Source organism: Arsukibacterium sp. MJ3 (assembly GCF_000987765.1).
GTDB lineage: Bacteria > Pseudomonadota > Gammaproteobacteria > Enterobacterales > Alteromonadaceae > Alishewanella.
The window spans coordinates 1-57,671 of the sequence record NZ_LAHP01000019.1 but is presented as its reverse complement, the minus strand read 5'-3'; the positions used below and the strand labels follow the sequence as shown (position 1 = coordinate 57,671).

The following is a 57,671-nucleotide window of genomic DNA, read 5'->3' as shown; positions in this document are numbered from 1 at the left end:
CAATGCTGCTGCATTGCTGCAGACTGACATCAGGTACGGGCGTCTAGTTATGGCCAATGGCTTTGGGCCAGAGTTTGACGATTTACCGGTAAGTTTAAGCGCTGAGTATTGGGACGGCAGCCGCTTTCAAAGCAACAGTGCCGATAATTGCAGTATTATTAGCGCAAGCAATCTGGTATTAGGCAGCAGTATAACCACAGTACAGGCCAATGCTAGCGGCCTTAGCAGTGGTAAAACGCCATCACGTGGCCTGATGTTACTGGCCCCGGGTATGCCCGGCAGTGTTGGCGCTACTTATCAGGTGCCGGTTTGGTTGCAGTATGATTGGAACGGCGATGGTAGTTATACCAACTCGCCGGTAGCTGAATTTATGTTTGGCCGCTACCGGGGTAACCCGCGACAAATTTATTGGCGGGAGCGCTTCTAATCAATATTAAGCAAAGCTGAACTTAGTCAGTACTGGCTACTCTGACATGCAGCACGCTAACGCTGATTAATTTCTGAAAATTGTCATAAAGGGCTATTTTCTTGACAGAGACTTACTTAGAATAGCCTGAGTAATTGATATTCACTCCGACATTAACAACGCGGTTGGCCCACCAATGGTGCCTTTACGTGTGGAGTACTTGTTTATAGGATCTGGCGTCTTCATGTTTAATAAATTGCGTGGCCTCTTTTCAAACGATTTATCTATCGACTTAGGTACTGCCAATACCCTGATCTATGTAAAAGATCAGGGTATTGTGCTGAACGAGCCTTCGGTAGTTGCCATTCGCCAAGAGCGAGCTGGCGGCCCGAAAAGTGTGGCCGCAGTAGGCCATGCCGCTAAGCGAATGCTGGGTCGTACACCGGGTAATATTAAAGCTATTCGGCCAATGAAAGACGGTGTTATCGCCGACTTTTACGTTACCGAGAAAATGTTACAACATTTTATTCGACAGGCGCACAGCAACAGTTTTCTGCGGCCAAGCCCGCGGGTACTGGTGTGTGTGCCCTGTGGTTCTACTCAGGTAGAGCGCCGCGCTATTCGTGAATCGGCCCAAGGTGCGGGTGCCCGTGAAGTATATTTAATTGATGAGCCTATGGCGGCGGCAATTGGTGCCGGCTTGCCGGTATCAGAAGCTACGGGTTCAATGGTAGTGGATATTGGTGGCGGTACTACTGAAGTTGCTATTATTTCGTTAAATGGCGTAGTGTATTCGTCATCTGTACGCATTGGCGGCGATAAATTTGATGATGCTATCATTAACTATATTCGTCGTAACTATGGCATTTTAATCGGCGAGGCTACTGCTGAGCGCATTAAAACTGAAATTGGCTCTGCCTATCCCAGCGATGATGTGCTGGAAATTGAAGTACGTGGCCGCAACCTGGCTGAAGGCGTACCCCGCAGCTTTACCATGACCAGTAATGAAATTTTAGAAGCGCTACAAGAGCCGCTGGCCGGCATTGTTAGTGCAGTAATGGTTGCCCTAGAGCAGGCGCCACCTGAATTAGCGTCTGATATTGCAGAGCGCGGCATGGTGTTAACCGGTGGTGGAGCCTTGTTACGCGATTTGGATCGTTTGCTGATGGAAGAAACCGGTATTCCTGTGGTTGTAGCCGATGACCCGTTAACCTGTGTTGCTCGCGGCGGCGGTAAAGCTCTGGAGATGATTGACATGCATGGTGGTGATGTCTTTACTTATGAGTAATAGTGAGCTCATTATAATACTAACGTTATGAACGCTATTTTCAGCCGGGGGCCATTGCTCGGACTACGCTTGTTTTTAGCGGTGCTTTGCAGCGTGGGTTTAATGACAGTAGATCGCTACACCGAGCGCTCTACCCAATTGCGTAGTTTTCTAACTTCTGTGGTCAGTCCGTTATTTTACGTTGCCAGTTTACCTGAAACCCTGTTATCGGGTGCCACCGAACAGTTTATGTCGCATCAGCGGTTGCTGGATGAAAATGCCCTCTTAAAAGAAAGCTTGTTGCGCCAGAATGGTCAACTGCAATTGTTAGGTTATTTACAGCAAGAAAATACTAAGTTACGTGCTTTATTGGGTTCGGCACCGCTAACCGATGGTCAGCGGCTAGTGGCTGAAGTGCTAGCGGTGTACAGCCATCCATTTAGCCATCAGGTAGTATTAAACAAAGGTAAAAATGATGGCGTAACCGTGCATCAGCCGCTTATTGATGAAAGTGGCGTGGTCGGCCAGATTGTCAGTATTGGCCCCACGAGTAGCCGGGCGTTGCTTATTTCTGATAACACCCATGCTATTTCGGTGCGGGCTGAGCGCACCGGCATTCGAACGGTGGCCGAGGGCCTTGGGCAATGGGATTTACTCAGGGTGATCCATTTACCGCAAAGTGCTGACATCCGGGTGGGTGACCGCTTGTTAACCTCTGGTCTTGATGGCTTATTCCCAGAGGGTTACCCGGTAGCTGAAGTCAGCCTGGTACAAAAAGACGAGAGTCAGCCTTTTATGACAATCTACGCTACACCCTATGCTAAGCTCGATCGGATCCGTCATGTATTATTGTTATGGCAAGGTGTCCGGACCGATGATGTGCTCAGCCCCGAGGAGCCCAAGTAATGCGGACAAGTAATGGCTTGGGCTTTATTTATTTATCGTTGCTGGTTGCATTAGTATTAACCGTAATGCCAATGCCGCAACAAGTTAAGTTATTCCGGCCTGATTGGGCGTTATTGGTAATAATGTACTGGACCATGGCTCTGCCGGGTCGGGTTAATATACTCACTGCTTTTGTTTTAGGTTTTCTTACTGATGTGCTGGTCGGCACCGTGCTGGGGGTAAACGCTCTGGCATTTTCGGTGGTAAGCTTTATTGTTGCCGTTAACTATTTAAAAATTAGAAACTTCTCGGTTATTCAACAAGCGTTGTTAATTGGTTTGTTTTTAGCCCTGTATCATTTATTGTTATTCTGGCTTAGCCACTTTTTAACCGGTGTTTATTTCTTACCCGCTTATTTATGGCCGGTATTAACCGGCATGCTAGTCTGGCCTTGGGTATTCTGGTTGTTAAGACGTTATCGCCGCCAATTCAAGATCCAATAACAAATCGTTTTACTAATATTAAGATCTGATAAAAATGTATCCAGAAATTGCGCTTGCTTCTGCGTCGCCCCGCCGCCGTGAATTACTGCAACAAATAGCCGTGCCTTTTACTATAGTGCAGGTTGATGTAGACGAAAGTATGCAAGGTGCCGAAGCACCTGAAGCGTACGTAACACGGTTAGCCAAGGCTAAAGCAAAGGCTGGCGCTGAAAAGCTGCACTATGGTTTGCCGGTATTAGGTGCGGATACCATAGTGGTTGTAGATCAGCATATTTTGGGTAAACCTGTTGATCAAGCCGACTTTAGCCGCATGATGCAGTTACTCTCTGGTCGTTGTCATCAGGTGCTTACCGCAGTAGCGTTAGTTAGCCGTAGCAAAAGCAGTGGCTGTTGTGTCAGTACTGAAGTCTGTTTTCGGTCGCTGAGCCCGGCTGATATCGCCGCTTACTGGCAAACCGGTGAGCCGCATGACAAAGCGGGAGGCTATGGCATTCAGGGCCAGGGCGGCCGTTTCGTCCATAAAATTAATGGTAGTTACAGTGCGGTAGTCGGTTTGCCGTTATCTGAGACCGATATGTTATTACGTAACTGGCAGGAACAAGCATGAGTGCAGAACTACTGTTAAACGTTACACCCACCGAAACCAGGGTAGCGCTGATAGAAAATGGCGTACTGCAGGAGTTACATATTGAACGCCAAGGCAAACTGGGCTTAGTGGGCAATATGTATGTGGGTAAAGTCAGCCGGGTACTGCCGGGTATGCAAGCCGCCTTTGTGGATATTGGCTTAGACAAAGCGGCGTTTTTACATGCCTCAGACATTGTGCAGCATAATGAAAGCACAGAACCCGACAGTAGACCTGCAGTGAGTAAAGACATTCGGGTGTTGGTGCGCGAAGGCCAGCATTTACTGGTGCAAGTAGTAAAAGACCCGTTGGGTACTAAAGGTGCCCGGCTTACTACTGATATTACTTTGCCGTCGCGCTATTTAGTTTTTATGCCTGATTCTAATCACGTTGGCGTGTCGCAGCGACTGGAAACAGAAGCCGAACGCAAACGCTTAAAAGATATTGTTACTGATTGTTTGGATGACAGTGGTGGCTTTATCGTACGTACGGCGGCCGAAGGTGCCAGTGCGGAAGAGCTAATTCATGATGCCAAATTTCTGAAAAAGCTGTGGAGTAAAATTGTTAAGCGGAAACAGAAAACCCGCAAAGAAGGCGTGGTATATGAAGACTTAACCCTAAGCTACCGTATTTTACGTGATTTTGTTGGCAGTGAACTGGAGCGGGTAAGGGTTGATTCGAAGATAACGTACCAGCAACTAACCGCTTTTTGTGAAGAATTTATCCCACATTTATCGCCATTGCTTGAGTATTACCCTGGTGAGCGGCCTATTTTCGATATGTTCGACGTTGAAAATGAAATTCAACGGGCACTGGAGCGCAAAGTGCCACTGAAAAGTGGCGGTTACCTGATTATTGACCAGACCGAAGCCATGACTACCATTGACGTTAATACAGGCGCTTTTGTTGGTCACCGTAATCTGGAAGAAACCATTTTTAATACCAATACCGAGGCAACTCAGGCCATTGCCCGTCAGTTGCGGTTACGCAATCTGGGTGGCATTATTATTATCGATTTTATCGATATGCAAAGTACCGAGCATCAGCGTCGGGTTTACCATAGCCTGGAGCTGTCTTTGGCACGAGATCGGGCTAAAACCAATATCCACGGTTTTTCGGCGTTAGGCCTGGTAGAGATGACCCGCAAAAGAACCCGCGAAAGTTTGGAACATATTCTTTGCTCAGAGTGTCCGGTATGTAAGGGGCGTGGCACACTGAAAACCGTTGAAACGGTTTGTTTTGAAATTTTACGGGAAATTGTCCGGGTAAACCGGGCTTATGCTGCCGATAAGTTTGCGGTTTATGTGTCACCAGTGGTGAAGGACGCTTTGACGACCGATGAGTTTCATAGCCTGGCAGAATTACAGGTGTTTATTGGTAAGCAAATAACCATTTACGGTGAACCGATGTACACTCAGGAGCAATTTGATGTGGTGATGATGTAGTGCAACAACTTATCCGGGTTTGCTTTTATTGTTTACATAAAATCTGGCTGCTACTGGCTGTCGGCTTAGTGCTGATTGCAACCCTGGTGTCATTGTTACGTTTAGCGTTACCTTACGCAGACCACTACAAAACGCATATTGAACAATTAATTTCAACGCAGTTGGGTACTGAAGTACAGATAGGCCAGATAAGCGCAGACTGGCAAAAATTAGGCCCTGCTATGGTGCTTAACCACGTGCAATTGGGCGATCCGCAACAAAATACACCACTGACCATTAGTCAAACCCGGGTAAGCTTCGATTTTTGGCAAAGTTTGCGTAGTCTGCAATTGCGAGCCGAGCACTTCGAGTTAAGCGGTTTGCGTTACACTGTTGCCAGTAGTGCCTTACTAAAAGGCCCACCGAGCGAGCAACCCGCGGGGGCGCCGGTAATTGACGCACTGGAGCAGTTACTTTTTCGCCAACTTAATCATTTTACATTACTTAACAGTGAGTTAGTGCTAACGGCTGCAGATAGCAACGATATAGTTATCTCGGTACAAAAACTAGACTGGCGCAACGACGGCGAGCACCATCAGGGTATTGGCGAACTAGCCGTGGCCGGTGTTACCGCCAACACGCTGTCGTTTATTATCGATTTATATGGCCCAACACTAGCTAAAACCAATGGCCAGATTTATTTAGACAGCCGTGAACTGGATATTCTGCCTTGGTTTGGTCAATGGCTGCCTGAAACCAAACGACTGGCGCAGGCCGATATTAGTTTTCAGGCTTGGGGAAGAGTTGAACAGGGCGAGTTACAGCGCTTTCAGATTGAACTGGCTGAAAATAGCCTGAATTGGCAACGGCAAGGGGTAACTCATCAACTTAAACTCGGGCCTGGCCAGTTATTATGGCAACCAAAACAACACGGCTGGGCGCTGTATTCTGGGGCTCTTGCTTTATCTGATGGCAACGCATTATGGCCTGATCTAACCCTACAACTTCATAGGCTGGGGCAACAACAAGGCTGGCATGGTCAGGTGCAGCAGCTTACGCTAGATGCCTTGGCACCGTTAAGCTTGTTACTTGGCGATGAATTGCCACAATTTGCCCGCCTTAGCGCCACTGAATTACAGGGCGAGCTTAACCAGGCACAGTGGCAGTATCGTGCTAACAATGATTGGCAATTGCAGGGCAAGCTCAGTGGTTTAAGTACTACTGCCGTGGCTGACTTACCCGGAGTGAGCCATTTAGCGGGGCAATTTTGGGCCAACTCTGCTGCTGCAGGCTTAACCTTAAGCGGCCAGCAAGGTGAGCTGCTGTGGGATAGTATGTTCAGCGCACCAATAGCTTATCAGCAATTGCAGCTTGAGGTGTTGGCCCGGCAAAGCAGCCTCGGCTACTGGCAAATACAATTGCCGTTGTTACAACTGCAAGCCGCAGATTTTAATCTTAACGGCAGTATGCAATGGAGTATGCAACACACGCCTGAGTTAAGTTTGTTTGCTGAGCTCACCGCAGCCAGTACCCGCGATATCCGTCATTATTTACCCCTTAAATATTTGCCTGAACAAGTAAGAGATTACTTAAGTAACGCTATAGACGATGCCACAATTCCCCAAGCCAGAGTGTTGTGGCAGGGCCCGCCGGAGCAGTTTCCTTTTCGCGCGGCTGAGGGGGTTTTTCAGGTAGATGCCAACGTTACTGATGCTACGTTTCAATTTAATGCTGACTGGCCGGCATTACAACAACTTAACAGCCAGTTATGGTTTGAAAATGCCGCCATGCATATTAGTGCCGATGAGGCCACTATTGCCGGCCTTACGTTGCAAGGCAACGTAACAGCCGATATTACAGATTTATTTGATGCTGAATTTTTGAGCATTCAAATTAATAGCGCAGCCGAGTTGAATCAGCTAAACCCACTGCTCAATGCGTCGCCACTAGCTGATAGTTTGGGTAATACACTGCAGCAGCTGGGGCCGTCAGGGCCGGCTACGCTAGACATTGGCTTAAAAATTGGTTTGCGTCAGCCAATAGTATCCAGCCGTGGTGCGGTAACGCTGAATAACGTCAACCTGGATTTAACTGCACCAAAAATGGCCATTCGCCAATTATCAGGGGTGGTGCAATTTAACGATAATCACCTTGACGCGAAAGAACTTAATTTTAATTGGCGTGGTGTTGCGGCTACGGCAGATATCAGCGGCCAGCAGCAAGACAACCACTACCTGTTTAAGCTTAACGCTAACGCCAGCAACGGCAGCGATGTTATAGCACAAGCACTGTGGCCCGCTGCCCAAACGTTAGTGAGTGGTAACCTAAACTGGCAGTTGGCATTGGCACTGCAGCTGCAACCAGAAAACATTAGCTATAGCGCTAACCTCAGCGCCGATTTAACCACTACTGAATTACATTTGCCCGCGCCTTATGCGAAACCTGCGTCGGTGGCCAGCCAGTTACATATTACAGTTAACGGCGACAACCAGCAGGGTTTGCTGGCCTTAAATTACGCAGATAAGCTGTATTTTACGGCAGAACTGGATCATACCAAAGCGCAGGTAAAACGGGCTAATTTGAGCCTGGGGCAGGAAAATGCCGGGTTAAATGGCGCGCACTTTACTATTGATGTCGATATAGCCCAGGCCGAATTGTTACCGTGGCAGCAATTGCTGAGTGAGCAGTTGCTAACTCAAAGCACTAGCGACAATCGGGTGATGCCGCCACTGACTAAAATTCGCGGCCGCATTGCGCAGCTGCAGTTGTTTGGCGGTGCCGCCTTAACCAATACGGTATTTGAACTGGAGCCCTCTGCAGACAGCTGGCTGTTAACGTTAAACGGGACTGAAATTGCCAGCCGCTGGACTTTTTACCATAACTGGCAACAGCAAGGGCTGTTAGCTGAAATTGACTATTTGCGTTTACCCATTACATCGTTTCCGGTAGATAGCGAGCAACCTGTTGAATTGCTGCCATTACAAGCTGGCTGGCAGTCACTGCCACCGGTAACCGTAAAGTGCCAAGATTGCACTATTGGGCATTACCAGTTTGGTCAGGTAACTATGTCGGCACAGGGACAAGGTGACCGCTGGCAGCTTAACGAGTTTATTAGCCGTTATAAACAGAACGAACTAATCTTAAAAGGGAGTTGGTTTCCTGATCAGCAAGCGGGCGTTACGGCATTAAGCGGCAATTTTAAAAGTGCCAACCTGGGGGCGCTGTTAAACGAGCTAGAGCTAACCACCGGTATTAGCGGTAGCCGGGCAGATATTAATTTTACCTTTAATTGGCCGGCGGCACCGCAGCAATTTACATTAGCCAAGCTTAATGGCCAGATAGATTTTAGCTTGGGTGAGGGGGCATTAACCGAAGTGAGCGACCAGGGTGCAAGGCTATTTTCCATTTTCAGCCTCGACTCGCTGGTGCGCAAATTACGGCTGGATTTTCGAGACATCTTTTCCAAAGGCTTCTTTTACAACAAAATGAGCGGCCAGCTGGCAATGCAGCAAGGGGTAGTGCAAACCAGCAATACCAGCATTGATGGTGTGCCTGGTAACCTGGCCATACAGGGTTATGCTGATGTCGTCAGTAAAAAATTAGACTACCAAATGTCATTCTCGCCCAAAGTTACCTCTAGTTTGCCGGTTATTATTGCCTGGATGGTTAATCCGGCAACGGGGTTGGCAGCATTAGCCCTGGATGAAGTTTTTCAGTCGGCAGAAGTGATCTCGCGAATTAACTTTACTGTTACCGGCAGTTTTGAGCAGCCGGTAGTAACCGAAGTTAATCGGCACAGTACCGAAGTGCCGGTACCGCAGCGTATTGCCCAGCCGGAAGCGGCTATTAATCTTGAGGAGCAACAACCCCGTGGCGACGACTAACTGGCGTTTTTCGGCCATTCAACTAACCAGCAGCCCCGAACCCGCCGTAAACCTGGCGGCAGTAAGGTATTATTTACAACAGCTGCCCGTTTTCGCACAACATGTGGTGTTGCTGCCCGAATGTTTTGCCGTTTTTGGTGGTAATGATAAATTGCAGTTAGCGCACCAGGCTGCTATCGGCGAAGGCGCAATTCAGCAAGCTTGTCAGCAGCTGGCAATTGAGTTTGGTGTGTATCTGGTGGCCGGTAGCCAGCCAACTACCACAGACAACCCGGCACGTTTTGCTGCTTCCAGTCTGGTATTTGGCCCTGATGGTAAGCTACTGGCCGATTATCAAAAATTGCATTTATTTGATGTTAACGTGGCCGACAGCACCGGTAGCTATCGTGAGTCGGCCACTACGATGCCGGGTAACAAGATCAGTTTGTGTCAATTACCTGATCTGAAACTGGGGCTGAGTATATGTTATGATGTGCGCTTTCCCGGCTTAATGCAGGCATTGGCAGCGCAAGGTATGCAGTTATTAACTGTACCTTCGGCTTTTACCCGACCAACCGGTGCGGCGCATTGGCATACCTTGCTAAAAGCCCGGGCCATTGAAAACCAATGCTTTGTCATTGCGGCAAACCAAACCGGTGTGCATGCCAATGGCCGTGAAACATTTGGCCATAGCCTGATAATCGACCCCTGGGGCGAGGTGCTGGCCGACGCGGGCACGGCGCCAGGCTGGATATCAGCACTGGTTGACGTTAGCCAAAGCCAGCGGCTTAGCGAAAAAATGCCGGTCCACCAGCACAATCGATTTAACAGTGAGCTGAAATAATGAATGCAGTTGAACAGAATTTAATTACCGCCTCCGATCTTACCATGGCTGATTTAGAGCATACCCTTGGTTATTTATTTGGCCATCAGCTCGATTATGCCGATTTATATTTTCAATCCAGCGTGCATGAATCCTGGGTGTTGGAAGATGGACTGGTAAAAGACGGCTCTTTTAATATTGAACGCGGTGTTGGGGTACGGGCCATTAGCGGTGAAAAAACCGGCTTTGCCTATGCTGATACCATTAGTAGTGCTGCCTTACAGCAAGCTGCAGGTGCGGCCCGCGGTATTGCCAGCCATGGTCAGCAAGGCCGGGTTAAAGCCTTTAGCAAAAGTGGTAACAGCAATATTTATTTGCCTTGTGAGCCACTGCAAAGCCTAAGCAATACTGAGAAAGTGGCATTGTTGCATCAAATTGAAGCCTTTATCCGCAGTCTGGACAGCCGTGCCGAACAGGTAATGGTGAGTTTAACCGGCGTTTATGAAGAAGTGTTGGTAGCTGCCAGCGATGGTACCTTCGCCACTGATATCCGGCCGTTAGTACGGCTTAATTGCTCAGTATTGCTAGAGCAAGCTGGCCGGCGCGAGCGGGGCGGTGCCGGCGGTGGTGGCCGTACCGATTATTTGTACTTCAGCGAGCTGGTTGATGGCCAGCCACGCTGGCAGCACTATGCCCGCGATGCCGTGCGGATGGCTCAGGTTAATTTAACCGCCATTGATGCCCCCGCGGGTACTATGCCTGTGGTGCTGGGTTCTGGTTGGCCGGGCGTGTTGCTGCACGAGGCAGTAGGCCACGGCCTGGAAGGAGACTTTAACCGTAAAGGCTCATCTACCTTTAGTGGCCGCATTGGTCAGCAGGTGACGTCTAAGCTGTGTACTATTGTCGATGACGGTACACTGGCACAACGGCGGGGCTCACTGAATATCGATGACGAAGGTGTGCCAAGCCAGCATAATGTGTTGATTGAAAAAGGCATTCTTAAAGGTTACATTCAGGATAAGCATAACGCCATGTTAATGGGCGTAAACCCCACCGGCAACGGCCGGCGTGAGTCATTTGCGCATTTACCGATGCCGCGCATGACCAATACCTATATGCTGGCGGGAGAGCATGATCCAGCTGAAATCATTGCCAGTGTTAAACGCGGTATTTACGCGCCTAACTTTGGTGGTGGCCAGGTTGATATTACCTCGGGCAAGTTTGTTTTCTCTGCATCAGAAGCCTATTTAATAGAAGACGGTAAAATTACCAGCCCCATTAAAGGCGCAACCTTAATTGGTAATGGCCCGGCCGCTATGCAACAGGTATCGATGGTAGGGAATGATTTGGCGTTAGACGCCGGGGTTGGCGTATGTGGTAAACAAGGCCAGAGCGTGCCCGTTGGTGTTGGCCAGCCCACCTTAAAGCTTGACGCCATTACCGTTGGCGGCACTCAATAACTTTGACAGAACAATAACAGGAAACAACAATGGCTGCATTTGGTAGTGTTTTTATGCCACAGATGGCATTAACCCATTTTGAGCAGGGCGCCTGGAGCACCCCGCAAATTGTTGCTGCTGATAGTATCAGCCTGCACCCCGGCGCACATGTACTGCATTATGCCAGTACTTGCTTTGAAGGCTTAAAAGCCTTTAAGCATAGCGATGGCTCGATTAATTTATTTCGGATGGATAAAAACGTTGCGCGTTTAATACAAAGCAGCGAATTGTTGTCGTTACCCAAACCCGATGCCGCTATTTTACGTCAGATGATCATCGATATTGTTAACCAGTACGCCAGTGATGTGCCAGAGCCACCAGGTTCAATGTATATCCGGCCTACCCACATTGGTACGGAGGCGGCAATTGGTAAAGCGTCAGCGCCAACGGCCAGTTCTATGTTATATGTGTTGCTCTCACCGGTAGGTGACTATTTTGCCGGTGGTACTAAGCCGTTGCGGTTATTGCTGGAGCAAAACGGAACCCGTTGTGCCGCCCATATGGGTATGGTAAAAAGTGGCGGTAATTATGCCAGCGCGCTGCAACCGATTTTAAAAGCCCGGGCCAGTGTGCAGGCTGATCAGGTATTGTTTTGTCCGGCTGGTGATGTACAAGAAACCGGCGCGGCCAATTTTATGCTGATCGACGGCAATGAAATTATTACCAAGGCACTGGATAGCAGTTTCTTGCATGGCGTAACCCGTGATTCAGTGTTAACGCTGGCCCGCGATATGGGCATGGTAGTGTCTGAGCGTGAATTAAGCGTAACCGAGTTACTGGAACGAGCTGCTAAGCCAGGTACTGAAGCGGCGTTGTCTGGCACCGCAGCAGTACTCACGCCAGTAGGCACCTTAATTGCTAACGGCACAGATTATAAAGTAGGTAATGGTGAAGCCGGCGCCACCACCTTAAAACTGCGCCAGGCGCTAAATGATATTCAGTGGGGCCGGGCAGCGGATACGCATGGCTGGTTAACCAAAGTTTCGGGATAGATAATCTCTGGATAAAAGTCTCTGGATATAAATAAGTAGGGCGCCTGGTGGCGCCCTACTTATTTCAACAGTAAGCTGCGCAACTATGCGCCCATACTGTGTAGTTAACTGGCCTCACCGGCCAAGATAAGCGGCCGGATTAACTGAAATAATTCCCGAAATGCCTTAGGTGGCTGCTGTTTTTCCAGCTCTTTTTTGGTCTGACGGATTAATAAACGCAGTTGCTGTACTTCTACCTGCGGGTAAGCGGCAATAAAGTCAGTTAGCGCATCGTCGTTATTCAGTAATTTTTCACGCCACTTTTCCACTTTGTGAAACTGCTTATCAGCGGCTTGCTTGGTATTACGCATAACGGCTAAGGCGTGCTCAATCTGCTCAATATCACGGGTACGCATTAAGCGGCCAATAAACTGTAAATGGCGGCGCAAGGCTTCACGTTTTCTGGCCAACTTATCGGCCAGCTTTAGCGCGTCAAGCAATTCTTCGTCAAGTGGCACCTGCGTGCGGGCCGACGGGCTTAACGCCACTAACTCATCCCCCAAGGCTTGCAAAGCAAGCATGTCACGTTTTATCTGGCTTTTGCTGATATGGTCTGGTTGCTCCAGCCATTTGCTGTCGCCATACTTAAATTCAGTTTCGGTCATGGTGCTTCTTCATTAGCAAATATTGGTTAAGTATATCACTAAACTAACGCGTGCTGGCAGCAGCGTCTTGCAGTCTATGGTAAGCTTGGCACAAATAGCACGATGAGCAAGAGTAATTATGCAAGTAACAGAACAAAACGTCTGGCAAGAAATTGCCGAAGTAAAACAAGCCGTCAGTGCCGTGTTGGCTCGCGCTAAGCAACTGGGTGCCAGCAGCGCCGAAGCATCAATGAGCCGCACCCGTGGGTTAAGTATCGAAACCCGCCACGGCGAGGTAGAAACGGTGGAGTTTAACCAGGATGGTGGTCTGGGTATTAGTTTATATTTTGGTCAGCGTAAGGGCTCGGCATCTACTGCCGATTTAAGCCCACAGGCACTGGAGCGGGCGGTAGCTGCTGCGGCCGATATTGCCCGCTATACCTCGGAAGACCCGCATGCTGGCGTTGCCGAAGCCGGTTGGCTAGAGTTAAGCCCACCTGACTTAGATTTATTTTATCCCGACAGCATCAGCACCGAGCTGGCAATTAGCCTCTGCGCCAGTGCAGAAGAAGCGGCTTTTGCTACCGACAAGCGTATTACCAACTCTGAGGGCGCCTCGTTTTCCTCGCATCAGGGTTTAAAAGTGTATGGCAACAGCCATGGCCAGTTGGTTGGTTATCCGAGTTCGCGCCATAGTTTTAGCTGTGTAATGATTGGTGAGCAAGACGAGGATATGCAGCGTGACTACAGTTTTACTGTGGCCCGCCAGTACAGCAAGTTGCTTGATCCAAAACAAATTGGCCGTGAAGCCGCACTGGAAACGGTTGCCCGTTTAGGTGCCCGGCAGGTGCCGACTCAAAAAGTCCCGGTTATTTTTCGCGCCGACATTGCCAGCAGCCTGTTTGGCCATCTGGTGTCGGCCATCAGCGGTGGCAGTATTTATCGTAAATCCAGTTTTTTGCTGGATAAAGTTGGTAAACAAGTAATGGCATCGGGCGTTACCATTACCGAGCAGCCGCATTTAATGCAAGCGCTGGCGTCTAGCCCATTTGATGCTGAGGGAGTAAAAACCCGCGATTTATCCGTAATTGAAAGCGGAGTATTAACGACCTACTTAACCACCAGTTATTCGGCCCGTAAACTGGGCATGGCTAGTACCGGCCATGCTGGTGGTATTCATAACTGGCTAATAAACCATGGCGATGACGATTTAGCGGCATTATGCCGGCAAATGGGGAAAGGTTTGCTGGTAACCGAGTTGATGGGGCAGGGCGTTAATACCGTAACGGGTGATTATTCGCGTGGTGCCAGCGGTTTTTGGGTAGAACATGGCGAAATTCAGTTTCCGGTAGCGGAAGTGACTATAGCCGGTAATCTGGCCGACATGTTTATGAATATCGCAGCGGTTGGTAACGATGTGGATCGCCGTGGTGGCGTGTTAACGGGGTCTGTATTAATTAGCCAAATGCAACTGGCAGGCAGTTAGCTTGCCCGTTGGCTAAACCGCCAAACAAAAAAGCCCCGCTACGAATTAGCGGGGCTTTTTTTTGTTAGCGGTTAACCGACATTGGTTAAGCCGCGTGCTTTATTGCACGTTGGTTTTTAAACCGCGGCGAATTAACAGTGCGTCGGTAGTAGGCTCTTCACCGCGAAACGCTTTGTAAGAGTCCATGGTGGGCCGTGAATTACCCACTTCCAAAATGTTTTTCCGATAGTGATCACCGTTTTCACGGGTTAAACCACCACGGGTTTGCACATAAGCATACGCATCGGCTGCCAGAATTTCACTCCACATATAGGCATAATAACCGGCTGAGTAACCACCGCCCATTGAATGTGAGAAAAAGGTCGACTTATAGCGCGGTGGTACTGCTGCTAAATCTACGCCGTGCTTTTTCAGTGCGGCAGCTTCAAAGGCATTAACATCCTGCAGTGGCAAATCGGCAGCAAGCGAGTGCCATTCCATGTCTAATAACGCCGCTGACATATATTCCAGCGTGTCATAACCCTGGTTAAAGCTACGTGAACGCAACACTTTATCCAGTAATTCTTTTGGAATAGGCTCGCCGGTTTTGTAGTGCTTGGCATAGTTGGCCAATACTTCCGGATATTGTGCCCAGTCTTCTTCAAAAGTAGATGGGAATTCGACGAAGTCGCGCGATACCGACGTACCCGCCAAGGTTGGGAAGTTAACATTAGAGAACATACCGTGAATACCATGGCCCAATTCATGGAAAATGGTGGTGGTATGGTCGTAGCTAATAAGCGTTGGCTCGCCCTCAGGTGCTTTTGGAATGTTCATCACATTCACTACCACCGGTTTGGTGCCCAGTAAGTGTGACTGGCCAACAAAAGAGCTCATCCAGGCACCGCCGCGTTTGCCGTCGCGGGCAAAGTAATCGGCGTAAAAAATAGCCAGGCTGCTGCCGTCGGCATCAAATACTTCATAGGCTTTTACATCAGGGTGATATACCGGTAAGTCTGGGCGTGGTTCAAACCGAATACCGTAAAAGCGGTTTAAAGTATAAAATACGCCATCTTCCAATACCCGGTTAAACTCAAAGTATTGCTTTACTTCCTCTTCATCTAAATCGTATTTGGCCTGCCGTACCAGCTCGGCATAGTATTCCCAGTCCCAGGCTTGGGCTGCAAAATCACCACCTTGTTGTTTAATCATGGCATTAATATCAGCCAGTTCTTTTTTGGTATTCTCTACTACCGCCGGTACCATGCTGCCCAGCATGTCAAATACGGCTTGTGGTGTTTTGGCCATTTGTGCTTCCAGGCCATAGCTGGCCCAGTTAGCATAACCCAGCAGCTCTGCCCGCTCTGCCCGCAGTTGTGCCAAGCGGCTTACCAGTGGCGTGCTGTCAAACTCGCCGCTCTGGCCACGAAAAGCAGAGGCTTCCCATACTTGTTTACGCAGTTCGCGGTTATCTAACTGACTTAAAATAGGTTGGCGAGTGGTATTGGTAATACTGATCAGGTATTTGCCATCATGGCCGGCTGCTGCAGCAGCAGTGCTGGCAGCGGTTATTTGCGCCGCAGATAAACCCGCCAGTTGCGCTTTATCTTCTACCACCACTGCAATATTCTTGGTTTCTGCCAGTTGGTTTTGGGCAAATTGCGTGGTCAGGTTTGAATGCTCTTCGTTTAGCGCCCGAATTGCGGTTTTTTGTTGCTCGGTTAGTTGCGCACCTGCCCGTACGAAGCGCTCATAATAAACGTCAACCAGCCTGATTGCTTCGGCATCTAACTGCAAATTGTTGCGGTTATCATAAAGGGTTTTAATGCGGGCAAATAATGCCGGGTTTAAATTAATATTGTCAGAGTGGGCGGCCATTTTTGGTGCTAGCTCAGACTGCAGCTGCCGGCGCTGCGGGTTACTGTCGGTGCCAATAAGGTTATAAAATACCCGCGACACCCGGGTAAGCATTTCGCCACTTTTTTCCAGTGCAACCAAGGTGTTTTCAAAGGTTGGTGCCGCTTCATTATTGGCAATAGCTTCTACTTCAACCATATGCTGAGCCATACCTTCAGTAAAGGCAGGTAAAAAATGGTCATCATCTATAGCACTAAAATCTGGTGCCTGATATTGCAAACTGCTTTGCTTAAAAAACGGGTTAGTACTAGTCACTTCTGTAGTCTCAGCGGCTGATGGTGTGTTTTCTACCTGAGCGGGAGCACTATTGTCTGAGCAAGCGCTCAGAGCAAAAATAGCTGTTATCGCGGTAGCAAGTAATGTTTTGCGCATAATTATGTCTCCGTGGCGTGGTTACGGCTAAGGCCGTTTTTTTGATTATCAGCAGCGCTTAATGGTGCACGCTGTCTTGGCTGTAGTATGCCAAATGTGGCATATAAAATATCGGGCTTTGCAGCCAATGGTAAGCAAATTAAGACAAAAGCAGGGTAAGTGCAAATTTTAGTAGGCCGCACACTATTTTTTGTCTGCACTGGCAATGTGTGCCAGGCAATATTGGCTGTTAAGCTGCAGGCAAATCAAAGTAAAAACAACTGCCTTGTAGATAGCGCTAGTAGCCAATGTGGCCGCGCATGTGTTCTATAAAATAAGCGCGACTCACCCAAAAAGCCATCCATTAAATAACGCCCGAAGACATTAATAAATCTACTCTAGCCTGTCGCTACCAGCGGTGCAATCACTCGCAATAAACTGTTTGCTTAAAAAACGCACGGCAAGGCAATAGACTTAAAGGTAAAGCCTGTCTATAATGCGCGCTCGCATAAAAGTGCGACGGTTGCACCCGTAGCTCAGCTGGATAGAGCGCTGCCCTCCGGAGGCAGAGGTCCCGCGTTCGAATCGCGGCGGGTGCACCATATAAATCAACCACTTAAGCGAAAGCTAAGTGGTTTTTTTATGCCCTGTGACCACGTTGTGACCATATCGTGACCATTCTACTTTTTAGCTTGCCTAATAATGCTCAAATTTGACCTCTGCCTGCTGTTTTAATTAATGCACTTATTAAAATCTTTGGATGAAATTCATAGAGCATGTATCGCTTTAACAAAACATCTAATAATGATAGCTTAAACTTTTCTGAATTAAGGGAATATCAGATACGAAGGACGAGTTTGTGCTTCAGGTAACCCTAACCCTAAATGCAAAGAATTATCGCCACCAAAGTAAGGATTCGGTATTTCTGCTAGATAAGAAGATTTGGCGTGAAGTTCAAACGTTTTTAACCATTGAGTCCAGTAAAGCTTTTCTTCATCGCTGCTTAGTCTGTTAGCTATAATCTGTCTTTTTGCAAAAAATGCAGTCAGATATTGTAGCTGGCCTTGGTCATTAAACGATTGCATGAAGAACGCGCCTGATGCAAAACGACCAGGTGAGTTAAGAAAGGTTAGGTAGTCTGCAAAAGTTGATATATTCATATGTTGATGCAGCCAATAGATTGCCCCTTCCCAGTAGGCCCCAAAATCAAAAATTTCGGATGTCTTTTCAGGCAGTTTAGGTAGTGCGATATTAGTGCAATCGACGATTGAATCAATTATGGAGTGATAAGCTTCATGCCAATCAGTTGTGCGCCACTCAGTGGAGCAATAGTTTCGTCGAATATAATCTTTGCCACGTATCGATAAGGACGCTGGTACATTTGGCAACGGTATAACTACATTTTTTAATGTTGAAAGCATGCCGTTTTTTGGTGGTTCAGAATACTCTCTAAAAGCGACAGGTAATGCACCTGCTCTAGCGAAAGTGAGCATACTATTGAACCAGCCAACGTAAGTTGAATTGTTCGCTTTGCAGAATGCCATCAGTTCTGGAAGTCGATTCTCAATGGCATCAGCGAGTTGTTCAGCTGAATAGCTTTTGCAATCTGCCCAGCCAAAGTACTCATTACCTGAAAATTCACTTGAATGATAAGCTTCTAACAATTTGCCAAAGGAGTAGTAAGCTAATTCATTTTTTTGAGATTTATAAAGTGACTGCAGAGGCAACAACGTTAGCTGCCAGTAAAGGCCACATCGAGGCATATAAGGATAAATGGCTAAGTTTTGGAAGCCTCGCTGATGGAGAATATTGATAGCATGGAGCAATCGAAGGCTTCGACGGGTAATTGAGTCACTTAAAATCATATTTTGCTGTAATTAGAGTCATGAGGTTACCATCATAGCTTGTCAGATCTGTCGATATCTATATCTCCAATATAGATAAACAATATTTATGAGATACTTACTTAGATTACATCTTGCTTTTGTTATGAAAAGAGTATTAATCCATGCACTGATAATGAAAAACAATAGGATGAATAATTGTACTAAAAAAAAATGGAGTTTATAATCTAGTTGCTTAACAAGCGCAGCCATAATCTGCAATTGTGTGGCCTGGATCTCAACCTCTATACTGGTTTCGGCCTTAGCTACAAATGTTACTCACGCTATTCGCTCTTCACTGAATATACTAGACTGTGTTTGAGATATAAGTGTGAATAAACGTTAGTTCATTCCGATATTATTTAACCTAAATCAAGCAGTGCGATTTTGTAATTGCCTTTTTGAATGTGTTAACTATATCAGTATAAACGACTCTTCGCAGAACGCATTTTACAAATGCGTTCTGTTTGTTTAAGTGTTGCGCACTTGAGTTATTAGAAGCAAAACTATTCGATTATCCAGCAGTTGTAATTTCCGCTTGGTTTAAATTTTTGGAAGGAATTACAGAGCAATAGACACCAATGCTGATTAATCTTTTTTTCATTTTCTTGTTGTCAGGTTAAACTGACTTTCGAATTAACATGGTGAAATTTAATGATCTATTTAGATTCTGCAGCCTCTTATCCTATACTTCCTGAAGTAAAAACTGCATTAATCCAAGCATTTGAAACGCATTTTGCTAATTCAGCTTCAAGTCATTTGTTAGGTGAGCTTGCTTTAAAAAGTATTGATGAGGTGCGTGCCGCCTTAGCTGAAAAAATTGGCGCTTACCCAAGCGAGATTGTTTTTACGAGTGGTGCTACAGAATCAAACAATATTGCCTTTAAGAGTCTTTTATTTGGGAAAAAAGATAAAAGTAAAAAACATATTGTTGTTAGCGCTATTGAACATAAGTGCATTTTTGCAATTTGTGAGTACTTAAAAACATGCGGCTTTGAGATCACAATCGTAATGCCTAATGCTCAAGGAATAATTGAAGCCCACAGTGTTGAAGAAGCAATAAGAGACGATACAGCTCTTGTGTCTGTGATGCATGTAAACAATGAGCTTGGTACAGTAAATCCAATTGCTGAAATTGGTGCTATTTGCTATGTAAAAGGAGTACTTTTTCATAGTGATGCAGCACAAAGTCTTTGTAAGACTGAAATTGATGTGGATGACATGAATATTGATATTATGTCATTTTCAGCACATAAGATCGGCGGTCCCAAAGGTATTGGTGCAGTGTATATTCGCGATTTACGTAAAAGAGAATTACAGCCTGTTATCCATGGCGCTGGGCAAGAGCAAGGATTAAGAGGTGGTACAGTAGCAGCACCTCAAATTGTTGGTTTTGGAACTGCAATATCTATTTTCTCAAATTATTATCAGGTATTTAAAGAAAAGGGCATACGCAGTTATCTACTAAAAAGTTTACAGAGATCTGACGTTGCGTATACGGTAAATGGTGATGACAAGGCGCTACCCCATGTTGTTTCTTTATCATTGCCCAATACTAATGTAAGTGTATTAGTTAGTGATAATGAGCATCGTTTTTGTTTGGCTCAAGGCTCAGCGTGCTCATCAAGGGAAATTGAAGCGTCGCATGTGTTAACTGCGGTAGGTTTGGATCGAGAGGCTGCTAACTCAACTTTTCGTATAAGCTTTACAAATGAGATCACGTATTCTGATATTGACGAGTTAGTTTTTGCAATAAAAAGAGCGGCAATATAGCCGCTCAATGGTATGTCTATTTATAACATGTTACACAGGCGCCGCCGCCTTCCGCTTCATCATAAATGTCGTCTAGCTCGTTAAATTCACAGTAGCCCTCAAAATCACCTAAAAGTGCATTGCGCCTTTTCTTCGTATTAAACCGAGCTACTTTTTTCTCGTGATTTTCAATAATCCGCCGTTGAACTTCAGGGTCTTCAAGCGTTTCTAATGGTTGTCCTTGGCCCATCCAATAAAAACGTTCACCAACAGTCGTGTTATTTTCATCACCTTTCTCAAAGGCTTTTGCTTCTTCAAATAAGTCGGGGTGTTTTTCCATTAGCTTCACCCATTCAATTTTCCTTTGGTAAAAACAAAATGTGCAACCTGAGCGAGACCGCCACTTGTAGTAGTCTGGGAGCTCTAACCCATTGCGTTGCAATATATTCTCTATATCGCTTCTAACAATACCATGCTCTCTGAATGGGAACACTGACTCTATTGGTTTTTCGATAGTCATGTAACCGGTTCGTTCAGGCTCATCGGCACGAATTCCAACATAATTTTTAATTTTGTAGCCATCTTTTATGAAACTATCCAGCCATTGTTCAAATGGCTTAAGCTTCATTTGTACGGTACACCACCGGTCTCTTTGAGAGGGGAGAAAGTTTCCATGCTCTTTTAATAAGTGGGCAAAGTTTTTTTCGCCTCGTCCTTCTATATTATTCAAGGAGCGTGAATTTAATCGATGAATATAACCAAGCTTTTCCTCAAGCTTATCAATAAAATCATTAGTTTCTGGTAGCTCATATCCGGTGTCTGTAAAAAAATACTCAACATCCAAATCTGGATAAGTTTCTTTTACAAATAGTGCTAAAGCACTACTGTCTTTACCTCCCGAAAGGCCTAAAACATGTTTAACTTTCTCAGTCATTATTTGCCTCTGGTTCAGTTTGTTCCATCAAATTGGCTAGTAAACTCGTAAGTGCCGCGAGTTGTTTCTCCTTAGAAATATTAGAGATGGAAATTTGAATGCTCTCTACCGCTGATATTACGTCAGTATCTGCTTCTAAGTTATACTTTATAAAACCGCCAAATTCCTGATGGTTACCGTTAACATCAGTAGTAATAAAAGCGAGGGGTTTTGACGTTCCTTTTGCTTGAATTGTACCAAATGACTCAATTCGCCTAAATTGCACACATAAATTTTGTAATTCATCTAAACCATTTCGCAATAACTTATCAGTCCAATTACGTTCAGGTGCGCCAACTGCCAAGTTTACGATAAACTCAAACTTCGTTGTACCGTCAATAAACTGAGCAAGTCGAGAGCCTAGTTCTTTAACAGTAGGGCGCTTTGCAATTTTCTCAATAAATTCACAGCGTTCTTTCAAAGCAGCGTTAAAATTTTCGCCTAAAGCATTAATAATAATTTGCTTGAAACCAGTTAACAAAATTTCATGTTGAGCACTAAGATCTTCAATTGCTGTTTTTAGGTTTTGGCCAAGTTTGTCTTCAAGTGTTGGGTCATCCTTGTCATAACCAAAAACCGCGGGTAAGTCATCAAGAACTAGTTTGTAAGGGTCATTTGCTGCAATAACTTTATTTCTAAAGTCTCTTGCTTGCTTTGTCAGGCCATTTGTTTTGTCACCGGTAAAGCTTTCACCGCTGGTTTTTTTAACCCAGGCTGGCAGTTTGTGCACTATGCTAACTATGTGCTTAGCAATATTTAAGATGGCCGCATCATTTTTGGATTCACCCAGGGTTGCTTTAGCTAGGTTATCAAGTAAGTGGCTCTGTATCTCAGAAATCTCGAAATATCTAACACCCGCTTCATCAGGATGCTTGTATATTTTATTAACTAACTCTTCATCAAGTTCAGGGATAAAAATAAATTGATTAGTGGAGTCCCAGTCATAAAAAGCTAATTGCCCTTCCAGAGCCTTTAAAAGTGCTAAGCCGTATATACGGCAAAGACCAGCAGTCAAACCAAAAGGCGGTAACATCCACATTTCGTAAAGTGCAGCCATAGTGACGTGTTTTTCTACAGATTCTTTTTTTATAAATTCAAAACCACTTTCAAATAAGGCGTGCATGTTTGGAGCAGCTTCTATGGCTTTAGTACTCCAGATGCTAGGAAATAAAAAGCCTTCTGGTGTTTCAGTATGCCAACCTTTGCTTTTTAGACATGAGAGATACAACCCTTTCTCAGGAGGGAAGGATGTTTCATCAAAACCAAGATCTTTCTTATTGCCACTTGTAAACATTGCACTCATTAACTTGCGAATTGCACTATTAGCACTTCCTGAAGGTTTCGAGCGATTAACAAGCTCGTTGATAACCGAAGGTGACTTATCAAATATAAAATCAGCAATTTTTGATGCAATAGTACTTAATGGAGAGTTCGGCAGCTTGTTACCAAGATGAGACCATACTGCATTTTCATATGCATATTGCAATAGGTCGTTTACATTCGATTGAGCAAGTTTTATACGGTTTTCTAACTCGTTTTTAGCGATTAAATCATGAACAATTTTTTTCTCATCTTTAAGTATTTGTCTAAGTGCAATTAGCTCAATCGCAGCATTTCTAAGGTTAGAAAAGTCGCCAAATTTACCTACTATACCAAAGTGTAAGTCTTTTTCACGATGACTAATTGCATTATAAACATCGTCATTAACACACAAAATAAATGAGGAAAAAGCTTCTCCAGTTAAAGGCTTCTTTATAAAAGAATTGAATTCATCTTCGTAATATCTATTAACTAACTTAGTTGTTACCCAACGCATTGTTCCTGTCTTATGGTAATGTGCGGTAGCTAAGATATTTTGTGGTATGTCGCATATATCAGTCCAATCAACACCATGACTGATAGCGTTAACTGTCTCACTGATCAAGCTATTGATATCAATATCACTACCTTGAAACACAAATAAAGCATCATGCTTTTGTCGATATATGACAACAGTCCAAGCTTCTAATTCTAATAGTGATTGTTCTACGTCATTTATTAAGTAACCACGTTTTACAAAATATTTCTTTATAAACAATCGCTTCGCATGCAATTGATGATGAAAACCAAATATTGTTAATAACGCAATTAACTTTGCTATCGCTATGTGAAGCTCGCCACCTTTTTGCTCTGCTCTATAAATTGCATCACAACCTTCCAACCACGCTTTACCGTCTTGTGAGGTAACGATTAGATGGTGTAAGTTGTGATGTAGATAGTCCCAATACATTTCAGGGCGATACAAATGTAACTCTTCATTGATAGAGCTATATTCTTTTTCCAAAAATTCTCTAAAACCAAACTTTTCATGTGAAGCCAAAAAACCGAATAAACTACGCTCATTTTGCGAAAATCGACGACGTGAAACTGGGCCAATCAATAAGCTTACAAGAGGATCAAGTGGCAGTGTTTTGCTTAATGCATTTTGATTCTTATTCTGGTTAGCAAAAGCACAACTGACTATATCTAGTAGCTCTTTGTGTCGAAACTCAATAGAAGTATTTACCTTAGGCGATCTGAATATTGAGTCGCCTACCAAAACTAAAGATTCATCAATAGAAGGATTGAAGCTTACATCGCGATAGCGGCCTTGAACTTTGCTCCATTCCTGCTGTGTTTTAGTGTCTTTGTTTTTAGCATATTCTGAGAAAGCTTGATGTAAAAAGCCAATTAGTAGCACAGGTAATTTTGCTTGCTGTACTATGTCAGCTAGAGATTGAAATAAGTGCAAATCTTTATTAGTTCGTGATTGATAATCTAATGCTTTACCCATCTCATCTAGTAAAATTAAAACACCATCTTCGTTTTCGTTCTGTTCTTGCAAAAGTTTTTTAACTCTAGCCAGACATTTATAATCATCTAGCTTAGCAATATCTTCAGTCTTAAATTCACGGTTAAATGCCGTTAACAAACTTATCAACAGGCTGTTTGCCGGAGCCTCTAGGCCGCAAACATGCTTAACCGTTTTCCAACCATTATTAATGTTAAAACGTTTTTCCAAATCTTTAACTGAACTTGTAGATCCATCTAGTTTTTTTAATGCGTAGCTTCTTTGGCCAGAATCTGTTGAGAGTAGGCAAGACAAAAACAGTGCTACCGTAGACTTTCCTGAGCCATAAGGCCCCGTAATCGTGTAAGCTCTTTGGGCGCTACCTTCAAATTCCCGGCTAATTGTATCAAGAACATTGATAGCTGTTCCATGCAGTATAAAAGCATCAATAAATTGAGTTAAATCTCTACTTTCGGTGTCAATGCGCGTCGAGCTTTTGTAGCGCTGATTAATAACAATAAGAGAGTCAGACATTAGATTTGCCATAATAGTCGTTTAGAAATTTAGTCGTATTTTTTGTCAACGATTCTGAAACCGAAACTTGACGCAACCCTAAAGAATCAACCCAAGATATGCCTCTATCAGTGTACTTCTGAGCTTCGTCTAGTTGTTGCCCTAACCCCGATTCAGACAGTCGAAAAATTCGCCCTGGCGAACACGGTTTAGTCAGCAACGAATCGAAATCTATCGTGCTAACTTTAGAATCCTTAGTTTCAATTTTGAAAAACTCAAGAAGTGCATAAATAAATATTTGAATGGGTAGTTCAGGACGTTCAGTTAAGTTGCTGATATAAAAAGAGCGACTGTTGTCTTGTATTAAATTGAGTTCAGTTAGGGGGGAAGTGAAATGATCTTCATCTACCATTTTCGTACTTATTTTAATTTTTTTGCTATACATATTTAAAAAACAATCCATGTCTTTTTTTATCGTCGTAATGTTACCAGCTTCACTTTTAACCAGACGTTTTGCATCCTCATAACAGTCTTCTACTAGCTTCATCTTCTCAAAATGCTGAACGTTAGCATAATTAAAAAAATAGCGATAAGCAGTTAGTTGCTCGTCGTTAAAATTTAACCAAAAGTGTAATAGCCAAACCGACCCCGGCTGTTCTAGATACGGATCTTTCCCTTCTACATCGCCATAATTGCCGAACAGATATTCACCATTCTCTGTAATTCTGTGACAAACTGAATTGTTAGTCCGTTCAGCATTAATCACATTACTCGATTCAGCCCAGTACTGAATAGCCTTTACCATGTTTTTGCCTACACCAAGCTTCACAACTGAATCACGGATACAATTCTCATCGGAACTTGAAAAAATACCACCTGAATTCAAATGGTTAATTGCTTTATATAACCACCCATAACGCAGAGGAAAAGTGTCATGGCCTGTGAACTTTGCTTTCATTACGTAAAACTGCCTCTGGAGGAATTGTCCAGTAGGAATCTTAACGTGATTTTCAATATTGCGAAAGAGATATAGCTACACTAAGGAATCTTAAAATAAGAATGGCTACTGTTTCAAACGGAGCATTTCAGCAGAATACGTTCGATAAAACTAATGTTTTAAGATGACTTTAGACTTAATAATTGACTTTATTGTTAGTTATGAACGACCTCGAATGAGTAAGAGAGTTGTAAATAACTTGATTGAAAAATCATTTAAGTGTAGAACTAGTATTTAAAAAACATGAGTTTAGCAAATATTAACTTATAAGTTGCACTATATGGAATGGCACTTTTTTGGTGAGTTAAATATAAGATCATTAAATAATATAATAATTTCGGGAAATGGGCTTGATAACTTGCGTAAGTTGATGATAAAAACATATTAAATCAAGGTTTTAATATGTTTCGCCGCTATTTATTATTTGACCATGACATAATTTCAGGGACAAAAAAATGTCAAATCCTTTTGTAAGCTACTTAAACTCCTTGCACAATGTTTCAGCAAACGGCACTAACGCGTTAGCGGAATCTCAAGCAATGAGTGATTACTTTCCAACAATTTACGAACCTTTTCCGATAGTTAAAGAGGTTTTTGATTTGTTGACATCTGAAGCTAAACGCGTCGTTATTCTTACTGGTCATGCAGGTGATGGAAAGTCTACCGTCGCGATAGATGTACTGAAAAAGCTTCGTAACATACCCGACCATGGGAAGTTAGGCTCCCCTATGCAGGTGCGAGAACAAATTGAAAGCGCCCAGGTTAGCATCATTAAAGATATGAGTGAGTTGAGTAAGGAAGAACGAGCAAGATGGCTTACTGAAGCTTTTCAGCAAGAAGATAGTTGGTTAATCGTTAGTAATACGGGGCCGCTGCTAAGTAGTTTATTAGACCTTGCATTAGGTAGAGATGAGCAAATAGAAAGTAAGATACTTAGTGCGTTAAACGAGCCATTAGAGCTCATTACAACTGAAAAACATCGTATAAATGGGTTTGAAAAAGAACTTGTAATCATCAATTTGACCCGACTTGATAACGTAGAGCTTGGTGCAAGTTTAGTCACTAAGTTGGTACAGCATTCAAGTTGGGAGTTGTGCAATACTTGCCAAGTAAACTTGAAATGTCCAATCAAAAAGAATCGAGATATTTTACTAGAATCCATCGAAACTGTTGAAGAACGTATTCGTTGGATTTATACCAAGCTTACCGCGTATGAACATCGCCTCACATTAAGGCAGATTCTTGCTCATATCGCATATAGTTTAACAGGGGGGGAAAGCTGCGAAAGTGCACATGAATCAACGAACTCTGAACATGCTTTATTAGATATTCTTTTTAGCGAGATCTTTTTCGGTTATAAAGCTGGTAGTAATTGTGAAAAAGCTAACAACCTTCATGCGATTTCGCTTCTACGTAAACATCAATACGGAGCACCCGTCGGAGTCGATTTTGAAAGGCAACTTACTTCGAGTACGGGCTTAGATTGGGCAATACTTCCTCAGGAGCTTTTAGATACAACAGATACTTGGCGAGAGAGGGGGAATGATCCAAGGGGGGCGCGTTGGCGTTTCGCGCTTCGCAGGATGAATTATGTTTTTGGTCAGCCAAAAGAAAGTAAACATAATGAATCAGAGTATTTTTTGACAAGCTTTCTAAACTCAAGTGGAGTGCATTTTTTCGATAAATGGAAGAAGTTGAAAGGGCTCGACTTTACAAAATCAGAGATGAAAAAGTTAACCGATTTATGTTTGAACGTGATTCTTGAGTTTTTCACAGGATTTAGCGCAAATCAATTTTCAGGGGCTGGTCACCTTTTTTTGACTTTACAGCGAAAAGACCAAAATGTTGTACAGCCTACACAGCTAGTAATTGACACTCTACCTTATAAAGATTTTGATCTTGCTTATGACAATATTGCTCGCCTACCTGTTCTACGATTTAGAAAAGGGTTAGCGGTGTTACCTCTATCACTACCGTTGTTCGATTACATCCAATCACGAAGTAAAGGTGAATTAGGTTCATCTTTGTCTCCTATATATCAATCACAAATTGATTGGTTTCAATCTGAGTTAATACGTGTCACAGAGGCGGAACGAGAACAGGATGATGATGAAATTACTATTATCAAAGCAGGAATAAATGGAAATGTTTCAATTCATTACTTTTCATTGAATTCGGAACAGACGGTTTTGGAGATCGCAATATGATAAATGACATTAAAAATTTTCTTCAAGACCGTTTTCCAGAAAGTGCAACTATTGGAGGCTCAGGAGAAAAAACAAATGCTGCCATTATGCTTTATGGGCGTCGATTTTATAAAGATCAAACTCCTGTGGAGTATCTTGCAGAGTTTCTATTGGTGTTTTTGTCAGCGAAAAGTAAGGACGGAGCTGATAGTTATACTTTTGAAGTAAGCGCTGCTGAGGCCGCTTATTATCCTTTAGATCATGTTGCTTTGAAGTTATTTTCTTTTTATCCATCCTCAAAGCTCGAGACTAGACATAGCTCGCATCAAAAAAAATATATTGATGCATTAATACAGATTAAAAATAGATTAAGTGGTGGAACTGATAATCAGAAAGATGATTCTATTCGAATTCTGCAAAGCTTATTTTATGGTTTCACAGGTGTTGCCAAAAACCGTACATGGGTAACACATAGTTTTTTACCTGCCTCAGAGCATTTAATTTCTAGAGAAGTTGCTTGGAGGCATAGTTCAGCAAAAAGAGACACTAGTATAAATACTTGGGATTCTTCTCGAGAATATTTTGATACGAGTGCGCATTTGTTTATGGCTAGAGGAGGCGAGTTATTGTTTTTGCAGCTGGCTCACTTATTTTCTTTATCGCCAGAGAGTATTGTAAAGAGACTGAATATCGAAAATAACGACAGCTATAGTCATTTAATTTTTACTGATGTCAGTCAATTAAAGCTTTTGCTGCAAAAAAATTTAAAAAACCTTCTCTCTGGCTCTTTAAAGAAGATTGATAAATTAGCTTCATTTGTAGAAAAGTCTTTAAGTGATGTGACTCTAAATGATGACAATAAACCAAAAAAAGCCACTTTAGGGTGGGTGCCCCGAGCCTCGGTTCCGGAATCATTCTTATTCGCTCAAGAGCTTAATAATATATGTTGCTCATCTTTAAATGAATTGGAAAAGTTGGACATGATGCAAATGTTGTGTTGTTTGCATGTACTTCGTAGTCTGTCTTTTCAAGCTAGGCGTTTAAGTCAATCTGAAAAAATTACGACGGGTTTTATGGGAGAGTATGCATGGATAGTCTCCACTCCGGACACTCCTAAGGATTCAGCTAGTCGTCGTCTCTCTCAAACGTCCTTTGAAATCATTGAAGGTATGTTATTTAGGGTTTTACGTATAGTTCACAGCGGTCATTTAGGCGTTGAATCTAGTATGAAGGAAGCTGATGACCACGGTTTTAAAATTTTTCGCAAAATAGGTAAAGAAATTGGACTAATCATTCCCAAAAATGGTCAGGGTCAACGGTTTGTTTTATCCCCAACTCTACTTCGTCTCTTAGTTGCAGCCGTTATAAAACCAGGGGAACGTGTTCGATTGACAGAGTTTTACAGACGTATATTTGCCCATTTCGGTATTGCGTTGGCTGGTAAGCAATTATCAGTTGCTATTGAGTGGTCATCTATTTCAAATGATACGAAAGACTATGCAATGACTACCGAATCCTTGTGGATTGAGGAGGCACTAAGGCAGGGAGGGTTTTTAGTGGAACTATCAGATGCGGTATCTATTGTCTACAATTCAAGCAGCAAGGAATTATAGAATGAATTTATTCGTCAAATCGCTTGATGATTACCTAAAAGAATCTTGTATTCAGATGCTTCATTCTAATTTACAGTCTAGAGAGGCTCGATTCATTGTACAAAGCATGGGACCTGAAGAAGCGTTTGAGCTGTTCGCATCTCTAGAAAATTTCCAGCTTGAGCAGCAAAAAAATCATTCTTTAAAATGTTATTTGCGTATATCTACTGGCTTGTGGAATGAGTGGTGTCGTGAGTTAGGGGGAGACCAAGAATTACAACAAACGATGTCAAAGTTGGGCGCTATTGGTTTTGAAGGTGAGCGATTATGGATTGATGAGGAGGATAAACTTACATGGTATAGAAATCGAACGGTACATGATGAAGGTACCGAAAACTTAATAATAGTTTTAGTCGGTTTAAATCATGCAACAGATCAAGGCGGTTTATCAGATTTTCACAAAGTTGATGAGGCTAAAATTTGGCATAAAATGAAAAAATCATTTATTCCTTGGTTAAATCAATTATGTCTAAATCTTGGTATTGATGCTTCAGAGTCTGCTCTAGAGCCATTAAATAGTGCATTTTGTGAACTAATTCAATTGCGCCCTTTAACATTGATTACCTTTGCAAGATTTATTCAGAAAAGTTTAGTCAATGAACATGCCTTTTATTCACTTGAAGAGTTAGTCGAGCGTTTTTATTATGTTCTTCCTTTTTGGGGCATCCCACCAATATTATTTGAGGGCTATATAGGCCAAAAAGGTTCTGACTTCCTTAAACAGGCGGATAAGTTTATTTCGCATCAGATATATAAAACTGAAAGAAATCAAAAGAAAGATTGGGCTAAAATTGAAAAATGGATAGCTAGTGAGGATTTTGTTTTACCAACAGTAATTAATGCTGCTAATCAATTTATAACTATTGAAGATTATCTAGACGTATTGAAAAGATTTATTTTTGAGGCAGATGAACGTGCTCATTCGAAGCTATTAAGCACTGATATTTTACCTCTATTAAAAACTTTGAATATCAAAGATGCTAAAGAAAAAAAATCTAAAAAAACAACAAAGTCCTTTAATAGTTCAGCATTAGAGTCCTTTTTGTCTGGGATAAAAGATACCTTAGTTTCTTACAAGGCTATTTTTGAAAACGGACTTATAGAAAGTCAAATAGAAAAGATAGTGATAGAGATAGTTCATTTTGATCACGATATGGTGGCAGATCATGAAGATAGTATTGATAGTCGTGAGCTCGCGGAGACTCTGTTAATTGGCTGTCTTGGAGGATTGGATTCTATTTTTGAAGAGCTTAACTGTTGCCTCCCTTGTGATCATGACGAAGCTCTGCTTTCTAGTAACAGCTGGACAAGGGAGTTGCCGGTATCTTTCTGTTTTGACTTGGAGAATTTAAGTTTTAGAGTTAGTCACTCAAGACCAAAGCTATTGTTTAGAGTTCTTGTAATGACAAATGATAAAGACGAAAGTTTTGTTAGTAACTTTTATTGGCAAATACCATCGACTCAACCTGAGCGTGTTATGGCTGAATGTGTTCGCTTAGTTAGACAAAAATGGCTTGAATCTAATGACTCCCTTCGTCTATTACCTGCATTTAGAATTCCGGCAGAAAACATGTCGGCAATTTTTTATGCATCTGACGAGGAAGAAGCAAATCGGTTACTTAGTCAATCGATTACTGATTTTGAAATTATAAATTTGATCGAAGACCTACCTACAAATCAGCTTGAACTAGAACTAAATAATAAAATCCTTACTTTTACTACAGCGTATAAAGATTGGCTAGATATAGTTTATAAGCAGGGGTTTTACACTACAGTAAATAATCAATTAAACAGACTATTGCAAAAATATATCGAGTTAATGGAATGTGCATTAACTAAAAAATATAAAGGGAGTCAGGAATTACTCAGACGCTTATATAAAGCGTTTTTTATTGTAGAAAAAAGCTGTCAACCTAATGACTCGTATTTATCAACTGCTATAGCTTGGGGCTTATCTCCTGCCGTTCTAGAACAGATGAATGCAAAAGTTCGTTTTTTAATCGATGGTTTCCCTGAGGTATTAAGTAAATTAGTAGTCAGTGGCGATTATGAACAGACATTTAATCGGTTGCTTGATCTTTCTCAAATTAAAAGACCTATTTCAGCTTTAGTCAATAGCGAAAATACTCTTTCTGCAGATATAAAATCTTACGGATTGTTGCATTATCTGGGCTTCAAACCTGAAAGTGAGATTAGCTTAGCGGTTCAAACACTTCTTCGAGAGGTTGATAATGATGATGATGGGGAAATTAAAGAGAGTATTCGTCCGTCCCAAGAAACAAAAATAGTCTCAAATGTGATTAAAGACTACATGAAGTTATATCCTCATTCACATGATGGTTTAAGTATCCTAGCGGTAAATATAAAAGATCTTCAAACGATTCTTTCGGGTTTAGATTACTTTTTAGAAAAATATTTAACTGAGTCGGATATTACAGTTGATTTTCATTTTACAGTTATGATTTATACTTGCTCATCATCGCCGATGGTAATGGAAAACCGGTTAAAGTTATGGCAAGAACAGCTAAAACAAAGGTTTGATGAAAAAAATCGGGGTGTTCAACTCAGTATTGGTCATAAATTTTCTTCTAAAAAAAGCATTGTTTCACTACTAGAAAATGAAAATAAAAACTATGACATAGCATTTCTTTTTCATTTTTTAGAAGATGGCCTCAAGGGACGTATTGACCAAGCTAGAGCCTTTGAGTTTAGTTTTGATGATTGTTCTTTTTTCCCAGTAGCTGAGTATCCTCGGCCAATAAATTTAGCTGAAAAGTATATTCGGCAAAATTTGATTAGTAATCGTCGTCTGCGCGCTCAAACGCGTCATGCTGATATGTCGGCAAGGTTGTGTTACAACGGTCAAGAAAATAGTGATCATATTATTTATGGTCGAGTTGATTTTCAGCCTTGGATTCCGGCAATTGAGGCGCTCCACAATCGAGGGTATTGGGTAGCATGTATCGATCCGTTTGTAGATAAAAAAATGTTAATCACAGACCATGATGAGCTAAGAAATATTGTAGGATTTTCTTCAGGTTTAGGTTCATTCGGAGAGTTAAACCTTACTGTATCTAGCCAGAGAGGTAAATTAACAGATTTAGTTAGAATTATTACAAGCCGCTTAAAAGTTATATTTAAGTTTGAAAATATTACTGTACTGGAAACCATGTCGGTTAATGTTGTGAAAGAGCTTGAAAAAATAGTAGGTTTAACTTCATTGAGAGCTGTCGTTGGTGATGGAGAGCAGATTAGAGAGGTTATCGGTTTCGCTGCTATTCACCGTGCTTTAAAAGCACCTAAAGGAGTAATGTCACAGTTATTGCCGTTGGATGATTTTAAACATTGGTTTGCAGATAACGAGACAAATTTACGTCCTGATTTACTTCAGATGACTTTAGAGCTCAGGGAAAATGATATCCCATTGATTCATGCTAATTTAGTTGAATGTAAGTTAGCTAAAACTAGCAATGATCATTTAAATAAAGCTCTTGAACAAATAAACGTGGGTCTTACCTATTTACCGTCATTGTTGGCTCCTAAAACAGAAAATCTTAATACTAGCGAGTTTGACCGTCGGTACTGGTGGGCTCAATTACATAGAGCCTTGAGTTCGCGAACTGAAATACAGCTGTCACAAGATCAATGGCGAGAGCTAGACTATGCACTTGAACAAATAGCTGACGGTGAGTTTGAAATTCATTGGAGGAGTTCTATCTTTACATTTTGGACAGATGATGATTCTTTAGATCACTCGATAAAAGAATATTTACCGTCTAGCGCAGTAATCAGTTCAGGTTTTAAAATAGATAATAATTTCTCAACAAAGCATGTCACTGTTGGGTATAAAGTCCTTTCAAAGTTGTTATCGGATGATACGAATCCGACGCTACTTGATAATAGTGGCTCAAAGATTACTATTCGCGCTTCGAAGCATGTTTTAAAAAGTGGCAATAATAATAGCATTATTCCGAGTAATGATGTTGGGTTAATCGACACATTGATTGCAACTGGTACTAGTTCTGAAAAAAGTATTACTGATCATGAAGTGGACTCGATCAATAAAACTAAAGTATTTGCAGACAATATTATAAATTGTGAAAAAGAATCAAAAACAGAAACAGAAAAAAATATTACTATTTTATTACCTAGTGAGCAGATAGATATCAGCTCTTCTGACATGAGAGCTGGTCAAAGTCCGACAATATCAATAAAGTCGCATGTTCCTGAAAAAATTCTTATTGGTGAGCGTATGAATAGCGAACCTGTATATTGGAATTTTGGTCATCCCCAACTAGCTAATCGACACTTGTTAATCTTTGGCTCATCAGGTTCTGGCAAAACATATGGTATTCAGTGCTTACTTTCAGAGTTAGCAAAGCAAAAAGTACGGTCATTCATAATTGATTATACTAATGGTTTTATGCCAGACCAAGTTGAAAAATGTTTCAAAGATTATACCTTGCCAGAAGATCATTTCGTAAAACTTGGCAAGCTACCTTTAAACCCCTTCAGAAAGCAGAGGGTTGTAATTAACCCTTCAATGCCAGCAATTGAAGACTCAAGTTTTGATGTTGCGAGTAGAATTTCTAGTATTTTTAAAAGCGTATTTCCTACTATTGGTGATCAACAGTATGCAGCTTTAATTAAAACGCTTACTGCAGGTTTAGATAATGACTTGAATTTCAATTTTGAGAAGTTATTAACACCATTACGTGAAGAAAATAAACAAGGTGATTCTCTTGCTAATAAGCTGCAACCTTTTGTCGATAGCAAGTTGTTTAGTGATTCAAACGATCAAGCTTGGGAACAGATGCTTCAGACACCAAATAATTGGGTTCACGTACTTCAATTAGTCGGTTTAAACCGGGATATTCAAAAAATTGTTACGGAATTTGCGTTATGGGATTTATGGGATTATGTGCAAAGTACCGGTAATAAAGATAGGCCTATTCCTGTCGTCCTTGATGAAATACAGAACCTTGATCACAGCGATGGCTCACCTATCGACAAAATGTTACGCGAAGGTCGAAAATTTGGTTTGTCACTTATCTTAGCGACACAAACCACGAGCCAGTTTAATCAAGAACAGAGAGATCGTCTTTTCCAAGCAGGCCATAAATTATTTTTTAAACCAGCAACAACAGAGGTTGATCGTTTCGCTCAAATACTGGCCCAATCTACCCCGAATGTTAATAAAGCCGAATGGGTTAGTCGTTTAAGCAAATTGCAAAAGGGTCAATGCTGGTCTTTAGGTCCTGTTGAAAAATCTAATGGTAATTTGATCGAGGAGCCAGTTTTAATTTCCGTTACATCGCTCGAGAATCGAGTATTTGGAGTGTAAATGGCATCATACAGTTCTGTAATCACATTACCTCTTAGCTTTATGCAAGATTTCAAACCTGAACGACGGTTGCTATCTTTGCTTCTCCAATTTGTGAAAGCTAGTGGAGTGGGAGATAAATCGGAGATTAGTGAGGCTACTGGAATTCCAACCGGTGATAGCTCGGGTAAAGTTGAACCAATAATATATTATGCTATTGGTATGGGTTTGATTACTGCTTCAAAGGAATATGGAGTTTGGGAACTTAAGTTAACGTTACTTGGTAATCAGATTTTAAATGAAGATCCTTTTTTAAGCGAATGTGTGAGTCTTTGGATTTTACATTTAATGCTCTGTCGACCATTAAGTGCAGAGGATTTAGTTTCTTCAGATTCTGGAGTAGTAGACCCATGGTTTACTTTATTTTCCCTATCAGAAATAAGACTAGGCACTAGTTTTACTGCGAGTGATTATTCGATCTTCATTGAAGAAAGGTATGGTGCGAGCGCGTCAAGAAAAAGAATGAGTAAGGTTATCTTGGGCTCATATGAAGAAGATAGTTGCTTGGGGCTTACAAAGGCCATTACATTGAATAGCTCAATGAATTACTTTCGTAGTAAAGCACCTCAAGAAGTAGAGTTTTTTCCTGTCTATGCAGCTTATATGTTCTTACTTTGGGATGAATTCTTTGCAGGGCAAAAACAGTCGTCATTAAACGAGTTTTTTTCACGCACTCGAATGCTTACTGTCATGCATTGGACTGATAAAGAGATGAGACATTGGCTTAACTGGATGTCAGATAGTGAAATGATTCAGCTTGATAGTCAAACGGGCGAATCTATTGCGCTTAGAACAGCTAGTACTGCTGATGTAATTAATTTAATTTATAGCGAATTGATTTAAGGTTGGATATGGATATGGATATGGATATGGATATTGGCAGTGTTGTTCGCTTTAATGATGAACGTTTTTTTGAAGGTGCAGTTCAACTAGGCTGGTTACAGAAAAGGCCTGAGCAAGCACAAAAAGCCGCTGAGTCCTTTGTTTTTCACGGGCCTCGTTATCATGGAGCAAGTTCTGCCTTGTCTGATGGTATAGATGGTGAATACCAACTAAAAGACACCGCTAGTTTTGTTCAAGACTTACTTGGTTCTATTTTAAAGACTTCATCTGGAATTGAAAACAATCCCTATTGGTTAGTCGTCGCAGGGTATGGCTCAGGTAAGTCGCATCTTGCTTTGGCATGTGCAGAGTTATTGTCAAACCCTAAAAGTTTAACGGCTAAAAAAGTGATTAGCCAATTATCTAGCGCAGATGGAGTGATTGGCGCTCGGATTGAAGAACAATTAACAGAACTTGATAAACCTGCTTTGATTTTGCCACTAGATGGCATGTCAGGCTTTCATCTTGGTAATGCTTTAAGCCAGGCGGTGTTTAAACAGCTTGCAATTCATAATATTGATTCCGAGCCACTTCGTAAATTATCACCTCGTTTTGATGTGGCTTGCAAGTTTGTAGAAAGAAATTTTATTATCAGGCTCGATCGTTTTAATAAGCTGTTGCCTGACTTAACGGAGGATGAGATCTGTCTTCGTTTAAGAGAAAGTGATGAGTTTATTTATGAGTTAGTTGATAGCATTTATTCTGAAGCAAATGGCCAACCAATACCCATAGAGGGTCAGGAGTCGAGTCAAGAGCTCATTGAAACACTTTGCAATTTGTATTGTGGAAAAGAAGGTCCATTTTCACAAGTTATAATCATGTTTGACGAGTTCGGTAGATATCTTGAGTATGCATCAGATAAACCTCACCTTGCGGGTGATGCTGCACTGCAACAGATATTCCAAGGTATCCAGGATAATAGCGACAAAATTCAATTTATAGGATTTATTCAATATGAGCTGAAAACCTACCTTAAACGTTTTAGTGGTGCCGGGTTGCGTCATTTACAGCGTTACATAACTCGTTTCGATACAGCAAAAAAATGGTACTTATCAACTAATCTTGAGACTATTTTTGCTCATATGATACATAAGGATGAAGCAAAACTAGATGCTGCTTTATTTAAAGCAAATGCAAAGCGGTGTTTTGAGGATACGCACAGCAATTTGTCTATTTGTTTGCCTTCTTTTTCAAGATATCCAGTCTGGCAGGACCGAGAGCGTTTTGCCGAAGTCATCGGTCGAGGTTGTTGGCCACTTCATCCTTTAGCTGTTTGGTTTTTGACTAGGCAAAAGGATGTTGTTCAGTCTCGCTCTGCACTGACTTTTATAAGAGATACAATTTCTCGTGTTTCAAGTGAAAGTATCATTGAGAATAATGTAATTAAGCAAGTGAGTGCAGCAGAGCTAGTACTTGGCAGTATGCTATCAGAACTTGTAGCGGCAGAGCGAGAAGTGGGTGGGGCAATTGCCGAAACACTTCAAGCTTTGCTTGAGAAATTTAGTGGGCATCTTGATAAATCAACACAACTCGTACTTGCCGGTGTTGCAGCTTTAGAAAAAATGCGAGTGGGTAAGCAAAAGCAAGATTTTGCTAATGTCTTATTAAATGAAGCTACTGGACTTACTGATGACAACCTTCTCACTGCGTTGGGTACACTTGCTGAACTAGGCGCTTTAGAGTGGAATAAAGAACTAGGTCAATATGAATTATTGTCTGATGGAGCAAGTCGAGGACAGTTCCAGCAATGGCTAAGAAAACAACAATTAGCTATCAAAAGTAATGATAAACGTAACTTGTTCATGCGGCGTGCTGCAAGTGAGGGTGTACTTGAAAGTATTGAAACTGACTTTGGATCAGTTAATAACATCTCTACTCAAGATTGGTTTTTTGAAGCGTCTTATGCTCATGCAGGAAATATATCAAATGCGATAAAACAAGCTTTTAAGGACTGGTCTGAGTCGTATTTGCCGACTGATGCAAAAGGAAAAGTTATTTATCTCTATATTGATAGTGCTGAAAGTAAATTATCAATAGAGCAGGAAATCCAATCAACATTCACGGAATTATTAGTTCGCTACCAGCTTGAGATTGCACCTATTTTGGTGATTGGATTAGAGGATAAGGACACTTCGTTAATCGATTCTTTGAGTAGATTATATCTTTTAGAGGAGCTTCTCACAGACGCGGACAAAGAGCGCTTTCGTCGTTTCATTCCTGATGAACTCCAGCGCTCACAAGCAGGCTCAACAAATGCATTAAAAAATCTGATTAAGCAGAATGACTTTTGGGCTGCTGGTTTCAAAGAATTACCAGCAGGTAGGTTGAAAAAGATTGGAGAGGCTATCTTTTCAACAATTTATACAAAGGCATTACCGTTTTATTTTGATGGTTTTGCTAATCGAAATGCAGGTGGAGGAAATCCAGATAGTGCGGCCTTAATGCGAGGACTAATCTGTAAGCAGGTTGATGCGGTATGGATCCAATCTCAACCCGTGCGATTGCGAAATCGTGTTCATACATTGATGTCGCAATCGTGGAAAGCAATATCTCCCTCAGGAAAGCTGATTGTTCCTCAGGAATCTAGTGTTAAGTATGCGTTCTCGATTCTCCTTGAAGCTCACCAAAAAAATACTTCTAAAACTCTAATTGATAGTTATCAAACTCTAATTCGACCGCCTTTTGGGATGAATTCTGCTTCTGCGGGCTTACTTATATCGTTATTAATTGGTTTAGATGTTCCACCAAGGCGGCTGGAGTACAAAAAAGAACTTATTTCGTCGGTAGATTGGATAAACCTTATTTTTCTTAAGAAAAGTAATCACTTTAATGAAGAATCCTTAGCAGCTACTACCCTGAGATTCTTAACTGAGAGTGGTGATTCTAAATGGCGAGATTTGTTCAATCACTTTGAATTAGAGACTAAATATGAAGAAATAATAAATTTAGTAAACAAAGTAGTAAATCTTAACAAAGTCGAGCCGTATCCTGAGTCGCTAGAAGGAACATTTCGTTATTGGTTAGATTTGGGTTCGAAAATTAACGAAAAAGTTAATGCTAAGCAATCAGAACTAAATAAGTATGAGGAAGATTTGGAGAGATTAGGGGCAAATTTAAATGTGAATAAAATGCTTAGTCTTTCTTATAACCTATTAAAAGCCTTTGATGATATGGACGCTAGTGAGCTTTGGCCGGTAAAATTACTTTCTGAATGTGAAGAGCATCTTAAGTATTCAAAGGATTTACTTTCCAATAATTTAGACTCATGGATTCCTAGGCAAACTTGTAACAGTCTTACAAATGTTTCTGATTTCCGTAAACAAATGGAATTTAACACTCGAGCGTTAGAATCATTAGGTTATACAAAGTATTCAGAAGCCCTCAGAAAGCAAACAACTAGTTCGATTCACCGTGTTGAAAAACTTCAAGAATACCAATTAACTCTTGCTCAATGCGCTGACTACCCTCGGCAGCCATCGCCAAATGCTTCAACGCGGGTTCGTACATTAAGAGATGATTATGCCCGTGGTGATCAATTGATTTCAACTATGCAAAGCGCATCTGCCACATTTACTTCAGAGGAAATTAATGCTCATGTTGCAATTATATCTGCACGTCAAAAGGTTCTTAAAAACGCTGAGTTAGAAAAGCGTGAAGAATTGGGTTTGCTTTATAATGCACCACAAAGCGAGCAAGAGCTTAATGACATCCTGCAAAAAGCAGAACACCTTCAAAAGGTGTTTTCAGATACTCGCGACGAAAACGAAATTAAAGATATTATTTTCCAGATTAAATTTATTCTAAATGACATTCGCGGTTGGACAGAAAGAGAAATTAGTGTCACTAGGCTACAGGAGCTTTTGATAGCGCAAAGTTTTGAGCACGAGAGAAATTATATTGAGCAACTCGAAGCTAAAGGAACTGAACCAGTTTGGTCTGAAGATATATATAAAATGGTTGCACTAGAGCGTATTGATAGAGTTAAACAGCGCTCTAAAACATGGGTTGATGCAAGATACTTGTCACCATCGGAAGTCTTAACACTTGATGCTCAACGAACACAAATGCTCAAAACTGAATTGGAGTTTGCACCAACTTTCTTGTCCGATGAGCACAGTGAAAAGCTAAACGATATGCTACATATGGTTAAAAAACATCTTTTCAATTTAGAGGAGGAAAAACGTAGTTTAGATGTTCAGGTTTGGTTAGCTCAGTTTCAAAAACTTGATAATATTGCCGCTTTAGAGCCGCAAACCGTATTAAGGTATCTTGCTTTAATTTCAAAACCGCCACATATTTTAAATGACTCTGAATCTCATGTTACTAGTGAAATTGAACAGCTGCTTCAAGAGCGTTCCGACCGAGTTTCAGTAGATGGAATAATGAAGCGTATAGAGCAATTACCTAGAAATATGCAACAAGACATACACACATCCCTAGAAAAAGTGTTGAATCAAAAGGTAGTGCTTTAAGAATAATTTTAGCTTACCTCAAGGAGAATCTGCCTTTCAGTTGCCTATATTGATTGGCAGATTAATAAGTGCTGGCAAATGTTAATTTGGTTGTATGTACAACTAACGTTCGTTCTATTTTTGCTTTATGTTATACCCAGTGATTTTTTTATTAGTATGATGAAGTAATTCATGCAAATGATTTAACGTGATATTTCTACAGTCGATATTGAGCGCTTTAAGTTCTTTTAAAAAATTTTTATTAAACGTCTTTTGCTTTTTGTAGTCCTCAAATGTCTCGTCTATATAGCTAATTTTATCCAACAGTATCGGTCGTTTGTCAGGAACAATATAGTCAAAAAAGTCTACGTCTTGCTCTGCCATTTTAATTTTCACGCGTTCTTTTAGTTTTGGCAATGGTGAGTCATAAAATCCCTCATACCCTAACAGGGTCACTTTTCCTGAGTGAAAGTGAATTTTAATAAGTTGAATGTCATCTAATTCACCATACATTTGAAGTGCAGCGCCAACATACACACGTAAGACAATTGGTAATAGGGTAATAAAGTCTTTATGTAAGGTTAGGCTATGAGCTATATCATGTTCGAAGCCTATTTTGCTTGCTGGCAGCAGACCCTGTGCTTCCAGGCAAATAGACGCTATTAACTCGCTGTCGGCGATGAGGAAAAGTAGCTCTTTTGCTTGAGTCAATGCGATTGTGTAATTGCCAAAAAATGCTTTAATATCTCTTTTCAATTGTTCTGGTTGATGAGCATAGCCTTTGTGTTTTTGAAACTGTGCTAAAGCAAAGTAAACAAGTAAGTCTTCTTTACGCATTGTTGCAGCTTGCTCAAGTTCTGCTTGGTCGTACCATTTGCTTACTAGACGCAGGGCCTTTTTCGGTGAACCAGTAACCTCATTTAATTGCTGGAATTGGTTAAACTCATCTTCTGCCGGCATGCGGCCAAGATCGAGACAGCATTTCCAAAAGGCTTCAAATAACGGCTGGTGTTGAGTGAATAGCAGGCGGGCCTGAGTTTCTGATACCGGTTCGGGCGCGGTTAAATGTCGCCACTCGTAATGCCGCTTTTGCCGGTTCTGTTGGAATTGCTGCTCTAGTTCTTTATCGCGAAACACATAAAAAATACCGGGGCCTATGGCAATGGCATTTTCATCCAGCGTGGTTTCAATAAATTCCTTTAGCTCGGTTTGGCTGTAATATTTTTGAAAAGTATTACGTGAGGTAATCACACCATCTTTATAAGGCTGAAACTGCACAATATAACTTTCGTTGGCCAGCATCGCAGATACTACTAGCAACTTTTGCGTTAGCTCCCAGCTGCCTAGTAAGGCATCTAATCGCTCGTCTTTATCTTCAATAACGTTAATAACAAAGCCGATATTAACGATTTCAGAATTCACTTTGTCGGCATCGGGTCGAAAATTTGGGTCCCAACCTACAACATCTAAGCCATGGGCTTCTAACTCGCGTAGGTCATCACCGCGGCCGCAGCCGTAATCAAATATTGAATAGTCGCCGTGCAGAAAGCCATGTTTTGCCAGGGTTTTCATTGGCGCCGATAATTCATGCCGTACTAAGGCGGTTTTATGCCGGTCAATATTCTGCTCATTGTCTACAGAATGTAAAGCGGAACTACGAAATAAACGGCCGTCGACGAGATCGTAACCGTGCTTAGCAATAAGCCGCTGCCAACTGGCTTTGAATCCTATCATTCTTGGGTTGTCATAAAGGCCTGCGGCTTCACCTTCTTGGGTGATAAGGCAAAAGCTCTCGAAGTTCGGGTGCTCCGGCAGAATAAAATGTTCTTTGCGATGCAATATAGGTGGGTTGTCATGCTCGTCATAGCGCGTCAGGCGGTGTTGTAGCTTAGCTAAGTCTACCGATACACTTTGCTGCAAAGCAGGGTAAGAGTCGTTATAAAAATCCGGATAGTGCAGCAGCGACAAACGAAAGTTAGTTTTAAACAGCTTAACAATGTTCCAATCGGTTTCCGGCACTTTAAGAGCAGTAGCCACTACATTGACAAATTTGGCTAAAATCGGTGGCAGAGCACTAAAGGCATCTTTATGCAGGTAAATAGCATCAGGCAGTTTTTTACCAAGCTTGACTTGTTTTACGAGGTCTTTAAATTGCTCTGCATTCATCGTTATAGCTCTTTTTGCTGAGTATTTTTTGTGAAAGTTGTTTATTGAACAGCTAAGAAAGACCGTACTTTGGTTTACTAAGCTAGCATAAATTAGTTGCTTGCGACCATATAAGAACATATCGAGTTGAACATGACACGGCTTGTTGTGTTATTTCAGTGAAAGACTTAGGCTTAGTCGGTTGACCAAAGTCTATCAGGTATATTTCTTAAAAAGGTGTCCTAATAATATGGTTTCATTACGGTCTTACTCTTGGGAGGTACGCAATGAATTTTGTGCTGTTAAGACAGTTGATAAGACGCTGCTTGACGAAGGCACAACAGGCATACCTTTGGATATCATTTCTTTCTTTACGGGAGGAGTACTACATGAACGACAAGAACAGCATCTAGAATTTAGTATTTTAGGCTCGCTGGCGTCTTGCAAAATTTCCAGAAAGCAGCGCCGTCATCGTCTTTTCTTGACCCCCCTCAAGCAAAAATTCTTTGAACTAGGCATTCGAGTGGGTGACTTGTTATTTTTTGAAAGAGATCTGGATGTTAGTAGTCGGTTTATCTTGTCAGTGTTGAATCAAAATAATGAAGCCATTATTCTGCCGCCTGTTACTCAAATGCTCGGAGAAAACAGGGGGACTTATACGACCTTTCGAGTTGGCCATGAGTTTTTTAGCGAACAAGTCAGATTTGCGTACAGTTATCGTTGCTGTCTGTCTGATGTTGACGATATGCAACCAAGTATTCTGATTGCGAGCCACATCAAACCGTGGAAGTTGTCCAACGGGAGAGAAAAAGCTGACAAATTCAATGGCCTGTTACTCGCTCCGCATTATGACAAGTTATTTGATAAAGGGTTTATTTCTTTCTCCGATGCCGGATTGTTAATGCTGTCTGAAAAAGTGCCTGATAATTTAATCCAAAAGTGGGGTTTAGATAGGAAAAAATTAAGCACTATTTACCCACAAACCTTAGCTTATTTAGGATTTCACAGAGAATTTTTCGGGTTTTAAGTCAGCGCAATAAATTTTCATCAGTAGTATTAACCGCAGGTATCAAATAATAAAACCGGTTACCCTCTTTGCGAAACTGCAGCTTACCTGCTAGCCGCAAGTGCATTAGGTGGCAATCTGACACCTTCAATTCCTTCTTCGCTTTTTTGCTGCTTAGCCAAACAGAATCGTTTTCAGCGACAAGTTCGCTTTCGGTCAAGGTGTTAGTTGCTAATTTCAATTTTGATTCTGATGTCATCATGAATCGTTAGTTATATGAGAAGCAACCTTGTCTAAGTCTACGCCAAAGTAAATACACAACTTATCTAAAACGTCAGTAGTGGTGTTGTAGCCCTTCTGATTAGCAAGTTTTGACAAAGTGGTACGGTGAACACCAGTGGCCTTCGCAATTTCCTCGTAAGTAATGCGCTTATCTTCGTGGAATTCTTTATCGGCAATTAATTCTTTCAGTCTAAATCTTATCACGAGCTCCCCCCTCAGAGAGTGCTTAGTGTACATCAAAAAAACCTAACACTCATCATTTGATGCATAAAAACTACAAAAGATGCTTGACAGTGGCATTTATATGCTCATAATGATGAGTATACGCTACGTATGATTGATGTGAGGTACAAAAGATGAGTAAGACATATTTAACAACTGAAGAGCTTTCTAAGCTTATTAAGTATGACGTGAGGACAATTCGCGAAACGCTTAAAGATCGCGTGTTACACGAGGGGGTTCACTACATTCGTCCATTTGGGGGACGTAAGATTTTGTATATTTGGGAAACTATCCAAAAGGACATTGCTAAACCACAAACAGGTTTATTTATTCCAATGGCAAACGGAGGCGTAGCTCATGGGTAATATGAGATCGAGGGGGGCGGGCAATTTGCAATTAGATTTCCGCTATTTAGGTACGCGTTGTCGAGAGCAAACCGCGCTACCCGATAATCCAACAAATTGCAAAACATTAACCAAATTGTTGCAAAGAATTGAAGCGGATATTTTGCTCGGAACCTTTGTTTACAGCAATTATTTTCCAAATAGTAAGATGGTGGTGCGATTTGAAAAGCAACATCAGCGTTTGTTAGCAGGAAATCGAGCGAGTCGGTTACCGACCTTAGAAGAGTTCGCCATTATTTGGTTGGATGAAATGCAAGTTACTTGGCGAGCCTCTTATATTAAGACGATGGTTATATTGGTTCATAACCGTCTTATCCCACATTTTGGGAAAATGGAAGTCGACCACATCACAAAGGCTGATCTTATCCAGTTTCGCGCCACACTCGGCAAAGTTCGTCGCGAAAACGGAGAGCAGATTTCAGCAGGTTACATTAACCGTCACCTGAAAGTTATTCAGAAGATCTTAGATGATGCAGCCGACCGATATCAGTTTACTTCGCCCGACCGTTTAAAACCACTGAAAATGCAAAAGTCAGATGTTGACCCTTTCACGCTAGATGAAGTACAGAAATTCTTACAGTATGTACCAGAGCAATTCGCCAATTACTATGTTGTGCGTTTCTTTACCGGTCTGCGCACGGGAGAAGTGGATGGCTTGAAATGGCGGTTTGTTGATTTCGATCGCAATATCATTTTAGTTCGTGAAACGTGGGTTGGCGGCCAAACGGAATATACGAAAAATGATGGCTCTCAACGTGAAATTCAAATGTCTAAGCCGGTCCGTGAGGCACTTCAACGGCAATATGCCACTCGGACTAAATCAGATTATGTGTTCGCCACAAGGAACGGCACACCGCATAATCATCGCAATATCACACAGCGGGTTTGGTATCCGACGATTAAACAATGTGAGCTTAGAGATCGGGTGCCTTATCAAACACGGCATACCGCGGCCACACTTTGGTTGGCTGCGGGGGAAAATCCCGAATGGATTGCTCGACAGATGGGGCATACCACCACAGAAATGTTGTTTAGGGTTTATAGCCGTTTTGTACCGAACTTAACTCGGCAAGATGGTTCTGCGTTTGATTTATTGTTGCTAGCTCATAACAGTGGAGGTGTTAAATGATCCATATTGAGCAAACACCATTATTCCGAACCATTCAAGCAGAGAAAAACTTACGTAAAAAAGCGCGAAGTTTTTCAATAAACTTGATTGTTGCTCTCAAAATTAACCCTTACGGTCGGGAGCTTATTCCAGTGTGTGCAACTGAACGTGCGACTGATAATTGCGATGCCATTTATCAATGGGTTAAGCATGAAATGTGTTGTCCGAGCTGCGCTAAACAATTTGATTTTTCGGCACTTCAACAACGGTTAGTACAATTCTTACTCGAGAACAGTCACCAGACGGAGTATGTTGAATAAAAAAAGTTACTTTGAGAGGTTATTTAAAAGCGACTTTTAAAAGCCATATTTTGAGTAATATGGCTTTTTTTTGAGCGTAAGCGTAACACCAACCGCACATTCCAAGCTTAGCTAAATCTTCTTATCCTGTCTGGATGTATTACCAAACAGGATTTTGATTTCTGAGTATTTTATTTCTTCAGAATTTGTTCAAGCCGCGAGTAAGCCTCAACATGCTTTTCTGGTTTCATTTTGGCCATATTTTGCAGTTTCCAACGAACCAGATGTCTCTTTAGCTGCGCAAATGTTCACTGATGTGGCCGCGGGCAGCTTGGTTCAGGCTTGGGAGATTCTGTTGGTGCAGCAGTATTTATTGGTGCTGCTGCGCTTTCACTTCTTGCTGGGGATGGTAGTCTGAGTATAACGAATGTTGTCTTATTACCAGCTGAAATTGATGGTAAAACTCTAGACTCGAAAGAGGTTTCGAAATCTGTAGCACAACAACTGATTGTAGCGCGTTATTCAGCAGCGGCAGAGCGCTTTGGTTATAGCTTTGTTTGTGAGCATTCCTGCGATGCCTTTCCTTCCTTGTTTAGGATGAAGCAAAGGCAAGATACTGTTCCATCACCTTTTATTTATGCACACCTAATGCTTCGCTAGCTGTATTAAGGTACTTAACTTTAAAACGTTACAACGTCACTTTGTGCACTTTTTGTTAGAGAATACTCACCAGTCGGAGTATTACGAATGCGTAAAATGCCAGAGTACGCTGGAACTTTTATTTTTCTACTTTATTGCGCGTGATCTTACGCTTCCATTTTTATATGCATATGGTATTCGGGAAAATGCCGCAGGACAGATCCGTGTTGTAAGAACTGACCCTTTGTTGGAAATTAATACACAGCATAAGATTATCATAACCTGTAGTTGGTATTATGCGTTAGGTGAGATGATGATTGAGCCTGCTGAAACAGCATGTTACGTTAGCATATTTAAAGGGCTTAACATGCCGCTCATAGATAATGAGCTTGTCGTAGCATCAGTAGTGCTTACGCCACTATAAACTGTTATAGGCTCTGTTGTGCCGTTTAAAGCAGAGAGCCATTTGAATGGGCTCTGCTTTTTTAATTTCCTTTTCTCTGCTTTAACAAGTTTGTAAAGCCTCTTGTTAGTAAACATTGCCATTAAGCTTACCTTATCTATTCACTAACAGGTTGTGGGCATGCAGCAGCATTTACATCGTCAACCATTAGATTTGGCCAGCATATTGCGTTATGCCAAAGAAGACATTGTTGATATTGCTGCACCGCTGGGTGTAGATGCTGTGGCATTGTTGGCTAAGCTGCCTAACCACTCTGTATTGCTAAGAGGTAATGCAGTACCTGTAATTGCCAAGCGTTACCAAGGCTGCTGTTCAGTGCGGTATTACCTTAATTACACTGCTAATGGCCAGGCGTGGCCATTTTTCCGCTTTAGAACTTTTAAAGATGGGGGGTTAACCGCTGATTTTAACGGCTTGCGTTGGTTAGCGCGCCAGCCACAGCAGCTAACGTCATCTGCTTCGTTGGCTAAAAAAGAAGTGGTTTTGGCCACTACTGACAATAACCTTTCACTCGGCTGCTCAGAGCAAGCTTATGAAAAGCAGCGTGCGGTGTATTTTGCTATTTTACAAAATGCTTTTGCCAAGGCGTCGGCCGTAGAGCCACAGCAACCCTATTTGCAGCAACGCCTGGGTGGTCATGTTACTGCGGCACTGTTAAATCGTCTTAAGATGCGCTGGTATAACCATAAAATATTGCTGCCAATTGAAAGGCTAGGCGGCGACGTTGTGGGGTTTCAAACAATTGATCCGGCATTAGCCAGTGATAACAAACGAAACGTTGTTGCTTTCACTGGTGCCATGAAAGGGAGCTTTGTTAGGGTTACTCCTGTGCGTGGTTTGCAGTTTTATCCAATCTTATTTTGTGAAGGCATTATTACCGCGCTTACGCTGGCTTTGGTATGGCCGGGTGAAATACGTGCAGTATTAAGTTGCAATAATTACGGCCATTGCCGTAAGCATCTGAATGAGCGCGTCTATTTTGCTCACGATATGGATGTGTACAAACCAAAAGTAGGAAATGTGGGTTTAAATAACGCCCTAGTGGCAGCACAGCCAGATGATTATTTTATGACACCGCAGTTTCTGTCTATACACGGTAAAGAACAGCCAAGTGATTTTAACGACATGTTAAGGCTATACGGTATCAATGTTCTGCAGCAAGCAATGGAGCAGGTATGGCAGGCTAAAACAACGGCTCAGAATTTAAGCTAACAAACTTGTCAATTGCCAGTTGGCACCCGTGGCACAGTAAACTTGTTAAACGTTTATCGGCAGCAGTTTAACGAGAAAAGTGCAGATTGTAATGCTGTGGCGTAGGCTGCAAAACATAACAAAGCCGAGCCTTACTATGTTAATTGACTTTAATGCTTGATATTGATAAAACTACGTACCCATTTAAAAAGGAATTTGAATGTCTACTCTTTTCATAACGTTAACCCTCTACCTAAGCAAAGCTGCCCGGCTTAGTACCTTCAGTGATTACAGCTGGGTAACACGGCCAATAAGCTACTGCGTGTCATGTTTCTCTGTGCCCCTTTTGGGTTCGTGTTTTGCTCTATTCAGATAAGCGAGTCTGTTATGCATATTATTACTGCTCAGTTTGAACTGGTAAGTCCCATGTTTATTGCTGGTTATACCAATCAAAACCAGGATGACTACCTAACTATACGGCCTACTGCTGTTAAAGGTGCATTACGTTTTTGGTGGCGGGCCCTGGTTTATCCGGCGTTGCGACAGCAAAGTGCGAATGCCCAAGATGCCTTAAAAAAACTACATAAGGCAGAAGCCGCATTATTTGGCAGTGCTGCCAGTGATAATAGCAACAGTGGCCAAAGCTTAGTTATGTTGCGGATACCTGAGAACGCGCAAATAAAAGACACCGTTAAAGCCGCAGAAGATGTCAGTGATAAAGGTGCTGGTCTTAGTAAATATAGTGGCTGTCAGTATTTGTTAGGTATGGGGCTTTATAATTTCAAAACAAAATTACAGCGTGCTTATTTAAACGTTGGCACCTCGTTTTCATTGCAATTGGCTTTTAAACCTGCTGTTACGCCTGAGCAAATTGCCCAGGTTAAACAAGCATTGCTTGCCTTTGGCTTACTGGGCTCTTTGGGCAGCCGGGCGCGTAAGGGGTTCGGCTCAGTGCAATTGTTAGCCTGGACCGAGGATCAGCAGCCGCTGGCTGTGCCTTTGACAAAGCAAGACTACAAGACCGCTGTTGCTGAGCTATTTAACCAGGGGCAGCGTTTGCAGGAATTACCGCCATTTACAGCCTTTAGTGCTTATGCCATGGCAGATATTTCTTTAAGTGATAAAACAGCCACTGCCGCTATAAATAGTGTTGGTGAAAAACAGCAACGTTATCGCGGTTATGGCGAGGGGAGTAAAGGCCCTCATTTAGTTAGTGGCAAGCCGGCTTTACAACTTTTTACCGATGACCATGACAATATGTTGCGGATTTTACAACAGAACGCAAAGCCTGTGCAGCCGCGCCGGTTAGTGTTTGGTATTCCACATAACGTCAGATTTAGTGATAACAAAGGTAGCGTCAGCATTGAGTTAGCACAAAAAAATCAAACTCGCCGGGCATCACCATTATTTGTGCATGTGCATAGGTTTGGCCAAGAATATGTTGCAGTGCAGTCGCTATTGGCGGCAGAGTTTTTCCCTGATCTAGCCGAGGTCAAGTATAAGGGCAAGGCGTATCCTGCAACCGCCATCGACTGGTCGGTAATTACCGATTATTTAACCTTACCAGTGTATCAGGGGGCGCAGGCGCAGGCTGACGGTTTTACCGCCCGAGAAGCTATTTTTAAAGGGAGTTTAGCATGAAGCAGTACTTTCATTTAACTATTGGTCCGGTGCAAAGTTTTGTTGCACAGGCCAGACGAAGTAAAGATTTGTGGAGTGGGTCGTTCTTATTGTCTTGGCTATCTGCTGTTGCTATTGCGGCAGTGCGCAATCAGCACCAGGATAATGCTATTTTGTTTCCTGTGCCAGACGATCATTTTATGCAAGCGGTTACCGGACAGGTTGATAACGGCCCAAAGCAGGGCGGTATTCCAAACAGGTTTAAAGGCGTAACCGCCGAAGTAACGGCAGATTTTCCAGCGCATGAAGTATCACAAATAGTGCAGCTGGCTTGGCAACAAGTGGCTGAGCTGGTTTGGACAAATGATATTGTGCCATTTTTTTCTGCCCATAGTCAGTTTTCAGTAGAGCAAAGTCGGGCTATCTGGCTGCGACAGCTTGGTAATATCTGGGAAATAAGCTGGGTGCTAACGGATAACAGTAATGCTAGTAACTTATTAGATCGGCGTAAAAACTGGCGTAATCATTACCCCCCTGCTGAGCCGGGCGATAAGTGTATGATGATGAGCGGCTGGCAAGAATTATCAGGTGAGCTTACGGCAAACCGCCGCCGCGAATTCTGGCAAGCGCTACGTCAATCATTAACTGTAGGCAAAACTGACTTAGAAGAAGGTGAGCAGGTATGTGCCTTAGGGTTTGTTAAGCGCCGTTTTGCTCACTATTTTTATCAACTGCAGCTTGGCGAGCAGCAATGGGCTGCAATGTTGCCTGCAAATTTCCAATTAAAAGCGCCAACATTGCAAGGGTGGTCGTTTAGCATTGACCGTGATGCCGAGCAAGAAGACTATGATCCAACGCATGTTCCTTCATTGCCGCTGCTTGCAGCGCTGCCCTATATGCGGGCAGCCTATGATGCTATTAACGCTGATCCGGCGTTGTTATCTACGTTTACCTTGTTTGCTGAAAAAGCCAAGCAGCAGCTAGGTCTGGCGGGACGCTACGTTAGTTTTAGCTCCATAGAGCAGCGTAAAGTTGCAAGTAAGTTACCGGCGTGGGTAAGTCACCTAGATGGTATAAGTTACTTCGCCGGGTCGTTGTTAGCCGGTCAGTCTTATCAGCATTTGCGAACTCAGGAAATTGTGACTCGGCTAAATAATTTTAATAAAGCAGCCGGCCTGGCTGGGCCCTCCCCTTATTATGCATTGTTGTTAATGGATGGCGATTCACTCGGTAGTCAAATGAGCGATCCCAAAAAACAAGTGGGTATTAGTGCGGCGTTAAACAGTTTTACCCGGCAAGTGCCTGCTATTGTCCAACAACATGATGGTTTTTTAGTGTACGCCGGAGGTGACGATGTTCTTGCTTTGTTGCCGCTTGATACAGCGATAACTTGTGCGCGGGCTGTTGAGCGGTGTTACAGCACCTGCTTTGCCAAAGCAAGGCAGAATACCGGGTTGTTCAGCACGTTGTCGGGTGCTATTCAGTTTGCGCATTACCGGACTCCGCTAATGAAAATTGTCGCCGAAGCTCATCAGCTATTAGATGATATTGCCAAAGAGCAAACCGGTCGCGATAGCCTGGCCATTCGGATTAACAAGCCAGGTGGTATGCATGCGCAGTGGGCAATGCCGTGGAGTAAGTTGTATCCTAAAGCTGAATCGCAGCCCAGCTTGCTAGAAACCGCTTTGCGTGTTTTTGAGCATAAAAAAGCTTTTGTAACAAACAAGCTGCTTTTTAAGCTTATTAGCAGCCTGGAAGTGTTTGCCGATGGTGGTTTAGACAGCGTCACCATGATGCGATTAGCTGCTGCCGAGTATTTTCATTCAGGCGAGCAACTTCATTTAGATAAAAAACAGCTACAGCACGACATGGAGCATATCGAGCAATTAATGGCGTTATGTCAGTTATTACAACGGCAACTACCAGATAAGCAGGGTAACAGTGTGATTAAGTTATTACCGGGCTTACAACTTGATGGCCTTAAGCTTATTCGGTTTTTGGCTACGGCTGGCGCCGAGCAGCAAGAGGAGCTTGCATAATGCAATTTGTATTTAGTCAATTAGACAGCTGGTGTTTTCGTGAAGCTCGGCCGATGGGTGCCTTGGGCGGCACCGCTATTGAAACCTTATTTCCGCCACCGGTCAGTACCTTGGTTGGTGCCTGCCGTACTTTAATGGGTGACAGCCAGCATATCAACTGGCGCGACTTTGCAGCAGGTAAATTGCCTGAAATGTCTGCTTTACTAGGTAACGGCAGCCATACAGGAGAGCTGCAGTTTGATTATCCCTATTTAAGAGTAAAACAGCACGGCATCTGGCAACGTTTATACCCGGTACCTGCGCTGTTGGCACGGGAAGATAAGCGGCTATTAGCCATGGCCCTGGGTAATGAGCCGGTACTATGTGATCTTGGCCTGGTGCGTTTGCCAGAGCTTGCTAAAGGGGTATTTGCTGCCAAGCCAATAGAAAATAGTTGGTTAACAGAGCAAGGCTTGGCCTGTTTAATGGCCGGTAAACTCCCTAAACTTGAGCACTTTATTGCGGTAGAGCAATTAATGCAGCGCGAGGTTAGGTTGGGTATCGCCCGGGACAATAGCAAGGCTACCGTTCAAAAGGGTGCCTTATACCAAACGGAGCATGTCAGACTAAAAGAGCAGGCTGAATTTGAACAAATTGAATTAGTCGTGCCTGTTACTGGTATACCTGAGCCTATTGCCCAGCTGTTAATTCAGCAATCATGGCAAGTAAGGCTGGGGGGGGAAGGGCGCTTGGCGCATGTCATGGTAGAGCATGACACCACTCGCCACGAAACCCGGCAGCATACTGCCAGCACTGGCATATTGTACTTTACCAGCCCAGCTGACTTACAACACTGGCTACCAGCCCAGTTTGCCGCAATACAAACCGATGGCGTAACACAGTGGCAGGGCAAGCTTGGTGATGTAACAGTAACAATAGAAGCTTTTTGTGCCGCAAAGGCAGTAAAACTGGGTGGTTGGGATAGTGCCTTACGCCAACCCAAACCCGTAAAAGCTTTAGTGCCCGCTGGCGCTTGCTATTTTGTGCAGTGTACCCAACCAGACAAGCTTACTGAATTATTAAAACAATATCGTTTTGGTGAACAGGCCGGTTTTGGTTTAGGCGCCTGCCTGTATTTACCCCGAATTAACGCTTAAGGATTAATTATGAACGCGAACGCTATTTTAGGATTAACTGCTCAAACCTTTATTCATGCTGGTGCCAGTTCAAGTGAGGCAGCCATTGATTTGCCAATACAGCGCGAAGCTCATACCGACTGGCCAGTGATATTTGGCTCGGGCATGAAGGGCGCCCTACGCAGCCACTTTGAAACTTTATTGGCGCAACCTAGTGATACGGTTGCTATATTTGGCCCAGACACCAACAATGCAGCAGAGCATGCTGGTGCCTTACTAGTAAGCGATGCCCGTCTGGTGTTATTACCGGTGCGGTCAATGACCAGTCACGTTAAATGGGTTACCTGTCCGGCATTACTAAAACGGTTACAAAATGATTTGCGCCGGATGGCAATGCCAGAACTAACGTTACCTGATTTTACCAAGGTAAATGCAAACCAGGCGCTAAGTGCGCAAGGGGCAGGCAAGGTTTATTTGGAAGAGTTTTGTTTTGACACGCAGACCGAAGATCTTGTTGCCGTATTAGAGTTACTTACTTTTCTTGGCGGTCAGGACTTAAAAGCTGATTTTGCCCAAAACTTGCTTATTGTCAGTAATGATCAGTTCCGTTTATTGTGTCGCAGTGCCGTGCCAGTGCAAGCACATATTGCTTTGGATAGTGCCACAAAAACCGTTAAAAACGGCGCCTTATGGTATGAAGAAAACTTACCGCCAGAAACGTTAATGTATTGCTGTTTATCGTGTACCAGTGGTCGCGATCAACAAAAAACCAGTGCTACAGAGCTGCTTAGTAAGTTGGAAAACGGTTTTGAGCAAAAAGGTTTTATGCAAGTGGGCGGTAATTTAACCACTGGTATGGGCTGGTTTCAGGTTAACTGGCAAGGAGTGCAGGCATGAGTACAATGCAATTACAAAGTCAGCTTCGGGCTAAGTTTGCCCTGGCAAGTATTACGGAAGCACAAAGTTGGTCGAAAGACGAACAAAAAGAGCTTAAAGCCTATGTGCAAAGTTTACCCGCCATGATCCAAATTAACGGCTTTGGCCAGGCTATCGCGTTTTATAAAGCGCATCCAGCTGCTAAAAAAGGTGGTAAAGCTTATCAGGCTATTTATAGCTGGATTAGCACTTGGCTTAACCAGCAGCAAATTTTCAGCACAGACTTAATGCAGGCTATTTGCAACAATGATATGGCGAAGTATCAGCAAGCTACAGCTGAAACGCAGGCATTATTGGTATGGTTTAAAAAATTTGCCCGTGCCTATCTAATTACTGACGATGCAAACGGAGGCTAAAATGCAACCTTTTTACAAGGCCGAGGCGCCTCATCCCACCACGCTGCAGGCTGGCCAGGCCAGCAGTGTTAACTTAGGTTTGTTTTTTAGTCGTTTTTTTAGCTGGACTGAATTTAGTACCACAGCCAGTAGTTACAAAGATGACAAAGACCGCTTTTTAAAACAGTTTTACATTAATGGTTGCGGTAGCCAAGAGCAAATGAACCGGGCAGTGTTACGGCAAATGTTACTGAATAAGCAACAGCCTAGTCGCTATGCGGTTATGAAATCTGACTGGCATTGGGTGTCGGGCATGGGTAATGCTCATCCACTGGAAAATGGATTTAGCTGGCACCATACGTTGTCAATGCCTTACTTACCCGGCAGCAGTGTTAAAGGGTTAGTGCGGGCATATTGCGAAATAAATGGTATGGCACCCGCACGTTTAAAACAGTGGTTTGGCAGTGAGTCTAAAGATCCAAGTAAAAACGTTACTGATAATCAGGCCGGTGAGTTGGTGTTTTTTGATGCTATTCCCTGTGAGAAAGCCGATATATTGCCGGATATTATGACCCCGCATACCGGTGACTGGCAGCAAGAGGGAGGCAAAGGTAAAACGGCACCAGCCGATTGGCACGACCCAATACCCGTAGCGTTTTTAGTGGCACGAAATTTAACGCTGTTATTTTCGGTGGCCAAAGCATCGCACGCCACTATTGCCGACAGTGAAGTGGACGAAGTGCTTGAATTACTAGAGCAAGCTTTAGGTTTTCTGGGCGCGGGGGCAAAAACAGCCACGGGTTATGGTGCTATGTCTGTTTCAGCGTCGGGTTTAAAAAAAGCAGAGCAAGCAAGAGACAACCGCTTGGCCGACATTGGTGCAGCACAAGTAAAACATCAAGCGGCTGTAGCACTTGGCCAAATGAGTGAAAACGAACGGGTTATAACCTTATTACAGCAAGATATTGCCGACCCCAGTAAAAATGAACTGGTGATGGCCCACATAAAAACCTTGGTTGAACAAGGTGAAGCGCAAGCCTGGCCATTGGCAGATCGGGTGAAATTAGTTGGTATGCTTAAAGGCAGTAAATATATGGAGATTAAAAACAAAGACAAACTGAAGGTACGCAAAGCGGCACTGAGCATGTTAGAGCAGAATTAGCATGTCGCAAAGAACGTTGCATAGTGTATTGCACAATACGGTGTTGCATAACAACACCTTGCAGGGCCAGCCGCAGCAAGACATATTGCTAGCGGCGGCCGCAAACGTACCTTATAGCCATTGGCAAATTGCCTTACGTTTTAATGCAAACGCCGAGCTTGACGCTTACAAAGGAAACGTTTTGCATGGCGGCTTTGGCCGTGCTTTAGCTCTGGTGTGCCCGCAGTTGTATAGCAACTTGTTTGGCCAACAAGGCAACAATAACCGCAAAGCCTGCCCATTTATGCTTTATTGCACAGATGTAAGCCAAAGCCATTATGCTGGCGGCGAACAACTGGTTTTTGAGCTGCGGTTATACGCGCAGGACCCAGCCTCGTTAACGCTTGTGCGGCGCGCTTTGCTGGCATGGCAACAACTGGGGTTAGGCAAGCAAAGAACGCAGTTTAAGCTATTGCATATTACTAACCACCAGGGTGAAAGGCTGTATAGCCTGGAGCAGGGTGAGCTATTAATACCCTGCCAACTAACGCTAGCAACCTTGCTTCAACAAAAACTGCAGGTAATACCCGCAATGCAATGGCAGCAAGCCGCCGCCACCTATTATCTTGAAACGATAAGCCGCTGCAGAATACAACTAAAAGGCCAGCCGCTAACAGCGGTGCCACCAGCCCATGTCTGGATAAATGCGGTGGTGCGCCGTTTTTTAGGCTTGTTAGCCGAAGTGATACCGTCGGCAGAGCTAGCTAAGGTAATAAATATAACGCCAACACTGCCAGCCATACAGTTAGTGTCGGTAACCGCGCAGTTTTCTGATTGGCAAAAGTACAGTGTGAAAGATCAGCGGCAGGTTAGTATTGGCGGGTTAGCCGGTCACTGGGGTTATGCTGGTATAACGGCCACGGTTTATAGTTATTTATTGTTAGGTGAATATATTGGTATTGGTAATAAAACCAGCTTTGGCTTTGGCTGCTATCAAAGCAGTTTAGGCTTTAGTTCCAAAACGTTATCGATACAATAGTTATTGGCCAATGGCCTTTGCTTAGTAACATATTTATTAGGCAATATGTTCGGGGTAGTTCTATCCTGCTTAAACGTAGGGTATATTAACTTAGCTCTTTAACAACTTAATTGTACAAAAATTAGCCAATTTACTGGTTAAAAAGTAATCAATAAAAAGCGTTTGCAAGTATTTGTTTTTTATATAGAAAAAAACGTGCTAGAGTTCAAACGCTGCCCCGACACTAAAGGGGATTAAGACTTTTAGCAAAGCGCGCCCGGCGCGGGTTGTGGTTCAAACGCTGCCCCGACACTAAAGGGGATTAAGACTTTTTCAAGGCTTGCCATGCCTCGCTCGGTGCGGGTTCAAACGCTGCCCCGACACTAAAGGGGATTAAGACGGGTATTCGACGTTTCTTACATATCTCATTTCGTTCAAACGCTGCCCCGACACTAAAGGGGATTAAGACTCGGAACAGGATTGTTTAAACCATGTTCCACGGTTCAAACGCTGCCCCGACACTAAAGGGGATTAAGACTTTCATAAATTCCCATACTCACAAGCTTTCCGGTTCAAACGCTGCCCCGACACTAAAGGGGATTAAGACTGGAAGCAATGGCTGCTAAATACAAAGACACTAGTTCAAACGCTGCCCCGACACTAAAGGGGATTAAGACCCCACAAGGCCGAAGTCCACAGCACTACCCGACGGTTCAAACGCTGCCCCGACACTAAAGGGGATTAAGACCTTGCGCGGAGTGCGCGCAGGAGCCGTAGGAACCGTTCAAACGCTGCCCCGACACTAAAGGGGATTAAGACGTATAGTTCGCCCCCTAGCCAGCCCTGATTAAAGTTCAAACGCTGCCCCGACACTAAAGGGGATTAAGACCTATATGTGTCTATCAGCTCTTGCAGTGCTAAGTTCAAACGTTGCCCCGACACTAAAGGGGATTAAGACATTTGCTACCGCGCATGGATGAAGCAGGTTGGCGTTCAAACGTTGCCCCGACACTAAAGGGGATTAAGACTAGGCTACTTGCGCGGAGTACGAACCCGCGCAGGTTCAAACGTTGCCCCGACACTAAAGGGGATTAAGACCTAACGGCAAGCCTTTCGGCAAGCGGAACACCGTTCAAACGTTGCCCCGACACTAAAGGGGATTAAGACTTGGCTTCCTGTGCTGCTGTCCAGTTCTTTGCTACGTTCAAACGTTGCCCCGACACTAAAGGGGATTAAGACGTGGAGATATAAGGTTACTTCGCTGCAGCTTTGCGTTCAAACGTTGCCCCGACACTAAAGGGGATTAAGACTCTTGTAATCAGTTGCTTGCGTTGGCGCTACATGTTCAAACGTTGCCCCGACACTAAAGGGGATTAAGACACATGACCAGCTGGCGCATTGGCCATTGCCTTGTGTTCAAACGTTGCCCCGACACTAAAGGGGATTAAGACTTTAAGCTGATTGATTATTTCTTGATTACTTTTTGTTCAAACGTTGCCCCGACACTAAAGGGGATTAAGACATCTGACCAAAGTTTACTGCACTCCCACTTGGGGTTCAAACGTTGCCCCGACACTAAAGGGG

Annotated in this window: 38 protein-coding genes, 1 tRNA gene and 1 CRISPR repeat array (1 of these 40 running past the window's edge); of the genes, 31 read left to right on the top strand and 8 right to left on the bottom strand. The window is 42.9% G+C overall.

What is annotated here, in order from left to right:
* The 10 genes from VT06_RS13490 to VT06_RS13445 form a co-directional block, all read left to right on the top strand.
* Positions 1-427 carry the end of a DUF6701 domain-containing protein gene (locus VT06_RS13490; protein ID WP_046554843.1) on the top strand. It extends 3,968 nt beyond the left edge of the window, so 427 of the gene's 4,395 nt are visible here — the last part of the coding sequence; its start codon lies beyond the left edge, outside the window; the stop codon is at positions 425-427.
* 223 nt (positions 428-650) lie between these two features.
* Positions 651-1,694, top strand: coding sequence for a rod shape-determining protein (locus VT06_RS13485; protein ID WP_046554842.1), 1,044 nt, complete (start codon positions 651-653; stop codon positions 1,692-1,694).
* Between the two features lie 27 nt (positions 1,695-1,721).
* Complete coding sequence (gene mreC / locus VT06_RS13480) at positions 1,722-2,579, top strand: rod shape-determining protein MreC (RefSeq protein WP_046554841.1); 858 nt, start codon at positions 1,722-1,724, stop codon at positions 2,577-2,579.
* Entirely contained in the window at positions 2,579-3,061 is a 483-nt protein-coding gene (gene mreD, locus VT06_RS13475; protein WP_046554840.1) for a rod shape-determining protein MreD, read from the top strand. The genes mreC and mreD overlap by 1 nt, the downstream gene beginning before the upstream one ends.
* Before the next feature lie 34 nt (positions 3,062-3,095).
* Positions 3,096-3,668 carry a nucleoside triphosphate pyrophosphatase gene (locus VT06_RS13470; protein WP_046554839.1) on the top strand — a complete coding sequence of 191 codons (573 nt, stop codon included), beginning with the start codon at positions 3,096-3,098 and terminating at the stop codon, positions 3,666-3,668.
* Complete coding sequence (gene rng / locus VT06_RS13465) at positions 3,665-5,131, top strand: ribonuclease G (RefSeq protein ID WP_046554838.1); 1,467 nt, start codon at positions 3,665-3,667, stop codon at positions 5,129-5,131. Before VT06_RS13470 ends, rng begins: the two co-directional genes overlap by 4 nt.
* On the top strand, positions 5,131-8,994 hold the full coding sequence (locus VT06_RS13460; protein WP_046554837.1) for a YhdP family protein: 3,864 nt from the start codon (positions 5,131-5,133) through the stop codon (positions 8,992-8,994). The genes rng and VT06_RS13460 overlap by 1 nt, the downstream gene beginning before the upstream one ends.
* Positions 8,981-9,817 carry a carbon-nitrogen hydrolase family protein gene (locus VT06_RS13455; protein ID WP_200897988.1) on the top strand — a complete coding sequence of 279 codons (837 nt, stop codon included), beginning with the start codon at positions 8,981-8,983 and terminating at the stop codon, positions 9,815-9,817. Before VT06_RS13460 ends, VT06_RS13455 begins: the two co-directional genes overlap by 14 nt.
* Positions 9,817-11,256 (top strand): metalloprotease TldD, encoded by a 1,440-nt coding sequence (gene tldD / locus VT06_RS13450; RefSeq protein WP_046554835.1) that lies wholly within the window; start codon positions 9,817-9,819, stop codon positions 11,254-11,256. The genes VT06_RS13455 and tldD overlap by 1 nt, the downstream gene beginning before the upstream one ends.
* 29 nt (positions 11,257-11,285) lie before the next feature.
* Entirely contained in the window at positions 11,286-12,287 is a 1,002-nt protein-coding gene (locus tag VT06_RS13445) for a branched-chain amino acid aminotransferase (protein ID WP_046554834.1), read from the top strand.
* 104 nt (positions 12,288-12,391) lie between these two features.
* Here VT06_RS13445 and yjgA read toward each other — a convergent pair whose 3' ends face one another.
* On the bottom strand, positions 12,392-12,931 hold the full coding sequence (yjgA, locus tag VT06_RS13440) for a ribosome biogenesis factor YjgA (protein WP_046554833.1): 540 nt from the start codon (positions 12,929-12,931) through the stop codon (positions 12,392-12,394).
* A gap of 118 nt (positions 12,932-13,049) precedes the next feature.
* Between yjgA and pmbA the strand changes: the two genes are divergently transcribed.
* Entirely contained in the window at positions 13,050-14,396 is a 1,347-nt protein-coding gene (gene pmbA / locus VT06_RS13435; protein WP_046554832.1) for a metalloprotease PmbA, read from the top strand.
* Positions 14,397-14,495: 99 nt separating this feature from the next.
* Here the strand turns inward: pmbA and VT06_RS13430 are convergent, their stop codons facing one another.
* On the bottom strand, positions 14,496-16,664 hold the full coding sequence (locus VT06_RS13430) for a M3 family metallopeptidase (protein ID WP_046554831.1): 2,169 nt from the start codon (positions 16,662-16,664) through the stop codon (positions 14,496-14,498).
* Between the two features lie 504 nt (positions 16,665-17,168).
* Here VT06_RS13430 and VT06_RS13420 point away from each other — a divergent pair.
* Positions 17,169-17,245 (top strand) — tRNA-Arg (locus VT06_RS13420).
* A gap of 225 nt (positions 17,246-17,470) precedes the next feature.
* Here the strand turns inward: VT06_RS13420 and VT06_RS13415 are convergent.
* Complete coding sequence (locus tag VT06_RS13415) at positions 17,471-18,508, bottom strand: hypothetical protein (protein WP_046554829.1); 1,038 nt, start codon at positions 18,506-18,508, stop codon at positions 17,471-17,473.
* A gap of 672 nt (positions 18,509-19,180) precedes the next feature.
* Between VT06_RS13415 and VT06_RS13410 the strand changes: the two genes are divergently transcribed.
* Positions 19,181-20,299, top strand: coding sequence for a cysteine desulfurase family protein (locus VT06_RS13410; protein WP_046554828.1), 1,119 nt, complete (start codon positions 19,181-19,183; stop codon positions 20,297-20,299).
* 16 nt (positions 20,300-20,315) lie between these two features.
* Here the strand turns inward: VT06_RS13410 and VT06_RS13405 are convergent, their stop codons facing one another.
* Genes VT06_RS13405 through VT06_RS13395 form a run of 3 tightly spaced genes read right to left on the bottom strand, consistent with a single transcriptional unit; the run spans position 20,316 to position 25,531 of the window.
* Entirely contained in the window at positions 20,316-21,212 is an 897-nt protein-coding gene (locus tag VT06_RS13405) for a phosphoadenosine phosphosulfate reductase family protein (RefSeq protein WP_046554827.1), read from the bottom strand.
* The gene (locus tag VT06_RS13400) at positions 21,205-24,594 is read right to left on the bottom strand and encodes a hypothetical protein (protein ID WP_046554826.1); all 3,390 of its coding nucleotides are present in this window, start codon (positions 24,592-24,594) and stop codon (positions 21,205-21,207) included. Before VT06_RS13400 ends, VT06_RS13405 begins: the two co-directional genes overlap by 8 nt.
* On the bottom strand, positions 24,587-25,531 hold the full coding sequence (locus tag VT06_RS13395; protein WP_046554825.1) for a DUF4007 family protein: 945 nt from the start codon (positions 25,529-25,531) through the stop codon (positions 24,587-24,589). The genes VT06_RS13400 and VT06_RS13395 overlap by 8 nt, the downstream gene beginning before the upstream one ends.
* A 494-nt stretch (positions 25,532-26,025) precedes the next feature.
* On the opposite strand from VT06_RS13395, the gene VT06_RS17590 reads away from it, so the two are divergent.
* From VT06_RS17590 to VT06_RS13370, 5 genes are read left to right on the top strand one after another with little or no spacing between them, the layout of a single operon-like run.
* Positions 26,026-27,777, top strand: coding sequence for a hypothetical protein (locus VT06_RS17590; protein WP_052750275.1), 1,752 nt, complete (start codon positions 26,026-26,028; stop codon positions 27,775-27,777).
* Positions 27,774-29,369: a hypothetical protein gene (locus tag VT06_RS13385; protein ID WP_052750274.1), complete on the top strand. Its 1,596-nt coding sequence runs from the start codon at positions 27,774-27,776 to the stop codon at positions 29,367-29,369. Before VT06_RS17590 ends, VT06_RS13385 begins: the two co-directional genes overlap by 4 nt.
* Position 29,370: 1 nt before the next feature.
* Positions 29,371-34,752 (top strand): ATP-binding protein, encoded by a 5,382-nt coding sequence (locus tag VT06_RS13380; RefSeq protein ID WP_046554824.1) that lies wholly within the window; start codon positions 29,371-29,373, stop codon positions 34,750-34,752.
* Positions 34,753-35,634 (top strand): hypothetical protein, encoded by an 882-nt coding sequence (locus VT06_RS13375; RefSeq protein ID WP_052750273.1) that lies wholly within the window; start codon positions 34,753-34,755, stop codon positions 35,632-35,634.
* 14 nt (positions 35,635-35,648) lie between these two features.
* Positions 35,649-40,145, top strand: coding sequence for a hypothetical protein (locus VT06_RS13370; protein ID WP_161795042.1), 4,497 nt, complete (start codon positions 35,649-35,651; stop codon positions 40,143-40,145).
* A 114-nt stretch (positions 40,146-40,259) separates the two neighbouring features.
* Here VT06_RS13370 and VT06_RS13365 read toward each other — a convergent pair whose 3' ends face one another.
* Entirely contained in the window at positions 40,260-42,290 is a 2,031-nt protein-coding gene (locus VT06_RS13365; protein WP_046554823.1) for a DNA phosphorothioation-associated putative methyltransferase, read from the bottom strand.
* A 229-nt stretch (positions 42,291-42,519) separates the two neighbouring features.
* Here VT06_RS13365 and VT06_RS17585 point away from each other — a divergent pair, with 229 nt between their 5' ends.
* Positions 42,520-43,296, top strand: coding sequence for an HNH endonuclease (locus VT06_RS17585; RefSeq protein WP_052750271.1), 777 nt, complete (start codon positions 42,520-42,522; stop codon positions 43,294-43,296).
* 237 nt (positions 43,297-43,533) lie between these two features.
* On the opposite strand, the gene VT06_RS13350 is transcribed toward VT06_RS17585, so the two are convergent.
* On the bottom strand, positions 43,534-43,761 hold the full coding sequence (locus VT06_RS13350; RefSeq protein ID WP_046554860.1) for a helix-turn-helix transcriptional regulator: 228 nt from the start codon (positions 43,759-43,761) through the stop codon (positions 43,534-43,536).
* Positions 43,762-43,913: 152 nt separating this feature from the next.
* On the opposite strand from VT06_RS13350, the gene VT06_RS13345 reads away from it, so the two are divergent.
* The 12 genes from VT06_RS13345 to cas6 all read left to right on the top strand — a co-directional run bounded on the left by VT06_RS13345 (position 43,914) and on the right by cas6 (position 56,108).
* Entirely contained in the window at positions 43,914-44,144 is a 231-nt protein-coding gene (locus tag VT06_RS13345) for a hypothetical protein (protein ID WP_046554822.1), read from the top strand.
* 25 nt (positions 44,145-44,169) lie between these two features.
* On the top strand, positions 44,170-45,312 hold the full coding sequence (locus tag VT06_RS13340) for a site-specific integrase (protein WP_235357433.1): 1,143 nt from the start codon (positions 44,170-44,172) through the stop codon (positions 45,310-45,312).
* Entirely contained in the window at positions 45,309-45,611 is a 303-nt protein-coding gene (locus VT06_RS13335; RefSeq protein ID WP_046554820.1) for a hypothetical protein, read from the top strand. Before VT06_RS13340 ends, VT06_RS13335 begins: the two co-directional genes overlap by 4 nt.
* A 321-nt stretch (positions 45,612-45,932) precedes the next feature.
* A complete protein-coding gene (locus VT06_RS18100) occupies positions 45,933-46,250 on the top strand; it encodes a hypothetical protein (RefSeq protein WP_152659026.1) in 318 nt (105 codons plus the stop codon).
* Positions 46,251-46,812: 562 nt separating this feature from the next.
* Positions 46,813-47,904, top strand: coding sequence for a hypothetical protein (locus VT06_RS13320; RefSeq protein ID WP_046554817.1), 1,092 nt, complete (start codon positions 46,813-46,815; stop codon positions 47,902-47,904).
* 366 nt (positions 47,905-48,270) lie between these two features.
* On the top strand, positions 48,271-49,524 hold the full coding sequence (gene cmr1 / locus VT06_RS13315; RefSeq protein WP_046554816.1) for a type III-B CRISPR module RAMP protein Cmr1: 1,254 nt from the start codon (positions 48,271-48,273) through the stop codon (positions 49,522-49,524).
* Positions 49,521-51,542, top strand: coding sequence for a type III-B CRISPR-associated protein Cas10/Cmr2 (gene cas10, locus VT06_RS13310; RefSeq protein WP_046554815.1), 2,022 nt, complete (start codon positions 49,521-49,523; stop codon positions 51,540-51,542). The genes cmr1 and cas10 overlap by 4 nt, the downstream gene beginning before the upstream one ends.
* On the top strand, positions 51,542-52,678 hold the full coding sequence (locus VT06_RS13305) for a type III-B CRISPR module-associated Cmr3 family protein (RefSeq protein ID WP_046554814.1): 1,137 nt from the start codon (positions 51,542-51,544) through the stop codon (positions 52,676-52,678). The genes cas10 and VT06_RS13305 overlap by 1 nt, the downstream gene beginning before the upstream one ends.
* Positions 52,679-52,687: 9 nt before the next feature.
* On the top strand, positions 52,688-53,554 hold the full coding sequence (cmr4, locus tag VT06_RS13300; RefSeq protein WP_046554813.1) for a type III-B CRISPR module RAMP protein Cmr4: 867 nt from the start codon (positions 52,688-52,690) through the stop codon (positions 53,552-53,554).
* Positions 53,551-53,949: a type III-B CRISPR module-associated protein Cmr5 gene (gene cmr5, locus VT06_RS13295; RefSeq protein ID WP_052750270.1), complete on the top strand. Its 399-nt coding sequence runs from the start codon at positions 53,551-53,553 to the stop codon at positions 53,947-53,949. The genes cmr4 and cmr5 overlap by 4 nt, the downstream gene beginning before the upstream one ends.
* A gap of 1 nt (position 53,950) precedes the next feature.
* On the top strand, positions 53,951-55,090 hold the full coding sequence (gene cmr6, locus VT06_RS17580) for a type III-B CRISPR module RAMP protein Cmr6 (protein WP_052750269.1): 1,140 nt from the start codon (positions 53,951-53,953) through the stop codon (positions 55,088-55,090).
* Position 55,091: 1 nt separating this feature from the next.
* On the top strand, positions 55,092-56,108 hold the full coding sequence (gene cas6 / locus VT06_RS13285) for a CRISPR system precrRNA processing endoribonuclease RAMP protein Cas6 (RefSeq protein ID WP_046554812.1): 1,017 nt from the start codon (positions 55,092-55,094) through the stop codon (positions 56,106-56,108).
* Between the two features lie 203 nt (positions 56,109-56,311).
* Positions 56,312-57,671: a CRISPR direct-repeat array (repeat unit 37 nt; unit sequence GTTCAAACGCTGCCCCGACACTAAAGGGGATTAAGAC).

Excerpts from the sequence above, each read along its gene's own strand:
- cas6 (WP_046554812.1), top strand. The coding sequence starts at position 55,092 with ATGTCGCAAAGAACGTTGCATAGTGTATTGCACAATACGGTGTTGCAT.
- VT06_RS13410 (WP_046554828.1), top strand. The coding sequence starts at position 19,181 with ATGATCTATTTAGATTCTGCAGCCTCTTATCCTATACTTCCTGAAGTA.
- VT06_RS13395 (WP_046554825.1), bottom strand. The coding sequence starts at position 25,531 with ATGAAAGCAAAGTTCACAGGCCATGACACTTTTCCTCTGCGTTATGGG.
- VT06_RS13445 (WP_046554834.1), top strand. The coding sequence starts at position 11,286 with ATGGCTGCATTTGGTAGTGTTTTTATGCCACAGATGGCATTAACCCAT.
- VT06_RS13345 (WP_046554822.1), top strand. The coding sequence starts at position 43,914 with ATGAGTAAGACATATTTAACAACTGAAGAGCTTTCTAAGCTTATTAAG.
- VT06_RS13430 (WP_046554831.1), bottom strand. The coding sequence starts at position 16,664 with ATGCGCAAAACATTACTTGCTACCGCGATAACAGCTATTTTTGCTCTG.
- tldD (WP_046554835.1), top strand. The coding sequence starts at position 9,817 with ATGAATGCAGTTGAACAGAATTTAATTACCGCCTCCGATCTTACCATG.
- VT06_RS13485 (WP_046554842.1), top strand. The coding sequence starts at position 651 with ATGTTTAATAAATTGCGTGGCCTCTTTTCAAACGATTTATCTATCGAC.
- VT06_RS13405 (WP_046554827.1), bottom strand. The coding sequence starts at position 21,212 with ATGACTGAGAAAGTTAAACATGTTTTAGGCCTTTCGGGAGGTAAAGAC.
- mreC (WP_046554841.1), top strand. The coding sequence starts at position 1,722 with ATGAACGCTATTTTCAGCCGGGGGCCATTGCTCGGACTACGCTTGTTT.
- mreD (WP_046554840.1), top strand. The coding sequence starts at position 2,579 with ATGCGGACAAGTAATGGCTTGGGCTTTATTTATTTATCGTTGCTGGTT.
- yjgA (WP_046554833.1), bottom strand. The coding sequence starts at position 12,931 with ATGACCGAAACTGAATTTAAGTATGGCGACAGCAAATGGCTGGAGCAA.
- VT06_RS13320 (WP_046554817.1), top strand. The coding sequence starts at position 46,813 with ATGCAGCAGCATTTACATCGTCAACCATTAGATTTGGCCAGCATATTG.
- VT06_RS13415 (WP_046554829.1), bottom strand. The coding sequence starts at position 18,508 with ATGATTTTAAGTGACTCAATTACCCGTCGAAGCCTTCGATTGCTCCAT.
- cmr6 (WP_052750269.1), top strand. The coding sequence starts at position 53,951 with ATGCAACCTTTTTACAAGGCCGAGGCGCCTCATCCCACCACGCTGCAG.
- VT06_RS13380 (WP_046554824.1), top strand. The coding sequence starts at position 29,371 with ATGAATTTATTCGTCAAATCGCTTGATGATTACCTAAAAGAATCTTGT.
- VT06_RS13365 (WP_046554823.1), bottom strand. The coding sequence starts at position 42,290 with ATGAATGCAGAGCAATTTAAAGACCTCGTAAAACAAGTCAAGCTTGGT.
- VT06_RS13385 (WP_052750274.1), top strand. The coding sequence starts at position 27,774 with ATGATAAATGACATTAAAAATTTTCTTCAAGACCGTTTTCCAGAAAGT.
- VT06_RS17590 (WP_052750275.1), top strand. The coding sequence starts at position 26,026 with ATGTCAAATCCTTTTGTAAGCTACTTAAACTCCTTGCACAATGTTTCA.
- VT06_RS17585 (WP_052750271.1), top strand. The coding sequence starts at position 42,520 with ATGGTTTCATTACGGTCTTACTCTTGGGAGGTACGCAATGAATTTTGT.
- cmr1 (WP_046554816.1), top strand. The coding sequence starts at position 48,271 with ATGCATATTATTACTGCTCAGTTTGAACTGGTAAGTCCCATGTTTATT.
- rng (WP_046554838.1), top strand. The coding sequence starts at position 3,665 with ATGAGTGCAGAACTACTGTTAAACGTTACACCCACCGAAACCAGGGTA.
- pmbA (WP_046554832.1), top strand. The coding sequence starts at position 13,050 with ATGCAAGTAACAGAACAAAACGTCTGGCAAGAAATTGCCGAAGTAAAA.
- VT06_RS13305 (WP_046554814.1), top strand. The coding sequence starts at position 51,542 with ATGCAATTTGTATTTAGTCAATTAGACAGCTGGTGTTTTCGTGAAGCT.
- VT06_RS13375 (WP_052750273.1), top strand. The coding sequence starts at position 34,753 with ATGGCATCATACAGTTCTGTAATCACATTACCTCTTAGCTTTATGCAA.
- cmr4 (WP_046554813.1), top strand. The coding sequence starts at position 52,688 with ATGAACGCGAACGCTATTTTAGGATTAACTGCTCAAACCTTTATTCAT.
- VT06_RS13470 (WP_046554839.1), top strand. The coding sequence starts at position 3,096 with ATGTATCCAGAAATTGCGCTTGCTTCTGCGTCGCCCCGCCGCCGTGAA.
- VT06_RS13370 (WP_161795042.1), top strand. The coding sequence starts at position 35,649 with ATGGATATGGATATGGATATTGGCAGTGTTGTTCGCTTTAATGATGAA.
- VT06_RS13335 (WP_046554820.1), top strand. The coding sequence starts at position 45,309 with ATGATCCATATTGAGCAAACACCATTATTCCGAACCATTCAAGCAGAG.
- cmr5 (WP_052750270.1), top strand. The coding sequence starts at position 53,551 with ATGAGTACAATGCAATTACAAAGTCAGCTTCGGGCTAAGTTTGCCCTG.
- cas10 (WP_046554815.1), top strand. The coding sequence starts at position 49,521 with ATGAAGCAGTACTTTCATTTAACTATTGGTCCGGTGCAAAGTTTTGTT.
- VT06_RS13400 (WP_046554826.1), bottom strand. The coding sequence starts at position 24,594 with ATGTCTGACTCTCTTATTGTTATTAATCAGCGCTACAAAAGCTCGACG.